General features: G+C 59.6%; 41 protein-coding genes and 1 pseudogene. 21 read left to right on the forward strand and 21 right to left on the reverse strand.

Annotated features, from left to right (window positions below; genetic code table 11):
• Positions 1-244: 244 nt before the first annotated feature.
• A pseudogene (locus SOP97_RS17800) lies at positions 245-1,579 on the forward strand (PhoX family protein); the annotation flags it as partial.
• A 259-nt stretch (positions 1,580-1,838) separates the two neighbouring features.
• Here the strand turns inward: SOP97_RS17800 and SOP97_RS17805 are convergent.
• Positions 1,839-4,280 (reverse strand): YbcC family protein, encoded by a 2,442-nt coding sequence (locus tag SOP97_RS17805; protein ID WP_322950343.1) that lies wholly within the window; start codon positions 4,278-4,280, stop codon positions 1,839-1,841.
• Complete coding sequence (locus tag SOP97_RS17810) at positions 4,277-5,818, reverse strand: NADH-quinone oxidoreductase subunit L (RefSeq protein ID WP_322950344.1); 1,542 nt, start codon at positions 5,816-5,818, stop codon at positions 4,277-4,279. Before SOP97_RS17810 ends, SOP97_RS17805 begins: the two co-directional genes overlap by 4 nt.
• A gap of 103 nt (positions 5,819-5,921) precedes the next feature.
• On the opposite strand from SOP97_RS17810, the gene SOP97_RS17815 reads away from it, so the two are divergent.
• The gene (locus tag SOP97_RS17815; RefSeq protein WP_322950345.1) at positions 5,922-6,794 is read left to right on the forward strand and encodes a LysR family transcriptional regulator; all 873 of its coding nucleotides are present in this window, start codon (positions 5,922-5,924) and stop codon (positions 6,792-6,794) included.
• Between the two features lie 28 nt (positions 6,795-6,822).
• On the opposite strand, the gene SOP97_RS17820 is transcribed toward SOP97_RS17815, so the two are convergent.
• The 5 genes from SOP97_RS17820 to SOP97_RS17840 form a co-directional block, all read right to left on the reverse strand.
• On the reverse strand, positions 6,823-7,566 hold the full coding sequence (locus SOP97_RS17820; RefSeq protein WP_322950346.1) for an ABC transporter permease: 744 nt from the start codon (positions 7,564-7,566) through the stop codon (positions 6,823-6,825).
• Positions 7,559-8,545: an ABC transporter ATP-binding protein gene (locus tag SOP97_RS17825; RefSeq protein WP_322950347.1), complete on the reverse strand. Its 987-nt coding sequence runs from the start codon at positions 8,543-8,545 to the stop codon at positions 7,559-7,561. Before SOP97_RS17825 ends, SOP97_RS17820 begins: the two co-directional genes overlap by 8 nt.
• Positions 8,542-9,642 carry an ABC transporter permease gene (locus SOP97_RS17830; RefSeq protein WP_322950348.1) on the reverse strand — a complete coding sequence of 367 codons (1,101 nt, stop codon included), beginning with the start codon at positions 9,640-9,642 and terminating at the stop codon, positions 8,542-8,544. Before SOP97_RS17830 ends, SOP97_RS17825 begins: the two co-directional genes overlap by 4 nt.
• A 135-nt stretch (positions 9,643-9,777) precedes the next feature.
• Entirely contained in the window at positions 9,778-10,701 is a 924-nt protein-coding gene (osmF, locus tag SOP97_RS17835; RefSeq protein ID WP_322950349.1) for a glycine betaine ABC transporter substrate-binding protein OsmF, read from the reverse strand.
• A gap of 163 nt (positions 10,702-10,864) precedes the next feature.
• Positions 10,865-11,401, reverse strand: coding sequence for a DUF3087 domain-containing protein (locus tag SOP97_RS17840; RefSeq protein WP_274089675.1), 537 nt, complete (start codon positions 11,399-11,401; stop codon positions 10,865-10,867).
• 127 nt (positions 11,402-11,528) lie between these two features.
• Here SOP97_RS17840 and SOP97_RS17845 point away from each other — a divergent pair, with 127 nt between their 5' ends.
• Complete coding sequence (locus SOP97_RS17845) at positions 11,529-12,101, forward strand: COG3904 family protein (protein ID WP_411912085.1); 573 nt, start codon at positions 11,529-11,531, stop codon at positions 12,099-12,101.
• A gap of 145 nt (positions 12,102-12,246) precedes the next feature.
• On the opposite strand, the gene SOP97_RS17850 is transcribed toward SOP97_RS17845, so the two are convergent.
• Complete coding sequence (locus SOP97_RS17850; protein WP_274089672.1) at positions 12,247-12,789, reverse strand: hypothetical protein; 543 nt, start codon at positions 12,787-12,789, stop codon at positions 12,247-12,249.
• Between the two features lie 308 nt (positions 12,790-13,097).
• Here SOP97_RS17850 and SOP97_RS17855 point away from each other — a divergent pair, with 308 nt between their 5' ends.
• The 4 genes from SOP97_RS17855 (at position 13,098) to SOP97_RS17870 (ending at position 14,786) form a co-directional block, all read left to right on the forward strand.
• On the forward strand, positions 13,098-13,328 hold the full coding sequence (locus SOP97_RS17855; RefSeq protein WP_322950350.1) for a CsbD family protein: 231 nt from the start codon (positions 13,098-13,100) through the stop codon (positions 13,326-13,328).
• A gap of 36 nt (positions 13,329-13,364) precedes the next feature.
• Entirely contained in the window at positions 13,365-13,505 is a 141-nt protein-coding gene (locus SOP97_RS17860; protein WP_274089343.1) for a hypothetical protein, read from the forward strand.
• Between the two features lie 124 nt (positions 13,506-13,629).
• Positions 13,630-14,016 carry a DUF4398 domain-containing protein gene (locus SOP97_RS17865; RefSeq protein ID WP_274089344.1) on the forward strand — a complete coding sequence of 129 codons (387 nt, stop codon included), beginning with the start codon at positions 13,630-13,632 and terminating at the stop codon, positions 14,014-14,016.
• On the forward strand, positions 14,013-14,786 hold the full coding sequence (locus SOP97_RS17870; RefSeq protein WP_274089345.1) for an OmpA family protein: 774 nt from the start codon (positions 14,013-14,015) through the stop codon (positions 14,784-14,786). Before SOP97_RS17865 ends, SOP97_RS17870 begins: the two co-directional genes overlap by 4 nt.
• A 109-nt stretch (positions 14,787-14,895) precedes the next feature.
• Here SOP97_RS17870 and cysW (SOP97_RS17875) read toward each other — a convergent pair whose 3' ends face one another.
• From cysW (SOP97_RS17875) to SOP97_RS17890, 4 genes are all read right to left on the reverse strand, one after another.
• Positions 14,896-15,726 carry a sulfate ABC transporter permease subunit CysW gene (gene cysW, locus SOP97_RS17875; protein ID WP_090242295.1) on the reverse strand — a complete coding sequence of 277 codons (831 nt, stop codon included), beginning with the start codon at positions 15,724-15,726 and terminating at the stop codon, positions 14,896-14,898.
• Positions 15,723-16,571, reverse strand: coding sequence for a sulfate ABC transporter permease subunit CysT (gene cysT / locus SOP97_RS17880; protein WP_274089346.1), 849 nt, complete (start codon positions 16,569-16,571; stop codon positions 15,723-15,725). The genes cysW (SOP97_RS17875) and cysT (SOP97_RS17880) overlap by 4 nt, the downstream gene beginning before the upstream one ends.
• Before the next feature lie 68 nt (positions 16,572-16,639).
• Positions 16,640-17,653: a thiosulfate ABC transporter substrate-binding protein CysP gene (gene cysP, locus SOP97_RS17885; protein WP_322950351.1), complete on the reverse strand. Its 1,014-nt coding sequence runs from the start codon at positions 17,651-17,653 to the stop codon at positions 16,640-16,642.
• A 223-nt stretch (positions 17,654-17,876) separates the two neighbouring features.
• Positions 17,877-18,458: an RBBP9/YdeN family alpha/beta hydrolase gene (locus SOP97_RS17890; RefSeq protein ID WP_322950352.1), complete on the reverse strand. Its 582-nt coding sequence runs from the start codon at positions 18,456-18,458 to the stop codon at positions 17,877-17,879.
• A 260-nt stretch (positions 18,459-18,718) separates the two neighbouring features.
• Between SOP97_RS17890 and oscA the strand changes: the two genes are divergently transcribed.
• The 5 genes from oscA to SOP97_RS17915 all read left to right on the forward strand — a co-directional run bounded on the left by oscA (position 18,719) and on the right by SOP97_RS17915 (position 22,931).
• The gene (gene oscA, locus SOP97_RS17895; RefSeq protein ID WP_322950353.1) at positions 18,719-18,901 is read left to right on the forward strand and encodes a sulfur starvation response protein OscA; all 183 of its coding nucleotides are present in this window, start codon (positions 18,719-18,721) and stop codon (positions 18,899-18,901) included.
• Positions 18,902-19,076: 175 nt separating this feature from the next.
• On the forward strand, positions 19,077-20,075 hold the full coding sequence (locus SOP97_RS17900; RefSeq protein ID WP_322950354.1) for a sulfate ABC transporter substrate-binding protein: 999 nt from the start codon (positions 19,077-19,079) through the stop codon (positions 20,073-20,075).
• A gap of 158 nt (positions 20,076-20,233) precedes the next feature.
• On the forward strand, positions 20,234-21,052 hold the full coding sequence (gene cysT / locus SOP97_RS17905) for a sulfate ABC transporter permease subunit CysT (protein ID WP_322950355.1): 819 nt from the start codon (positions 20,234-20,236) through the stop codon (positions 21,050-21,052).
• Between the two features lie 10 nt (positions 21,053-21,062).
• The gene (cysW, locus tag SOP97_RS17910; RefSeq protein ID WP_322950356.1) at positions 21,063-21,935 is read left to right on the forward strand and encodes a sulfate ABC transporter permease subunit CysW; all 873 of its coding nucleotides are present in this window, start codon (positions 21,063-21,065) and stop codon (positions 21,933-21,935) included.
• A gap of 3 nt (positions 21,936-21,938) precedes the next feature.
• Positions 21,939-22,931 carry a sulfate/molybdate ABC transporter ATP-binding protein gene (locus SOP97_RS17915; RefSeq protein WP_322950357.1) on the forward strand — a complete coding sequence of 331 codons (993 nt, stop codon included), beginning with the start codon at positions 21,939-21,941 and terminating at the stop codon, positions 22,929-22,931.
• Between the two features lie 193 nt (positions 22,932-23,124).
• On the opposite strand, the gene SOP97_RS17920 is transcribed toward SOP97_RS17915, so the two are convergent.
• Genes SOP97_RS17920 through SOP97_RS17930 form a run of 3 tightly spaced genes read right to left on the reverse strand, consistent with a single transcriptional unit; the run spans position 23,125 to position 26,294 of the window.
• Positions 23,125-23,469, reverse strand: a complete 345-nt coding sequence (locus SOP97_RS17920) for a YdbL family probable chaperone protein (RefSeq protein WP_322950358.1) — start codon at positions 23,467-23,469, stop codon at positions 23,125-23,127.
• 11 nt (positions 23,470-23,480) lie between these two features.
• Complete coding sequence (locus SOP97_RS17925) at positions 23,481-23,672, reverse strand: YnbE family lipoprotein (RefSeq protein WP_274089355.1); 192 nt, start codon at positions 23,670-23,672, stop codon at positions 23,481-23,483.
• Positions 23,673-23,693: 21 nt separating this feature from the next.
• Positions 23,694-26,294, reverse strand: coding sequence for a YdbH domain-containing protein (locus SOP97_RS17930; protein WP_322950359.1), 2,601 nt, complete (start codon positions 26,292-26,294; stop codon positions 23,694-23,696).
• 681 nt (positions 26,295-26,975) lie between these two features.
• Here SOP97_RS17930 and SOP97_RS17935 point away from each other — a divergent pair.
• Together SOP97_RS17935 and SOP97_RS17940 are read left to right on the forward strand one after the other, a co-directional pair.
• Complete coding sequence (locus SOP97_RS17935) at positions 26,976-27,383, forward strand: tetratricopeptide repeat protein (RefSeq protein ID WP_274089357.1); 408 nt, start codon at positions 26,976-26,978, stop codon at positions 27,381-27,383.
• Positions 27,384-27,560: 177 nt separating this feature from the next.
• On the forward strand, positions 27,561-28,925 hold the full coding sequence (locus tag SOP97_RS17940; protein WP_322950373.1) for a DNA recombination protein RmuC: 1,365 nt from the start codon (positions 27,561-27,563) through the stop codon (positions 28,923-28,925).
• Between the two features lie 68 nt (positions 28,926-28,993).
• Here the strand turns inward: SOP97_RS17940 and SOP97_RS17945 are convergent, their stop codons facing one another.
• Positions 28,994-30,250 carry an MgtC/SapB family protein gene (locus tag SOP97_RS17945; RefSeq protein ID WP_322950360.1) on the reverse strand — a complete coding sequence of 419 codons (1,257 nt, stop codon included), beginning with the start codon at positions 30,248-30,250 and terminating at the stop codon, positions 28,994-28,996.
• A 149-nt stretch (positions 30,251-30,399) separates the two neighbouring features.
• Here SOP97_RS17945 and SOP97_RS17950 point away from each other — a divergent pair, with 149 nt between their 5' ends.
• The 4 genes from SOP97_RS17950 to SOP97_RS17965 all read left to right on the forward strand — a co-directional run bounded on the left by SOP97_RS17950 (position 30,400) and on the right by SOP97_RS17965 (position 34,440).
• Positions 30,400-31,113, forward strand: coding sequence for an AzlC family ABC transporter permease (locus SOP97_RS17950; RefSeq protein WP_322950361.1), 714 nt, complete (start codon positions 30,400-30,402; stop codon positions 31,111-31,113).
• On the forward strand, positions 31,113-31,442 hold the full coding sequence (locus tag SOP97_RS17955; protein WP_274089360.1) for an AzlD domain-containing protein: 330 nt from the start codon (positions 31,113-31,115) through the stop codon (positions 31,440-31,442). The genes SOP97_RS17950 and SOP97_RS17955 overlap by 1 nt, the downstream gene beginning before the upstream one ends.
• A 107-nt stretch (positions 31,443-31,549) precedes the next feature.
• Complete coding sequence (locus SOP97_RS17960; RefSeq protein WP_322950362.1) at positions 31,550-33,424, forward strand: MFS transporter; 1,875 nt, start codon at positions 31,550-31,552, stop codon at positions 33,422-33,424.
• Positions 33,425-33,654: 230 nt separating this feature from the next.
• Positions 33,655-34,440, forward strand: a complete 786-nt coding sequence (locus SOP97_RS17965) for a dienelactone hydrolase family protein (RefSeq protein WP_322950363.1) — start codon at positions 33,655-33,657, stop codon at positions 34,438-34,440.
• A gap of 41 nt (positions 34,441-34,481) precedes the next feature.
• Here SOP97_RS17965 and SOP97_RS17970 read toward each other — a convergent pair whose 3' ends face one another.
• The 5 genes from SOP97_RS17970 to SOP97_RS17990 all read right to left on the reverse strand — a co-directional run bounded on the left by SOP97_RS17970 (position 34,482) and on the right by SOP97_RS17990 (position 38,034).
• Positions 34,482-35,273: a DUF4394 domain-containing protein gene (locus SOP97_RS17970; protein WP_322950364.1), complete on the reverse strand. Its 792-nt coding sequence runs from the start codon at positions 35,271-35,273 to the stop codon at positions 34,482-34,484.
• Between the two features lie 153 nt (positions 35,274-35,426).
• A complete protein-coding gene (locus tag SOP97_RS17975) occupies positions 35,427-36,140 on the reverse strand; it encodes an anti-sigma factor (RefSeq protein WP_322950365.1) in 714 nt (237 codons plus the stop codon).
• A complete protein-coding gene (locus tag SOP97_RS17980; protein ID WP_322950366.1) occupies positions 36,137-36,685 on the reverse strand; it encodes a sigma-70 family RNA polymerase sigma factor in 549 nt (182 codons plus the stop codon). The genes SOP97_RS17975 and SOP97_RS17980 overlap by 4 nt, the downstream gene beginning before the upstream one ends.
• Before the next feature lie 90 nt (positions 36,686-36,775).
• Positions 36,776-37,636: a pirin family protein gene (locus SOP97_RS17985; protein WP_322950367.1), complete on the reverse strand. Its 861-nt coding sequence runs from the start codon at positions 37,634-37,636 to the stop codon at positions 36,776-36,778.
• A complete protein-coding gene (locus tag SOP97_RS17990) occupies positions 37,636-38,034 on the reverse strand; it encodes an OsmC family protein (protein WP_322950368.1) in 399 nt (132 codons plus the stop codon). The genes SOP97_RS17985 and SOP97_RS17990 overlap by 1 nt, the downstream gene beginning before the upstream one ends.
• Positions 38,035-38,150: 116 nt before the next feature.
• Between SOP97_RS17990 and SOP97_RS17995 the strand changes: the two genes are divergently transcribed.
• From SOP97_RS17995 to SOP97_RS18005, 3 genes are all read left to right on the forward strand, one after another.
• Positions 38,151-39,173, forward strand: coding sequence for an amidohydrolase family protein (locus SOP97_RS17995; RefSeq protein WP_322950369.1), 1,023 nt, complete (start codon positions 38,151-38,153; stop codon positions 39,171-39,173).
• Between the two features lie 63 nt (positions 39,174-39,236).
• The gene (locus SOP97_RS18000; protein ID WP_322950370.1) at positions 39,237-39,701 is read left to right on the forward strand and encodes a DUF3859 domain-containing protein; all 465 of its coding nucleotides are present in this window, start codon (positions 39,237-39,239) and stop codon (positions 39,699-39,701) included.
• Between the two features lie 184 nt (positions 39,702-39,885).
• A complete protein-coding gene (locus SOP97_RS18005; RefSeq protein WP_322950371.1) occupies positions 39,886-41,511 on the forward strand; it encodes a methyl-accepting chemotaxis protein in 1,626 nt (541 codons plus the stop codon).
• The last annotated feature ends 303 nt before the right edge of the window (positions 41,512-41,814 follow it).

Genomic DNA, 41,814 nt, shown 5'->3' on the forward strand with positions numbered 1-41,814 from the left:
CCGGCGGCTTGGCCTCAGGTGCTCTGACCCACTTGCGAATCGTGTTGCGCGCCAACCCGGTGCGCTTGGCTATCTCATGCAGCGACAGCTTGTCGCGGAAATACATCCGGCGAATTTTGCCCATCATTTCCATACTGATCACCCTGTGTTCTCCTGCTCAAAAATTGAGCAGAAGCAGTTGAACACCTGGGTCAGTTTTCAGTCGGCAGAACAGCCTCTACTGGGTCAGTTTTCGGTCAGCGGCAACACCCTGACCGCCATGCGCATCGCCGGCCCGCTGGCTGGGCATAAGCTGATGCAAACCGTTGCCGACCCCACAGGTCTTGAAGTGCTCGGCACCCTCAACAACTGCGCCACTGGCGTCACGCCCTGGGGCACGTTCCTCACCTGCGAGGAAAACTGGAACAACTACTTTATCAACCGTGATCAGGCTGACTACGCCCAGCGTGTGTCGCACAAGCGCTATGGCCTGGCCAAAGAGGGCACCAGTAAGAACTACGCCTGGGAAACCGCCGACCCGCGCTTCAACGCCACTCCCGATCCGCAGCAAGCCTGCGGTGGTTACGTCAACGAGCCGCATCGCTTTGGCTGGGTGGTGGAAATCGACCCATTCGACCCGCAGGCGCAGCCGATCAAACGCACTGCATTTGGCCGTTTTAGTCGCGAATGTGCGGCCCTGAGCCTGGGCGATAACGGGCGTATGGCGTTCTATTCTGGCGACGATGCCAAGGGTGAGTACGTCTACAAGTTCGTTCCCAGCGGGCGCTTTGATGCGGCCAACCCCAAGGCCAACCGCGATCTGCTGGATGCAGGCACCTTGTATGTGGCGCGTTTCGATGCCGATGGCTCCGGCCAATGGCTGGCCCTGGTGCACGGGCAAAACGGTCTAACCAGCGCCAGTGGCTTTGCCAGCCAGGCCGAAGTGCTGCTGAACGCCCGTGCCGCTTCTGACTTGGTTGGCGCAACGCCGATGGATCGCCCCGAATGGGCAACCGTTCACCCGACCAGTCGTGAGGTGTATGTCGCCCTGACCAATAACGACGGCCGGGGCGATAAGCAGCCCACCGACAAAGCCAACCCGCGTCCGCAGAACTTGCATGGGCAGATCTTGCGCTTTAACGAGCAGGGCGCTAACCCTACGGCTGAAACTTTCACCTGGGAGCTGTTCTTGTTGGCCGGCGAGCCGAAAGGCGCTAAGGATGCCAACGGCAAGACGGTGCCTGCCAATCTCACCGGCACCATCAACGGCGACATCTTTTCCTCCCCTGATGGCCTGGCCTTTGACAGCCACGGCCGCCTGTGGATTCAGACCGACTACGGTGACGATGAAGCGGCGATGCAGGCCATGGGCTGTAACCAGTTGCTCTGCGCCGACCCGAGCACCCGCGAGGTCAGGCGCTTTCTGGTTGGTCCGCGCGGGTGCGAGATCACCGGCCTGGCCTGGAGCCTGGATGGCAAAGCAATGTGGGCGAATGTGCAGCACCCGGGCATCAGCTACCCGGCTAGCGACGGCCAAACCCGGCCGCGCTCGACCACCGTGCTGATTACTAAAAATGATGGTGGGGTGATTGGCAGTTGAACGGCTAAAAAATCTGTGGCCCTGCTAGGTTTGATCAAAAATTCGTAGGCCCGCTATGACTAATAGCCAGATATTGCCTGGCTTGTAAGCAGTTCACCGACTGATCTTGCTTTGTGCGAAGGGGCTGAAGAGGTTTTATTCTCGCAAACGCCGTGTGCAGGGCTGCTGCAACAATGCTGTAAGCCGTTCTTATGCGAGATGTTCGAGTGAAGAGGCAGTACCTGGATGCCGTTTGGCTGTATCCAGGTACTGGACCAATCTAGATGGGTAGCCAGCCGTCGGCGGTACGCCGTTGCATTACGGTTGCACAATCACTGTCAATGCGCAGCAGATGAAGCCAGCCGTTGATCACGAGATCACGCACCGCAGCATGCTCGCTAATGACCTTATCGATCATGGTTTGCGGCGCTTGAATAACCACTGTGAGCCGCAGAGGTCGATGCACCCAACGTTTGCCGTTATGCAGCGACTGATGCGCCAGGCCGATGCGCAGGTCGCCGCCGTTGCCTTCGAATACTCCAATGCGCCCGCCGACCACGTTGTGCAGCACTTTGTTGCCGCTGCCAAAGCGCAGGTTGTCCGTGGTGGAGGTCAGGTACTGCAGGTTGATCCAGTGCGCCACCACCATCGGCGCAGTCATGATCAGCTCCAGCACTTTGCCATCAGCATCCTGCCGCCAATCGTAGTCATGCAGGAATACGCGCCCCTGCAGGTTCTGGCCTAGGGTTCGTGAGCGCGGCGCGGCGATAAACCCCGCATTGCCTGCCAAGCCCCACTCTGGGCGAGTTTGAGCCCAGTCAGAGGCACGCCGGCGTAGGCTGCTCAACAGCTTTGCAGGCTTTTCGCTCAGGTGCGCGAGCCCTAAAAGGCTGGCGCGTTCGCGCCGCGCGATGACACCGGCTGCATCGAGCGCCTGACGCAGAGTCAGCCACGCTGGCTGCAGGGCAGCCGGCAGCGCTGTGTTGTCAAATACCTGAATCTCGTCGGTGCTGGTGTTGTGAAGCCCTGCCAGCACACGGCAGTCTGTTGGCAGGTGGATACCGCGCTCGCGAAGCAGGCCGCGCACGTCGGCGTCATTGAGCAAGTCGGCCAGTAAGCGGGCATTGATCTCGCCACTCTGGCCGCAACAGGCACCGCAATCCAATCCGGCTGCCTGGGGATTATTGGCGCTTTGGCTGCCATGCCCCAGTAGTAGGATCAATGGCGGGAAATCCTGGGTCAGGCCCATTGCGCGCAAGACACGTGCCGCCACATTCACCCGCTGTTCAAGCTCAAGCACTGGGAGTGTGGGTTTTACCTGCTGCCACTCGTGCGGCCGTAAAGCCGTGCGATCAGGTGCGGCCGAGCGAGAGAAGAGACCGCCGACGCGGCCAAGCAGTGCGCCGGCATAGCCCAGGCCCAGCGCCTCAACCAGTGTGAAGGTCGAAGCGGGCAGCCGCTCAAACAACTGCCAGCGCCCAGCGCGCTGCAGACGGTTTTGCCGCTGGTTGGCCAGGCGCAAGTCGCGGGTGGCATCGCCGCTGCTGTCCGTGGCGGTTAATTGGGCCGCCAGCAGTCCAGGCAATTGCGGGCGTGTGGCCTCAGTGCCAAGTGGGGTGTAGGCGATCGGCAGGCCAAAAAAGCCGGCGAAGCCGCTGGTCTGCACCTGCGCGCTGGCCTGCTCAAGGGCACGGCGCATCACCTCCGAGCGCACATCGATGCAGAAATACACGCGTGCCACCGGGGTGTCACAAGCTTGAGCAGCAGGGGCCTGGCATAACTGCGCTTGCAACTGCTCCTGCCAGGCCAGTTCTTCGGCCCGCTGCCATACCTGCAGCGCCTGCCAGCCGGGCGAAGGGGACGCACAGCGCGCGGCCTGCCATGCCAGGCGCCAGGCGCTCCAGCGGCTGTCCGCATCACGCCGGCGGTCGTCCACCAGCCATTCCCAGGCAGCCCGGATCGCCAGTAATTCCAAGAGTATGGGGTCGTCGCCCGCTTGCAGGCGCGCCTGCCAACGCAGGTAGGCACACCAGGATGCCCAGCCAAGGCTGCGCAGCAACAGGCAGTCGAACCATTCGGTCAGCTCATCCTCGGCAAGCCCCAAGTGCTTCACGGCAGTCTGCAAGGCCAAGTGCGGTTCAAGCGGCAGCTGAGCAATCCGCTCACTCAGTGCGCTGCAGGCGCTGAGCACACTCAGGCCACGATCTTGCACCATGGAGGCGCGCCAACTCTGATAAAGCCCATGCTGCACATCAGGTCGCCAGTCAGCCTGGTTTTCATCGAACCAGGCCGCGCAGCACTGGCCTATCTGCTGGGTAATTAACGCGGGCCAACCGGGTAGGCTGATTTCGGCCTCAGCCATGTCTTCGAGCAACGGCAGGCGTTGGCTGTTGCTCGGCGACTCATGCAGTGATTGCAGCAACTGCTCGGGTGTCCAGGCGAGTGATGTTTCGGCTAGCGCCTGCTCAAGGTGCCGCTCGGCTATGCGTGCCTCATCCCAGGCTGCTCGGTAGTCCGTTGCGGTCAGCGTGAGGCTGCTGCCAGCACGCTTGTGCAATTGCTCAGCGACTCTGGCCCAGGGCTGGTCACGCCGCTCCCACAGTGGGTTGACGGCGATCATGCGGTCTAGCGGCCAGGTCGGTGCAATGCGTTCGCAAGCCTCGCGGGCGAGGGTGTTTAGGACGTCCGGATCAAGGCTGAGTCCGTGTTCGAATGCGCTCATTGGCTGTCTCCAGTTGCGTCAACGCGACTCGGTGCATGACGTACCGGCCACAGGCGGAAAGTCAGGCGAGTAAAGTGTTCATCCAGATAAAAACCGGCAAAGGCCAGGGGGTACAGCCGCCGCGCCAGTGCGCCAGTGGGCCGAGTGATGATCAGCCCCTGAAACACATAAAGCGTGACGAACAGCAGCAGCGCGAACAGCCCCAGGTAATGCTGCAGAACGCTTGGCGCAGGGCTGTTGCCCAGCACGTGGGCGGCGGCGAAGTGCCAGAGCAGGTAGAGGCCGAGGACCAGTGTGAGCATGCCCAGGCTGTGCAGCGCACCGCTCAGGCGCAGGCACCAGGGGGCCAGACCAATGGCCAGGATGACCAGTGCCATGAGCGGCAGCGAGTGGGCCGGCAGTAGCAGGTTCCAGAGCCCATGCAGCAGCGCGACCCAAAGCGTGGCCAGGCCTAGCGCCAGCAACACCTGTTGCAGCCCAAGCGCGGGACGCGGGTCAGACAATGCTTGGTGTCGCACCTGGGCGACCGTTTCACCTGCACCGAGGAAGGCATAGGCCTTGTACAGCGAGTGGGCCAGTAGGTGCACCAGCGCCAATTCATAGAGGCCCAAACCGCACTCGAGTAGCATCAACCCCATCTGCGCACAGGTGGACCACGCCAAGCGGACCTTGATGCTGATGCGGGTCATCATTACTAAGCCTGCGAGTACCGCTGTCCCGCCGCCGACCACCACTAACAAGGCCTGCGCCGTGGGAGCGGCTGATAGCAAGGGGGCGAAACGCAGCAGCACAAAGCCGCCCAGGTTGACCAAACCGGCATGCAGCAGCGCCGAGACCGGCGTGGGCGCTTCCATGACTTGAATCAGCCAGCCGTGTACCGGCAACTGCGCGGATTTTAGAATCACCGCCAACACCAGCAGCACGGCCGCCAGTTGCAGGTCCCAGCCCACGCTGGCGTTAGCTTGCAGGCGCATGGTGACCTCATTGAGGATCACTGTAATCGCGCTGTCACCGGCGGCGCGCACCAGCAAGAGGGTGGCGATAATCAAGCAGATATCAGCCAGGCGGCTGGCAATGAACTTCTTGTGCGCCACCACCTGGGCCAGGGGGCGGTCGCGATAGAAGGTCAGTAACTGATGCAGGCACAAGCTGGAGGCAATCCAAGCGCCGACCACTATGTACAGGTCGCTGCTGGTAACCACGAGCGCCACCGCCGCTAATGTGCCAAGTAGCGCGAGAACGTAGCGCCGTTGACCCGGCTCACCTTCTAGGTAGCGTTGCGAGAAGTCGATGATAACCAGCGCGAGTAGGCTGATCAGGACGGCCATGGCCAGACCCAGCCGATCGTTGTCACGTCCGTCCAGCGTCGCCTGGAGTAGCGCTACCAGCACTAAGGCAAAGCCCATGTAGCCTACGATTCGCGCAGGCCACCAGATGCGCGAAGCCGACGATGTTGATGCGCTCACGGCCACCGCTAGTAAAGCCAGTAGGTAAAGCCAGGGCAGCAAGGTACTCAATTGAGAAAGCAGAAAAGGCATCAGAGAACCTCCGCAGGTGGTCGGTAGGTTCAGTCTCTAGTAGTTGCTTTTTTAATTAAAATAGATTGAATAGAACTTAATTATCTTAAATAAAGAACGAATCATGCGCCGGCTGAACTTTCATCACTTGCACTATTTCTGGGCCGTGGCCAAGGAGGGCAACCTAACCCGCGCCGCACAGTCGCTGCATGTCGCTCAGTCGGCGCTGTCGACGCAGATCCGCGCCTTGGAAGATCAACTCGGCTATGCGCTGTTCATTCGCTCAGGCCGCAACCTGCTGCTCACCGAGGCCGGTCGCCTGGCGCTGGATTACGCAGAAAGTATTTTCGCCCTGGGCAATGAATTACAAATGACCCTACAGGGTGCCCAACAAGCCAATCAGCCACTTCGCATAGGCGCGGTGGCCACGCTCTCGCGTAACTTTCAGGAGAACCTGCTGCGGCCTTTTTTGGGTCGCCGTGATGTGCGCATAACCCTGGAGTCGGGCAGCTTGGGCGAATTGCTGGAGCGACTGGCACTGCACAAGCTGGACATCGTGCTCAGCAATACCCCGGTAAGTTCGGATGCCCAGCAGTCTTGGCGCTGTCGGCTCCTGGATCGCCAGTCTGTGTGTTTGGTAGGGCCACCGCGTATTGATCAGCCACCCTTCGACCTGTTCCGCGACCTCAATCAGGTGCGCTTAATCGTGCCAGGCCGTAGCAGCGATATTCGCAGCCAGTTCGAGCTGTTCTGCGACAGCCAGGGCTTAAGCCCGACTATCTGCGCTGAGGTCGATGACATGGCCATGCTGCGTCTGCTGGCGCGCGACTCCGGCGACGTTGCGCTACTGCCGGCGGTTGTGGTGCAGGATGAATTACAGGCGGGCGTGTTGCAGCTTTATGCACAAATCCCCGAAATTGCTGAGCAGTTCTTCGCGGTAACCCAGCAACGGCACTTCAACTTGGGGATTCTTGATGAGTTGTTATCGGCTCATTGAGTTTGATGACGCTGAGATTCAAGCCCGCTTAGTGTGCCCAGGCGACACGCCGGGCCAGGCGTTCAAAGCCCATGTCCACCACCACAGCCAGCATGCCCACGACCACCGCGCCTTGCAGCACATAGGCGGTATTGAAGCCGCTCAAACCGACAATGATGGGCGAGCCCAGCGTTTTGGCGGCCACGGTGGAGGCGATGGCTGCCGTGCCGATGTTGATGATTACTGAGGTGCGCACCCCCGACAGCCATACCGGCATGGCCAGTGGCCCCTCGACCTGACGCAGGCGCTGCCACGGCGACAGGCCCATGCCGTTGGCCGCTTGCAGCACGGGAGCAGGCACGGCGTTTAGGCCGGTGATCGTGCCTTGCACCACCGGCAACAGCCCGTAGAGCGTCAGCGCGATCAAGGCGGGCAATTCACCGAAGCCCACCGCCGGCACCGCGAGTGCCAGTACCGCCACTGGCGGCAGGGTTTGGCCCATGGACACCAGCGTTTCCAGCACCGGGCGAAAAGCTCGCCCGGCTGGCCGGGTTACCCAGACTCCGGCCAGCGTACCCACCAGCACAGCGGCCGCCCCCGACACACCCACCAGCAGCAGGTGCTGCCACAGCAGTTGAGTGAACGGCTCCTGGCGGTAAACCGGTCGCTCCAATTGCGGGAATAGGCTGGCGAACAGCGGTTCGCTGTGGGGCAGGCCGACCACTAATGCGGCCAGCAGCAATACGCCCCACAGGAGTTTGTCGCTCAACCAGGCGTAACGCGGCTTAAGCATGCGGCCCCTGTTCTGCGCGTGCCTGCAACACGCCATTACGCGCATGGCTGAACAGGTCGGCCGCGTGCAGCACTCCTGCGTGCGTGCCGGTGTCGTCCAGTAGATTGAGGGTGTTGCAGCCATGCAGCGCCAAGGTTGAAACGGCCTCGCGCAGGCTGGCGTTGGCGGGCAGGCTGGGCCCGCTGTGTGGCGCCTCAGCCCGCGCAAGACTGTCTGCGCGGTGCAGCGACAGCAGCTTGATGCCGACGTCGCTGCGTCCGATAAAATCGGCCACCTGCGCATTGGCGGGCTGGCTCAGTAGGGCCAGTGGCGTGCCGACTTGCACAATCCGACCCTGCTCCAACAACACGATCTGGGTGCCCAGGCGCAGTGCCTCGTCGATGTCATGCGTGACCATGACGATGGTCTTGCCCGAGGCGTGATGAATACGCTTGACCTCGTCCTGCAAGGCCGTGCGAATAAGCGGGTCCAGCGCGCCAAAGGGCTCATCCATCAGCAGTACCTCCGGGTCGCCCGCCAACGCACGTGCCACGCCTACGCGCTGCTGCTGCCCACCGGATAACTGGTGCGGGTAGCGCGGGCCATAGGTGGCAGGGTCCAGGTCAAACACGCGCAACAGCTCAGTGATGCGGGCGGCAATGCGTTCGGGCTGCCAGCCGAGCATGGTGGGCACCACGCCAATATTGCGCGCCACCGTCCAGTGCGGGAACAGCCCCACCGACTGAATCACGTAGCCCATGCGCAGGCGCAGCTCACGCACGGGCATGTGCGCGGTGTCATGCCCATCCAGCATGACGCTGCCGCTGTCGGGCTGCTCCATGCGGTTGATCATTTTCAGTAAGGTGGATTTGCCCGACCCCGAGGCGCCAATCAACACCACCAGTTCACCGCGACTAATGCGCAGGCTTACGTCGTCCAGCGCTTTGGGGGCGTCAGCTGTTTGGCCATAGGTTTTGGTCACGTTATTAAATTCGATCACTGCGCGAACTCCTTGGTGGGTGTGGCCTTAGCGGACAGGCTGATCAGCAGTTTGAACAGGCCGTCCACCAGCGCACCCAGCACGACGATGGGCACCACACCGAGCAGCACCAAATCCTGGGCGCTGCTGAACAACCCTTCAAACATCAGGCTACCCAGGCCGCCTGCACCAATCAGCGCTGTCACCGCGGCCAGGCCCACTGCCTGAATGCTGGCGATGCGCACGCCACTCAACACCACGGGCAACGCCAGCGGCACCTGCGCCTGCCAAAACAATTGCGCGGGGGTAAAGCCCAAACCCTGCGCCGCCTGCGTGACTGCCGATGGCACCTGCGCCAGCCCGGCCAGCGTGCCGCGCACCACCGGCAGTAAGCTGTACAGCGTCAGTGCCAATACGCCTGGCGCCAGCCCCACGCCGCTGATGCCGGCGCGACTGAGTGCCGGCCAGCTCGCGGCCAACCAAGCCAACGGCGCCATCAGCAGGCCAAACAGCGCAATCGAGGGGATGGTTTGGACGATGTTGAGCAGCGGGAACATCGCTCGCCCGATGCGCTCGTATCGATGAGTGACCCAGCCGAGCGGCAGGCCAACGGCCAGGGTAAACAACAGCGCCAGCGCGACGATCTGACAATGCCGGGCAATCACGCCCCAGTACTCATCGCTGCGGTTGGCGTACTCCTTCATGATCGACAACTCATCGGCAGCGCCGCTGACCAGCAACAGCGCCAGCGGCAACAAGGTCGCCGTGGCCACGCCCAACCGCGCCAAGGTGCCGGCGCGCAGGGCTTGCAGTGCATCGGCCAGCACTAAGCCCAACAGCAGCCACGCCAGCCACAGGCCACTGCCCAATGACGTGCGGGCAAACGGCGCGCTTGCCTGCACCACCTCGGTGGCGTGGCTGGCGGCTAGAGTTCCCAGCCCCACGGCTAAGGCGGTGGCCGCTGCGACGGTCAGCCATACGTAGACGCGGCGGGGCGGTGCCAGCGAGAGTAATAACAACCCGACCAGCAAGACGGCCAAGCCCCAGACAGTCCCTTGCAGCAGGGCGAAGAATGACAAGGCTTCGCCCGACACCAGACGATTGGGCGCTACGCGCACCAGCGGCAGACTCCACAAAGCACCGACCACCAGCAGCGAAAGCGCAGCCTGTGCAGTTCGCCAGCGCGGTTGAACGGCTGAGCTTATAGCGCTAACCACCGTGATTGACGCTCAAATAAGGGGGCATTAGCGGGCTTATTGCAGCAGCCCTTTGGATTTGAGGAAGTCTGCGGCGACTTTTTTTGCGTCTTGGCCTTCGAGTTGAATCTTGGCGTTCAGGCTCTGCAGTGTCGGGCCATCCAGCAGTTCGAATACCGGCGCCAGGGCGTCGGCGATCTGAGGGTGTTGCTTGAGCGCGTCCTCGCGAACAATCGGCGCGGGGGCGTAAATAGGCTGCACGCCTTTTGGGTCGTCGAGAATCACCAGGCCCAAGGCAGCCACGGCGCCGTCTGTGCCATAGGCCATGGCGGCGTTGACGCCGGAGGTTTGTTCACCGGCTGCACGAATCGTCACTGCCGTATCGCCACCGGCCAACGTCAGCAGTTGCTCGGGCTTGAGGGTGAAGTTATAGGCTGTTTGGAAGGCCGGCAGTGCGTCCGAGCGCTCTACAAACTCAGCCGAGGCGGCCAGCTTGAACTGCCCACCTTTGCCCAGCCATTGGCCCAGGTCGTCGAGGGTTTTCAGTTGGTTGGGGGTGGCCACATCTTGGCGAATGGCAATCGCCCAGGTGTTATTGGCTGGTGCAGGCGTTAGCCAGACAATGTTGTTCTGCTCATAGTCCAGCGCCTTGACGCGTTCGTAGCCGGCTTTGGCGTCTTTCCAAACCGGGTTGGACTCTTCGGCAAAAATGAAGGCGCCGTTGCCGGTGTATTCAGGGTACAGATCAATCTCGCCGGCGGTCAGCGCGCCGCGCATCACCTGGGTGTTGCCCAGGCCAGATCTGTTCTCGGTCTTGATGCCGCTGGCTTCCAGTGCCAGCACAATCATATTGCCCAGCAACTTGCCTTCGGTATCGATCTTGGAGCCCACACGCACGGGCGTATCCGCTTGAGCGAAGGTGCTGCCCATGGCCAGTAAGCCAGCCAGGATGAGCGCAGTTCTACGTTGCATGAGAGTCATGGTGAGGCTCCAGTAAAGATAACGAGTGAAACAATAGCGGGCTTTCAGTTGGAAACCCACCGATCAGGGTCTACCCAGCGCAAAGACCATGATTGGCTGCAGCGGCAATGCAGGGGGCTAACCGCTGCAGTTTTGCGTGCAGCAAGGTTGTGGTTGGCGATGTTTAGCTGGGCAGCGCACTGATCTTTTTCACCGCCTCGATCCAGGCGGAATTGAGTTGCGGCTGATCGATGTCCATCCCCAGGCTTTCCATGCGCTCTTTGTGCCGGTTGATCTCCGCCACGGCTTCGCTGAGTGCGCTGGAGTTGCCGTCCAGCTGGTGCATTTGGGTCAGGCCGAGATGATAGAAGCGCAGCAACTTCATGGCGTCCGGGTTATGTGCAGCTACCCCGGCTTTGACGTTGTGCATCACATTGGTGATGCGCATCAGGCTGCGCTTGAGCTGCCAGCCATAGGCCGCTGCTGCCATCCAGGGTTGTGACCACATAAAGCCGCGCACAAGGGCCACAGTCAGCAGCAGGGCGATAATCACGCCGGCCATGTTCCAGCGGAAATTATCCCCGCCCGGTTGGCCGAATAGCATGACGGTGGTGGTGGACAGCAGCATGGCCAGCACAACGAACGTCAGGGCGATGATGAGCGTACTGCGGCGGGTTTGTTGGCGGTAGTGCTCGGGGTTCTGCTGTTGGATTTCGAACATCGTGGCCACGGGGCTCTCTCTGCGGTGAAGGGGGCGTTGATTGAGGCTGATTCGGCGTATGCGCGATCGCTGCTGCAAGGTATCTTGCCCACCCACGGGTGACGTTGCTTAAGGAATTGTCGGATTTATGAGCCGTAGTATGTTTCAGGCTGTAATTATGTGCATGGCGACGTTGTGTGCGAGCGCCGCGCAGGCCAAGGTCGACGTGCAAGCCGGCCAGCATAAAACGCTGGGGCGGATCCTGGTGGCTAAGGTTTCCGAGGATATTGTGCCGGGCGATTATGAGGCCTTGCTCAAAGGCATCAAGGCCAACCCGGGCACATTTGCCAGGAAAATTGTCATGCTCGACAGTATTGGTGGCAGTGTGGATGAGGCCATGCGCATCGGCCGCCTGCTGCGCGAAACCCGCTTTGACAGCTTGGTGCCATCCACCGGGGTATGCCAAGGCAGTTGTGTGTACCTGCTGGCGGCGGGGCAGCCTAAAACCGTGCGGGGTTATGTGGGTATTCATCGGCCCTATTACGCGGGCAGTGACTCGGTGCACTCGGCCTCCAGGCAGGGCGTCAATCGTGCCCGCCAGGTGGCGTACTTCAAGGACATGCAGGTGCCGCCTGCGCTGCTTGAGGCGATCAACCGCACCGAGCCGCAACGCATGCGCGTGCTGACCCCTAGCGAGCTGGCGCACTTCCGCTTGCAGTGAGGCGCGGACAATTGCCCGCGCTGGAGCGGCTTGTGAGGCGTGGTGAAGACGCTTTCGCAGGGCTCGCTTGCAGCTTGCGCGAGGCATCTGCTCGCACTGCTGCCTTACACTGCGACCCCTGAGCGAGAAGGCCGGCGGCCAGCGTTTATGGCGATTGGTTAGTGGCCATGTTGATGTCCTTGACCAAGCCGGCAGTGGCTTCGATCACTTCACGGGCCATGCTGGTTTGCTGCTCGTTGTCGGTTTGCGCCACCAGCACCACATCGCCGTGAGTAATGCTTTTGCTCACCAACGCGACCAATCGGCCGTGATGCGTGCCGGCGGCTGATGACGCCCCGATCACGCTGCCAAGAAAACCCCCAATAAATCCGCTCATACCCATCAGCGCCAACGGTGCGAGCAGCGGGCTGGCATAAAACAGGCTCGCCTCGCTGACAATCATCGCCACCGCAATCAATGCACCGATGCCAATACCGATTCCGGTGCCAATGGCGATGTCGATCAGCATGTTCTTCAACACCCTGTTGCTCTTGGCCCGGGGCGCGGGGGCGGGTGGGGCATCTGCGTTGCTGGCGACTATCTGCAATTGCTCGCTGTGCATGCCCCGCTGAATCAATTGAGCGAGCGCCTGTTCGGCGCTGCTGCGTTGGCTAAAGAAACCCGATACGTGGTGACGGTAGAGGTCCATCGTGCTGCTCCTGCTCATGAACCGTCACTGACGGCCGAAGCACCAGCTTAGGCAGCACGGCCAAGCCCGTCTGTGCGCCGCCGTACGCAGGCCAATGGCCATGCTTTAGCTGTTTGTACGCCTATGCGTGCCAGCGTACCGACAGGCCTATGCGCGGCTGTGATGCTGTCCTCAGTGAGCTGCGTCCCGTGTTGAGAACAGCGTTGCATTGGGAGACACCGCATGTGTACGGCCATTCGAACTGATCGCTCAACTTGCCCTGTAAGAAGGGATGCCTACGGTTTTGCCTGTGTTGCGGTGGGGCACTCATGAGCCTGCAGCGGTTGCAGTGCCTGCACGGGCAGTGGCGTCAGTCATTGGGTGCTCTGCAGATGACCTGGGCGCGCTTGAACCATAACCCCGCGCTGCACCATGCCGGCCACATGCAGCACCTCGCCGGCTTGCTGCAGGCGCGTTATGGCTTCTCCCGCGCTGATGCAGAGGCTCAGGTCAGCGTTTTTTTTGCCCATAAAGGCCCGCGCGATAACGGCGCGGCTTGAGGCCTTATCGCCTTTATCACTGATTGGAGCTGCGTGATGAACATCGATTACCGCCCGTTTTTATTAGTGTTTGCGATCGCCTATGCCGGGCTCGCCGTGGGCAGTCTGCTGATCGCCATGAATCTTGCACAAAGTGCGCTGCCCGCCTGTGTCGTCAGCCCGTGCGCGGGCCGCTAAGAACGCTCACTGCAGCGCTTTAAGGGCGCGGTGGTCTAGCTAACTTGAGCCGGCGTGCGGGGAACTGTGCGGCGTGCTCATCTTTTATTGTTTTGAGGACATACCTATGAACAGGACTTCATCGATGCTTTCTGGCAGGGCCGCATTGCGCCTGGCTGGTGTTTTGAGCGGGCTGCTGTTGCTGAGCGCCTGCGCCACGCCGCCGGTTGCGCCTAACCAAGCGTTGCAAGCGGCTAAAACCGCAATCAGCAATGCCGAACAAGCGCGTGTGGCCGACTACGCCTCGCCGCAGTTAGCGGTTGCACGGGAGAAATTGGCGTCGGCTAATTTGGCCGTGCAGCGCGAAGAGATGCTGCTGGCTGAGCGCCTGGCTGAGCAATCGCGGGTTGAGGCCGAGCTGGCCCTGGCCATGTCACAAGCGACCAAGGCCAAGGTGGTCAATGACGAAATGCGCAAAAGCACCAACAGCCTGAAGCAGGAAATGCAGCGCAACACGGGAGCACCACAATGAACACTGCCCATCACGTTAAGTACCTGCTGGCCGCTGCGATTAGCTTAAGTGTGGCCGGTTGTGCCTCGCCACCCAGCATGCCGCAAGGCGCCGCCGACGTGCGCAACAAGCTCACGCAGCTGCAAGCCGATCCGCACCTGAATACCCGTGCACCAGTTGCGCTCAAAGCGGCTGAGCAAGCGGTGATCAACGCCGAGCAGCCGCGTAAGGACGAGCCAGAAGCCCAGGCATTGGGCCAGCATTTGGTGGTGATAGCAGACCGCCGGGTAGAAATTGCCAATGCCTTGGCGCAAACGCGCTTTTATGAAGACCAGCGCACGGTACTCAGCGAACAGCGCGCAGGCGCACGCTTGGATTCACGCACCCAGGAGGCTGATCAGTTGCAGCGCCAGCTTGATGAGCTGAACGCCAAGCAAACCGAGCGGGGCTTGGTCATGACCTTGGGTGATGTGTTGTTTGCCACCGGGCGCTCCGAATTACGTGCGGGCACGGCGAATAACCTGGGCAAGCTGGCGATTTTTCTTAACCAGAACCCTGAACGTCGGGTGATGATTGAAGGGCATACCGACAACGTTGGCAGCGAGGAAAATAACCTGAGTCTGTCCCAGCGTCGTGCCACGTCGGTGATGAGCTACCAGACCATTCAAGGTGTTACGCCAAGCCGCTTGAGTGCTTCGGGTAAGGGCGAGAGCATGCCGGTTGCCGGTAATGAATCGGCCTCGGGTCGGCAGATGAATCGCCGCGTGGAACTCATTATTAGCGAAGAATAAAACGCACAGCGCCTGTACGCAGGGCCGCACTTTAGCGGCCCTGTATTAGGTTCAACTCGAACCGTGCTGGAGCGGTGGCAGCGTCCGAGGTTATAGAGGCTAAAACCGCTTAAACCGCCTCAGCCCGTTGCATCAGCGTGCGCTGGCGCCATTCCATAAAGGTTTTCAGCAGCAAGGTCAGCAGTGCCATGCAAGCCAGCAGCGCGGCAGCGGTAAAGGCGGCGGCGGGTTTGTAGTCGTTGTTCAGCTGATCGACCAGCAAGGGCAGGGTCAGGGTCTGGTTGATGATGGTGCCGGACACCACCGACACCGCGCCGAACTCGCCCACTGCGCGTGCATTGGTGATGACCACGCCATACAGCAGTGCCCATTTGATTTTCGGCAGGGTGATATGGCGGAAGATCTGCCAGCCGTTGGCGCCCAGACACAGCGCTGCGGTTTCTTCATCTTGGCCCTGGGACTGCATCACTGGGATCAAGATGCGCGCGACATACGGCGCGGTGACGAACACCGTGACCATGACGATGCCCGGCCAGGCAAACATCAGCTGCATGCCGTTGTCGTAGAACCAGCGCCCCAGCGCGTGCTCCAGGCCATACACCACCAGGTAGCAGAGCCCAGCCACCACCGGTGACACCGCGTAAGGGATGTCGAGCAGGGTGGTCAGCAGCTTGCGCCCGCGAAAATCGTAATGGGTCACGCACCAGGCCAGCAGAATGCCGAAACACAGGTTAATCGGCACCGTCAGCGCCGCCACCAGCAGGGTGAGGCCGATGGCGTGAAGCATGTAGTCTTCGCCGAGATTGCCCCACAGCAAGGCCAGGCCACCGGAGAAGGCTTTACTGAAAATCAGCGCCAGCGGCACCAGGAGAATCAGGGTGATCAGGCTCAGCCCGAGGCCGATCAACAGCCATTGATGCCAGTATTGAGGTTTTTTCATTTGCCTTGCCGTTGCCATTTGAACAGGCGGCCTTGCAGCACTTGCAGGGTAAACAGCAGCACCAGTGAGGCCAGCAGAATGACTGAGGCAATTGCCGCAGCCGCGGGGTAGTTGAACTCCTGCAGACGTACAAAAATCATCAGCGAAGAGACTTCGGTTTTGAACGGGATGTTGCCGGCAATCATGATCACCGCACCAAACTCACCGAGGCTGCGGATAAAGGATTGCGAGGCCCCGGTGACCAGCGCCGGGATCAGAGTGGGCAGCACCACGTAAAAGAACGTCTGCAGGCGATTAGCGCCCAAGGTGTTGGCGGCTTCTTCGTAATCGCGGCCAAGGTCCTGCAGCACCGGCTGCACGGTACGCACCACAAACGGCAGGCTGGTAAACACCATGGCGATCAAAATGCCCGGGTAGGCATAGGCCAGCTTGATGCCCATGGGCGCGAGCCATTGACCGAGCCAGCCGCCAGGGGCGAGCAGGGTGGCCAGGGTCAGCCCGGCCACCGAGGTGGGCAGGGCGAAGGGCAGGTCGATCAGCGCATCCACCAGACGACGCCCGGGGAAGTCATAGCGGGTGATGATCCACGCCAACAGCAGGCCGATCAGCACGGTGGCGATGGTGGCGTAGAACGCACCACTGATGGTCACCTTGTAACTTTGCACCACGCGCGGGTCGCTGATTGCTTGCCAGTACTGCGCCCAGCTCATGTCGCTGACATACAGCAGCAACGCCGACAGCGGGAACAGGATGATCAGTGAGATGTAAAAGGTGCTGAAGCCGAAACTCAGACCAAAGCCTGGCAGCAGCGGGTTCTGCAGAAAGAAGCGAGGTGTCTTAGGCACACTTAAATCCCTGAAAGCACAAACCGCCGTAAAGACGGCGGCTGTTTGTTGCTCAAACCGATTAGGTCTTAGCGACCCTCGGCCAATAATTGGTCAAGGATACCATTGGCATCGAAGTGCTTGGCAGTGATCTCATCCCAGGTGCCGAGGACTTCGGTTGGGTTGATCAGGCGAATCTGCGGGAACTGCGCCGCGGTAGCCGCCACCACTTCCGGGTTGTGCACACGGTAGTTGTAGGTGGTCAGCAGCTGCTGGATGTCTTTGCTGTACTGGAAGTCCAGGTAGGCTTTGGACACTTCGCGTGTGCCTTTTTGATCGACCACTTTGTCGACCAGCGCCACTGGGAATTCGGCCAGCACGCTAACCGGCGGTACGACGATTTCGTATTCGCCGGATTTGAACTCTTCACCATTGGCGATGTTGACCACTTCCGATTCGAAGGTCAGCAGCACGTCACCTTGGCCATTCTGGGCGAAGGCAACGGTGGCGGCGCGGCCACCGGTAGGGAAATTTTCGACGTTGCGCAGCACCTTGCCGACAAAGGTTTTGATCTGGTTTTCATCGCCCTTGAACTGCTCGTTGGCATACAGCCAAGCGCCCAGGTAGCTGTAGCGAGCGTTGCCGGAGGTTTTCGGGTTAGGGAATACCAGCTTCACGTCATCGCGGGCCAGGTCGTTCCAGTCCTTGATGTTCTTCGGGTTGCCCTTGCGCACCAGAAACGCCGTGGTGCTGTAGTACGGCGAGCTGTTGTTAGGGAACTGCTTAGCCCAGTCTTCACGCAGCAGGCCGCGCTTGGCCAGGATGTCGACGTCGGTAACTTGGTTGAAGGTTACGGTGTCGACTTTCTTGCCCTGGATGATGTCCTGAGCCTGGCGCGAGGAACCGGCGAATGACTGGTCAATCTTCTGTTCTTTACCGGTCTGTGCTTGCCAGTGGGCGACAAACTTGGGGTTGATCTCGGCAAACAGCTCACGGGCGATGTCGTAGGACGCATTCAGAATCGGCGCGTCTTCGGCCAGCGCAGCGGCGCTGCCCAGTAGGCTTGAGGTGATGGCGCTGGCCAGCAGAATTTTCTTAAGCATGATGAAGGCGTTCCTCGTCACGGCGCCGGCAGGCAGCGCGGGGTAGAGCCTGACCTGTTGGCCAGAATGTGGCGCCGATACTGCACAAGTTTTTTATTCTTAAAAAGAAACATTTAATGCTATTGATATAACCGAAAGTGACTTTGGTGCCGACATTTTTGCAGCCTTTAGCCGCTGACTTGAGCGGCTGAAGATCTGTCGCGACAGTTCTAGGCGCCGACGGTCAGGCGCTGCGAAGCCTGTGTTGATCAACACGGTTTTGTAGGCGGTAGAGGTAGGCGAAACCCTGCTCCCAGCGCTGATGCCCGGACTGCACATTAATATGCCCGGCGCCGCTGAGGATCGTCACATCGCTGCCCCAGTCACGGGCCAGCTCGATCGCCCGGGCAGCGCTGGCAGCAGAGTCGTTGTCCGAGCCCACCAACTGGCTGGGGAACGGCAGTGGCTGCTGCGGTATCGGTGCGAAGTTCTGCAACGCTGCCGGGCAATTGCTGCGCTGCACATCCGCTGGGGCGACCAACAAGGCCCCTTGTACCCGACCCAGCAACTCGACTGGCGCTTGGGCCGCCCAGTGCGCCACGGTGATGCAACCCAGGCTGTGGGCAATCAGGATGGTCGGTCGCGGGTCACTGGCGATACTGCGCTGCAGTTCGGCCACCCAGGTGTTGCGGTCAGGGTTCAGCCAGTCGGCCTGCGCCACACGTGCACTGTTCGGCAGGCTACGGTGCCAGTGGCTCTGCCAATGCGCGTCGGCCGATCCTTGCCAGCCCGGCACTATCAGGTAACGGATAGTTTGGTTGCGCATCGTGCGCCCTCCTGCAGATGTGAGTGGCTGCAGTGTAGGGAGGGCTTATAAATATCAAAAAGAATAAGAACTTATTTGCTTATGCCTAAAATTTCATTCTGTTGCGTCAGGCGTGCATGAGTTTGCATATGCAAAAAAAGAATATAAATGTTATTAAATAATATTTTTAAGAATATTGGCGCCTCTCTACTATCTGCTCCATGCCCACTGACTACGGCCAGTTTTCGCCGCTTATAGGGGCTATTTCAAGGAGCACTACCATGACCGCAACCCTACGCAACCTTGAAGGTCAGGACGACGCCAGCATCCTGCGCGAGATCCAGGCTGCGCTGAATGGCCTGAAGTTTGGCGCGGTGGAAATCACCGTGCACAACGGCCAGGTCGTGCAGATCGAACGCAAGGAAAAATTCCGTTTGCAGGCTCCGGCCGGCAAAAACGCCTGACCACTAGAACGAACCTCAAAACCCGACTGGACCACCGGAGGGTGTGAGCATGAACCGAGCACAAACCATGACCACACACCGGTATTGCAGCTGTCAGCCGCGAATGCGCTGTTGATCGTCAAACCCTAAAGAAAAACCAAGCCATTAGAAAATCAAAGATCTTAGGAGCTGCACCATGTCCATTCGCCGTTTTGTCCTTGTTGCACTTGCCAGCGCCATTTTTGTCGGCCAGGTAGCGGCTGCTGAAACCCTACTCAACGTGTCTTACGACCCGACCCGTGAGCTGTATAGCGAATTCAACGCTGCGTTCAATAAGCACTGGCAAGCCCAGGGCCATGAAGCTTTGACCATCCAGCAATCCCACGGTGGTTCGGGCAAACAGGCCCGTGCGGTAATTGATGGCCTGCGTGCCGATGTGGTGACCCTGGCTTTATCCGGTGACATCGACGAGCTGTACAAGCTCGGCAAATTGATCCCGGAGGACTGGCAAACACGCCTGCCAGACGCCAGTACGCCGTATACCTCGACCATCGTGTTCCTGGTGCGTAAGGGCAATCCAAAGGGGTTGAAAGACTGGGATGACCTGGTCAAACCGGGCGTTGAAGTGATCACCCCGAACCCGAAAACCTCTGGCGGTGCGCGCTGGAACTTCCTCGCGGCTTGGGCCTTCGCTCAGCAGAAGTACGGCAACGAGGCGAAAGCTCAAGCGTTCGTGGGCCAGCTCTACAAAAACGTGCCAGTACTCGACACCGGTGCCCGTGGTTCGACCATCACCTTCGTTAACAACCAGATTGGCGACGTGCTGTTGGCCTGGGAAAACGAAGCCTTTCTGGCGCTGAAGGAAGAGAGCGGCGACAACTTCGAAATCGTTGCGCCGTCGCTGTCGATCTTGGCCGAGCCGCCGGTGGCTGTAGTGGATGCAAACGTCGACAAGAAAGGCACGCGCACAGTGGCTGAGGCTTACCTCAACTACCTGTACAGCGATGAAGGTCAACGTCTGGCGGCCAAGCACTTTTACCGCCCGCGTAACCAGGCCATTGCGCGCGAGTTCGCCGAGCAGTTCCCGGCACTGAAGCTGGTCACTGTCGATAAAGACTTCAACGGTTGGAAGACCGCACAGCCGAAGTTCTTCAATGACGGTGGGGTGTTCGACCAGATTTACCAGGCCCAGTGAGCTTAAACAGCGAACGTAGGATGGGTTGAGCGAAGCGATACCCATCGGCTCTAAGCCGGCCAGTGATGGGTATCGCAGGCTCAACCTGCGCGGCCCGACCCATCCTACGGATTCGTCCGCGCCATTAGTTCATCGTTTAACCCGCCAAGGCCAAAACCATGTCTCGTCGTACTTCTCCGGTCATACCCGGCTTCGGGCTGACGCTAGGTTACACCCTGGTGTATCTCAGCCTACTGGTGCTGATTCCTTTGGGTGCCATGTTCGTTCACGCCGCTCAGCTTACCTGGGCAGAATTTTGGGCGATTATTTCCGCGCCGCGGGTGCTGGCAGCGCTCAAGCTGAGCTTTGCCACGGCCTTCGCGGCGGCCATCATCAACGGCATTATCGGCACATTGCTGGCTTGGGCGCTGGTGCGTTACACCTTCCCCGGGCGCAAGGTTATCGAGGCAATGATCGACTTGCCCTTCGCCTTGCCCACCGCCGTTGCCGGTATCGCCCTGACCGCTTTGTATGCCCCGAGTGGGCTGGTGGGGCAGTTCGCTACCGACCTGGGTTTCAAGATTGCCTACACGCCCATCGGCATCACCTTGGCACTGACCTTTGTCACCTTGCCGTTTGTGGTGCGCACCCTGCAGCCGGTGCTGGCGGACATCCCGCGTGAGGTCGAGGAAGCGGCGGCCTGCTTGGGTGCCAAACCCTTGCAGGTGTTTCGCTATGTGCTGCTGCCGGCGTTGCTGCCGGCCTGGTTGACGGGCTTCTCGCTGGCCTTTGCTCGCGGGGTCGGTGAGTACGGTTCGGTGATTTTTATCGCCGGCAATATGCCGATGAAGACCGAGATCCTGCCGCTGCTGATCATGGTCAAACTCGACCAGTACGACTACACCGGTGCCACGGCTATTGGCGTGTTGATGCTGGTGGTCTCCTTCATCCTGCTGCTGCTGATCAACCTGCTGCAGCGCCAGATCGCGAAAGCCTGAGGAGGTCGCCATGTCTTCTATCACCCTAAGCGCCTCAGCCTCGGCCAACGCGGCGCGGCGCGGTAATGTGCTCGGTCGCCGGCTGCTGATCATCAGCGCCTGGTTGGTGTTTGCGCTGTTTCTGCTGTTGCCGCTGTTGATCGTGCTGAGTGAGGCGCTCAAGCAGGGCATCGGCACCTTCTTCGGCGCAATCTTCGAAGCCGATGCGATTTCCGCGTTGCAGTTGACGCTGCTGGCCGTGGGTATTTCGGTGCCGCTCAATCTGGTGTTCGGGGTGGCTGCGGCCTGGTGCGTAAGCAAGTACGCGTTTCGCGGCAAGAGCATTCTGGTCACCCTGATCGACCTGCCGTTCTCGGTGTCGCCGGTGATCGCCGGTTTGGTCTACGTGCTGCTATTCGGCGCGCAGGGCTTTATTGGCCCGTGGCTGCGTGAGCACGATATCCAGATCATTTTCGCGTTACCGGGCATCGTACTGGCCACGGTATTTGTCACCGTGCCCTTTGTCGCCCGTGAGTTGATCCCGCTGATGCAAGAGCAAGGCACCCAGGAAGAGGAGGCTGCACGCCTGCTCGGTGCCAGTGGCTGGCAAATGTTCTGGCATGTCACCTTGCCCAATATCAAATGGGGCCTGATTTACGGCGTGGTGCTGTGTACCGCGCGGGCCATGGGTGAGTTTGGTGCGGTATCGGTGGTCTCGGGGCACATCCGTGGTTACACCAATACGCTGCCACTGCATGTAGAGATTCTCTATAACGAATACAATCACGTCGCCGCGTTCAGTGTCGCCAGTCTGCTGCTGTTGCTGGCGCTGTTTATTCTGCTGCTCAAGCAGTGGAGCGAGTCACGTATCAACCGCCTGAAAGCCAGTGCTGGCGAGGAATAAGTCATGTCGATCGTAGTATCCAATGTCAGCAAGAACTTCAATGCGTTCAAAGCGCTGAACGATATCAACCTGAACATCCAGAGCGGCGAACTGGTCGCCTTGCTCGGCCCATCCGGCTGCGGCAAAACCACCTTGCTGCGGATTATTGCTGGCCTGGAAACCCCAGACGTTGGCAGCATCGAGTTTCACGGTGAAGACGTGTCGAGCCACGATGTGCGCGACCGTAATGTCGGTTTCGTGTTCCAGCACTACGCACTGTTCCGCCATATGACCGTATTCGACAACGTGGCGTTTGGCTTGCGTATGAAGCCCAAGCGCGAACGGCCGAACGAGAATGTGATCAAGAAGAAGGTCCATGAGCTGCTCGAACTGGTGCAGCTCGACTGGCTGGCCGATCGTTACCCCGAGCAGCTCTCTGGCGGCCAGCGTCAACGTATCGCCCTGGCCCGGGCGCTGGCGGTAGAGCCGAAAGTGCTGCTGCTCGATGAACCCTTCGGCGCGCTGGATGCCAAGGTGCGTAAAGAGCTACGCCGCTGGTTGGCGCGTCTGCATGAAGAAGTGCACCTGACCTCAGTGTTTGTGACTCACGACCAGGAAGAAGCCATGGAAGTGGCCGACCGCATTGTGGTGATGAATAAGGGCGTGATCGAACAGATCGGCTCGCCAGGCGAGGTGTACGAGAAACCGGCCAGTGATTTCGTTTATCACTTCCTCGGCGATGCCAACCGCCTATATGTCGGCGACGACACCCATGTCCTGTTCCGCCCCCACGAGATTCACCTCTCGCGTCAGGCGGAAGAAGGCCATCAGGCCGGTGAAGTGCGCGACATTCGCCCGCTCGGCGCGATCACCCGAGTGACCCTCAAGGTTGCCGGGCAGAGTGAGCCAATTGAAGCCGAAGTGGCTAAAGACCACCTAAGCCTGGCTAACCTGAGCCGCGGTGAAATCCTGTATTTCAAACCCAAGGCGGGGCAGCCATTGATTCAGCAGCGCTGAGAGCCTGCATACGATCTGCTGCGCGTCGGCCCTGCTGCGTTAAAAACAGGCTCGGAATGCTCATGTACAAAAGTACACTCCGCTTCCTCGCCTCTTTTTGCCTTGCAGGACTCTAGCTCGCGAGATCGTAAGTAGGCTCTAGGTAGAACCAACAAGGAGCGCAATGCGCTCCTTGTTTATTTTGGGCTTCAAGCTATTTGCGTTGCCACTTACCTTGTAGCTGGATGTACTGCCCAGGCGGGGTTTTGTCGATGGCTTTCTGCCCGGCAATGGCTTCCACATCAGTTAGTTTGATGCCGTTTTGCGCGGCCAGCTTTTGGTACTCAGCGCGCCGTGCTTGGTTGATCAACTGGGCGATTTCCGCGGCTTGGCCACCGCCGCTGACAACCCCTAGATAGCCATTGGGCATTTCACCCAATTGGCCGCTGGCTTTGGCGTCGCCAAGGGCAGACATGGCTTCGTTGAGGTTCAAGGCGACGGCTGGCAGGCTCAGGCTAAGCAGCAGCAATAGGCTGGCGAGGTGTTTCGTTAGGTTCATGCTCGGGCTCCTTAGAACAATCCACTGGATTCGCTGAACATGCTGTCCAGGGCTTTATCCACCTTGATATAAATTTCGTGTTCGATCTTCACATTGAGGTTGATGTTGATTGGCTCATTCGGCATCGCCAGCTGCACGGTCGGGGTGCAGGCCGTGCTGAGCAGCCCTAGTAGCAGGGCGGCGAAACAATTACGCACGCGCATGGCGCTTCTCCTTGATCTGAATCATGGCTCTGTCGGAGCCGTCTTGGCATTGCGCTCCAGCATACGCTGTTGCACGCGCTGTCTGATGATATCGCTAACCTTGTCGGTCAGTTGCAGGCTGGCCAGCAGGGTCGGGATGTCTTCTTCCAGGTTGATCGTGAAGTGGATCGGCCGGCCTTGTTCGATAGCCGGATTTTGTCCCTCCAGGCGCATAGCCAGGTTCAGTTTGCCCTGCGGGTTGTAGTCGACCTGGCTGCTGAGGGTGGTAAAGCGGAAGTCCTCCAATGATTGGGTCACCAGTTGCATCGCCGGGTTGCTTTGACCCAGGGCGCGGATGCGTTCGGAGTGAAACTGTAGCTGGCCGCCAGGTGCGCGTGCGCTCAGTTGACCTTGTCCGATAGTCACGCCTTGACGGCTGATTTGCAGCGGTAAGCGGCCATCGAGGGTGCCCGTGCCGGCCAAACCTTCTGTGGGATAGAGGATAAACAGCTGTTCAAGTTCCAGGCCTTGCACCTCTATAGGGAACAGCAGCGGTTCGGCGGCGAGGCTCCACTGCCCAGGCGCCACACGCAGGTTGCCGCCCATCAACGCCGTCTCGGCTTGCTGCAGCTCGAGCTGGCCTTGGCTGGGCGTTTGCAGGGCGGCGCTGTAGCGGCCTTTGAGTTGCAGTGGCCCCAGCGGAATCCCAGGGTTGGCCTGGGCCAGGCGCAGTTCGCTGAGTTCAAGCTGCAGCTGCTTGGGGTCGATTCGTACATTGAGTTTGCCGTCCAAACCCTCTAGGACGGTGCGGTCATAAATCCCGCCCAGGCCTTTACCTGTGAGCTTGAGCTCTAGGGTGGGTCGTTGTTGAGCGCTGGCCAGGCTGAGGCTTGCGTTGGCATTCAGGCGGCCATTATTCAGCTCCAGCAAGGCCGGCCAGGCGCTGAAACTGGCTTGGAATGGGTTGCCGCTGCGCAAAAAAACTTCATTCAGCTGCGCTTGCAGGCTGAGACCTTGGACGCTGGTGTGTTGCGCCTGCAGTTTGAGTTGCAACTCGGCATCGTTGCGCAGCGTGCCCTGCAGCTCCACGCGCTGCTGGCTGGCATCCACGGGGCCTTGCCAGTACCAGCGTTGCGCCTGCAACTGCTGATGCTGCAGCTGTGCGCTCAGGTCGAGGGGGCCGTGCAGGCGCCAGTCGCTCAGCACACCGGCCGCTAGCTGTGCGTGCAGTTGCAGTGAGGGGCTGTTGGCCTTGAGTTGCTGCGCGCGAAAATCGCCGTTACCCAGGTGCTGCAGGTTGAGCTGTGAGCCTGGCGCCAGCGTGAGCTTCAGTTGTTGTGCGTCCAGGTACGCGTCGAGTTGTAACTGCGCCTGCAGTGCGCCGACATCCCAACCTTCCACCTGTATTGCGGGGCTGTTGGCGCTGAGTGTGCCATCTAGCAGTTGCAAGCCCCAGGGCAGGCCGTTGGCCAGGATTAGCGTGCCTTGCAACGCTAATGTACTGCGGCCCTTGGCGCTCAGTTGCAGCTGAAGGGGCAGGGCGCGGCCGTTCAACTGTTGGGCAATAACAGGTGGCATTGCGGTGGCGTGGATCTTTAGCTGCAAAGCCTCAGGGGAGAGCTCGGGCGGCAGGTCACTGACAAGGCCGGGGGCGATGTGTTGGAGGATAAGGTCGGCGCTGAGGCTGTCCGCCAGCCACAGTCCATCCAGCGTGTGGGCGGCCAGCTCGAAACTGCCCTGCAGTTGGCCAATCGCCGGTATTGGCCAGGGCTCTGGCAGGTTGGCGCTGGCGTTGAGCTGGCCGCTGGCTTGTTGCAATTGCGAGAGGTCGAGCGGGCCTGGAGCAAGGTGCAGTTGCCAGCTCGCCTGCAGCTGCGCGGCGGCCGGGGTGGTCGGTAAGTCATCGCGGGGGCTGGGTAGCCATTGGCTGAGCCAGCTGTGCAGCGCCTTGCTCTGTTGCAGGTCGCCACTGATTTCACCCTGCCACAGCATTGCGTCATTGCCTGGTTGCAAGCGGCTGCTGAGCTGCAATTGTGGCTGTTGGTTGATGACCAGGCTCAGCTGCAGCTCTGGTGCGCTAGCTGAACCCTGTAACTGGGCGTGCCAGCGCAGTTGATCCTGCTGGTGCTGCAGGTTGAGTTGCAGGTCGAGTTGTTGCCCCGTGGTTGTGGGCTGTTTTAGCAGCTGCAAGTCGCCCAGCAGTTGGCAGCGTGTTGCGCCGCAGGGCAGCTCGATTTGCAGCGCATCGACCTGCAACCGTTGCGGTAACAGGCTGATGACGCTGCCAAACTGTTCAAGCAGTGCATCCAGATTGCTGCTCTCAGCGTTTGTCGATGCAGCGCCAGAGGGGAGGTTCAGTTGCAGGTTGGCGATATCGATCTGCTGCCAAAACGGCAGTGCCAGGCTGAATCCGCGCCAGTGCAGCAGCAGGTGTTGCAGCTGCACTGCGCCGCTTGGGTGCTTTAGGCTGAGCTGGTCAAGCTGGATGCCTTGGCTGTTGAGGCTTAGGCCACGCCAGTCGAGGTTTTCGATGTGCTCGCGTTCGAGTAGGCGGTTAAGGCTCACATAGGCGTAAGCACTCAGTAGCGCGAGCAGTAAAAGCAAAAAACCGATAATTCGCAGCCAGGTGCGCCGGCTGGGCATAAGCACTGATCCATAGTGGGGGAGTGTGACGTGGCAGGACGTTAACCCATGTCTGCCAGGCTGCCAATCACGTGGCGCGTTATCGGCCTGAGCCTGGCATTCAGTTGCCGCATCCACCTTCTGCAGTTGTAAACGCGGGTTAGCCCATACGAGTGCTTATCACAGCGGTCAAACGTCGGCCGTTTTGATGGACGCAGTCGGCTGCGAGGCTGTTGCTTTATATGCGAGCCAAGGTTCCAGCGCCCCACCTCGTCCACTTGGCGCCCTAATAAGGACGTGAGCGATGGTCGCGTCAGCCTAGATGGGGCGGCGTTTAGCGATTGATTTGCCCTCAAAAAGGGCGGTGCGACGGCTTGCCGCATCGACTTGTGCACAATTGCGATGCGCCTCGTCAAGCAAAACCTAGTGCTTGACGTAAACCCTTGATTCTTTTTATTGATTTTATAAGTCAATGAAATATATGAGTTTTTTGCACTGGTGAAAAAATCACCAGTTTGAGCTCAGGCCCCATGGGGTAAGCGCTAACGGCGCTTGACCCCATGTTATCCACTAAGTTATCCACAGCTTTTGTGGATTAAGCCAAGCGCTTGCTCTAGACCGCGGCTTAGCGCTTTTTACAAGGCTTTACCTTGGCGAAAATAAGAGTAGAGTGGCGCGCCTTTCCAGCTACCTCTGCTTTTTATGCCACGCGTAATTACTCGTATCCCTGCTGCTCACTCTGTTGTCACGCCTCGTTTGCCTGCACGCGTTGCGCTCTGGCTGCTAGACACCCCGCGCCTGAGTGAAGCGCCGAGCGTTAAACGCTTTGCCGGTCGACTGCTCAAGCAACCTGCTTTGCAAGGTGTGGTGAAGGCACAAAGCCGTTTGGGTCAGCTGCTCTGCCGCGACTGCGGCAATCCGCGTGATCGGCGCATGGGCTTTGAGTTACTGCGTCAGGCGGCGCGCGCTGGTGATGTGGGGGCTCAGCTTGAACTCGGTCAGTTGTATTGCCAGTCGCGTCACAACGAGCCGAAAAAAGCCCGGCATTGGCTGGAATTAGCAGCGGGACAGGGTTCGCTTGAGGCGCAACAACTGCTTAAACAGCTCTGACTCTGTTTAGGGTACTGGTTATACTGCCAGTACTTTTCTGCGGAGCTGCCTATGCCCATCGATCTATCCACCGCGCTGGCGCCGGCATTGCTCGGCGTTGCCGCTGCAGCCCTTCCTCTTATCTATCTCGCGTGGTCGTTGCAACGCCGCCTGGCGCGCCAGCAGCTGGAATTCAGCTTGCTGCAGGAACGCCTGAGTAATGCGCAACTGGCCCAGGCCGGCCTGGCGGCGCAGTTGGATGATTGCCGTGAAGAAATCGCCGAGATCAGTGAGATCAAGGCCGATCAACAGGCTGAACTGGCGGCGCTGCGCCGCGAGGCTGAGCTGCTGCAGCAGGAACGGCAGATCGCCCGTGACGCGGTACAGTCCTGGACCCAGCAGCGCGAACAGCAGGAAGCCGAAATTCGCCGCCTGGATGCATTGCGCGCGTCGCTGAGTGCTGAACTCAAAGAACAGCAGGACAGTCATCAACAGCGCCTCAGCGATCTGCAAGGCTCACGCGATGAGTTGCGTGCGCAGTTTGCCGAGTTGGCCGGGAAGATCTTCGATGAGCGCGAGCAGCGCTTTGCCGAGACCAGCCAGCAGCAGCTCGGCCAGTTGCTCGACCCGCTCAAAGAGCGCATCCAGTCGTTCGAAAAACGCGTGGAAGAAAGCTACCAGCAGGAAGCTCGTGAGCGCTTTTCCCTGGGCAAGGAACTGGAGCGCTTGCAACAGCTCAATCAGCGGTTGGGGGATGAAGCGACCAACCTGACCCGCGCCCTTAAGGGGCAGAAAACCCAGGGCAACTGGGGCGAATTGGTGCTCGAAAGGGTGCTGGAGCACGCCGGCCTGGAGAAAGGCCGTGAATACCAGACCCAGGTCAGCCTGAAGAGCGCCGACGGCGAGCGTTTCCAGCCCGATGTACTGATCCAGCTGCCGGGCGACAAGCAGGTAGTCGTGGATGCCAAGGTCAGCCTGACCGCGTACCAGCAGTTTATTGCCGCCGAAGATGAGCCGAGCCGCCAGCAGGCGCTGAAGCAGCATGTGCAGTCGCTGCGCAGCCACCTCAAAGGCTTGTCACTCAAGGATTACCAGCGCCTGGAAGGCTTGCACAGCCTGGACTTCGTGCTGCTCTTCGTGCCGATTGAGGCGGCCTTTGCCTGCGCGCTGCAGGCCGATCCCGGCTTGTTTCAGGAGGCTTTCGACCAACATATCGTGATCGTCAGCCCGACGACCTTGCTCGCCACGTTACGGGTGATCGACAGCTTGTGGCGCCAGGAGCGGCAAAGCCAGAACGCCCGTGAGATTGCCGAGCGCGCTGGGGCGCTGTACGACAAGTTCGTGGCCTTTATCCAGGACCTGGATGAAGTCGGCACACGCCTGCAGCAGCTGGACAAGGCCTATGCCGGGGCCCGCAATAAGCTGTGTGATGGTCGGGGCAATATCATCAGCCGGGTGGAAAACCTCAAGCTGCTGGGCGCCCGCGCCAGTAAGAGCTTGCCTACCGAGCTGCTCGAACAGGCGGCCGGGGTGATGGCGCTGGATGATCAAATGGCAGAGTAGGGCGCATGAGTTGACGGTTGAGCGAGCGTTCGCTCAACTCGTCTGAGGGTTTATGGCGCACCGTTGCTTTAACGCAGCAGTAATACCGCTGCACCTGCCAGCAGGCCTGCCGCCATAACTGGCAGGGTCATCAGCGCCAGCTTGCGACCGCCAATCAACGCGACGAGGCAGGCTTTGACCACGCTGTTGCTGAGCGCGGCAAGAAAGATCCCCTGCACGGCGACTTGGGCATTGAGGTCACCTTGCGCGCTGCGCGCCAGCGATAGGGTGATGGCATCGACATCGGCCAGCCCCGAGAGCAATGCGACTAGGTACACGCCGACATCGCCGAGCCAGCGCTGCGCCGCTTCAACCAGTAGCAGAATCAATGCTAGCAGCGAGGCAAAACGCAGGGCTGGCCCTAGTTCAAACGGGTTTTTCAGCGGTGGCTCGGCCGCTTCCTCGCTCTCTGTGCCCGCGCGGCGGAAATACAGCAACGCACCGCTGGCGTATACCAAGGTGGCGACGCCCAGTGGCCAGGCCAGCTGTGGCAATAGGCTGGCGTTAACCAGGCCGACTTCCAGCAGAATGCGCGGAAACATCAGGGCTGAGGTGGCGAGCAGGCCACAGGCCAGAATCGCTTGCAGGTTACGCCCTGCCGCCAGTCGCGCCAGGGTTATGGTCATGGCGGTGGAGGAGACCATGCCGCCGAGCAATGAGGTGATCAGCAGGCCACTGCGCATGCCCACCAGGCGGATCGCCACATAGGCGGCAAAACCGATGCTGGCGATCAGCACCACCATCCACCAGATGGCGTAGGGGTTGAATACCTGCCAAGGGCCGTAGCCCTGATTGGGCAGCGCCGGCAGTAGCACCAGGGAAATAAACAGCAGCTTCAGCGCGCCGGAGAGTTCCGCCTCGCTGAGTCGCTGCAGGGCGCTGTGCAAGGATTGCTTGAGGCTCAATAGCAGTGCTACCGCCACCGCACCTGCTGCCGCGACGCCGGCGTACCCGGCCATGGACAGGCTGCCGAGGAGGAAGGTGATCAGCAGCGCCACTTCGCTGGTCAGGCCCATGTCGCCCAAGCGTTTCAGCTCGCCAAAGTAAGACGCCACCACCAGGACGGCAAAGCCGGCAAAGATCACCGCCCAGGCGATGACGCCAAAGTGCTCGCTGAGCAGCATGGCAAAGGCGCCAAGCAGGCTGCTCAGGGCAAAGCTGCGAATCCCCGCAACTAGCTGTGAGTCGTCGCTATTGCGTCCCTGCCAGCCGCGCTCGGCACCAATCAAAAGGCCAGCGGCCAAGGCGCTGGCAAAATTCAGCAAGGTGTCGAGAGCTTCCGGCATTAGCGCGTCCTGGGTAAATAATGTGGGCAGTTTAGCCAGTGCGCCCCAGGCTGTGTTGCGGCAAATCAGTGTCTGGCTGGGATGATGCGCAAGATTGTTCAAGACGCTGAGGCTGAGATGCGGCAGGCTGTCCTGCTAAAGGAGGGCGCATGGGCCGTTTGCAGCATTTTCTCTATGGTAGTCGCGACAGTATTCCAATGATCGTCGGTATTCTGCCGTTCGGTTTGATCTACGGTGCGTTGGCCAGCCTGGCCGGGCTGAGCCTCGGGCAGGCGCTGGGCATGTCGTTGTTGGTGTATGCCGGGTCTGCGCAATTTATTGCCATCAGCCTGCTGACACTGGGCAGCGGGGCCGTGGTGATTCTGCTCACCACCTTGGTCGTCAACCTGCGCCATGTGCTCTACAGCGCGGCGCTGCAACCTTATGTGGGGCCGCTCGCGCAGCGCTGGCGGGTGCCATTGGCATTCGGCCTGACCGATGAAACCTTTGCTGTGGTGCAGCGCCGTTACCTGGCGCGCGGCATGGCCGAGCATGGCCAGTGGTACCACGCGGGGGTGGCACTGGCGTTGTATGTATCGTGGGTCGGCAGTTCGCTGGTCGGTGCACTGTTTGGTCAGAGCGTGCCGAACCTGGCAGGCTGGGGGCTGGATTTCGCCATGCTGGCGACCTTTATTGGCATCGTCGTGCCGGCCCTGCGCAGCCAGCCACAGATTGCCGCAGCATTGGTCGCGGGCGCCGTGGCGCTGTTGTGCCATAGCTGGCCCTACAAGCTGGGGCTGATGGCCGCTGCGCTCAGTGGTATTGCGATTGGCGTCTTGCTGGAGCGGCGGCAAGCGCCCTTGGCTGCTGGGGAGGGCGCGTGATGGATATCTGGTTGCTGATTCTTGGCATGGCGCTGATTACCTTTGCCATTCGCTACAGCCTGTTTGCCTTTCCGACGCTGCGTTTCCCGCCGCTGGTGCGCCAGGGGCTGCACTATGTGCCGACGGCGGTGCTGAGTGCGATTGTGTTGCCGGGCATGCTGATACCTGATGGCCAGCAGTGGGCATTCAATCTGCACAATGCCTATCTGCTGGCGGGGGTGGCGACTATTGCCATCGCGGCCCTGACGCGGCACTTGCTGGCCACTATTGGTGGCGGTTTGTTGGTGTTCTTTGTGCTGCGCGGATTGCTGGGGCAATTGCCGTTGTAGGCGCCGCTAATTTGCTGAGGGTGCAGCAAAAAGTGCGCGTGGCTGTGGCTTTGTCGGGTGTTCTTGCAGTCAAATGCCTGACCACCTCGCAGACAGGTACACGGACGATGACCGAACAATCACAATTCGCATTGCTGGGTAAAAAACGCTTTTTACCGTTTTTCATCACCCAGCTGTTGGGCGCCTTCAACGACAACATCTTCAAGCAATCACTGATTCTCGCCATTCTGTTCAAGATCAGTTCGGGCACCGACAAGGCCTTGCTGATCAACCTCTGCGCCTTGCTGTTTATCCTGCCGTTCTTTCTGTTCTCGGCCCTTGGCGGGCAGTTTGGCGAGAAGTTTGCCAAGGACGCGCTGATCCGCAAGATCAAGTTCGCCGAGATCGTGATTATGTTGTTGGGCGCAGCCGGGGTGCTGCTCGGCAACCTACCAATGATGCTCGCGGTGCTGTTTGCAATGGGCACGCAGTCGGCGCTGTTCGGCCCGGTAAAGTATTCGATTCTGCCGCAGCACCTTGAGGAACAAGAGCTGGTGGGTGGCAACGCTTTGGTGGAAATGGGCACCTTCCTGGCCATCCTCGCCGGCACCATTGGCGCAGGCATCATCATGGCCAGCAGCGGTTATGCGTCTATTGTCGCGGCCTGCGTAGTGTTGGTAGCCGTGCTTGGTTATCTGGCCAGCCGGGGGATTCCCGCTGCGGCTGCAGCCATGCCAGAACTCAAGCTGGACTGGAATATCCTGCGCCAGTCTTGGTTGATCATGAAGCTGGGGCTGGGCCAGCGCCCGGCGGTGTCGCGCTCGCTGGTGGGCAACTCCTGGTTCTGGTTTCTGGGGGCGGTATACCTGACGCAGATTCCGGCCTATGCCAAAGAGTGGCTGTATGGCGATGAAAGCGTGGTCACCTTGATCCTCACCGTATTTTCTCTGGGCATTGGCCTGGGCTCGATGCTGTGCGAGCGCATGAGCGGGCACAAGGTGGAAATTGGCCTGGTGCCCTTCGGCTCAATTGGCCTCACGCTATTCGGTATTTTGCTGTGGTGGTTTTCCGGTGACTTCCCCGAGGGCGCAGTGGCGCATGACTGGCTGACGGTGTTGAGCTACAGCCAGGCGTGGTGGATTCTCGGTTCTATTCTTGGCATCGGCTTGTTTGGCGGCTTCTATATCGTGCCGCTGTATGCACTGATCCAGTCGCGCACGGTGGAGCATGAGCGGGCGCGGGTGATCGCCGCCAATAACATTCTTAACGCGCTGTTTATGGTGGCTTCGGCTATTGCCTCGATCCTCTTTCTCAGCGTCGCCGAGTTATCGATTCCGCAGCTGTTTTTGACCATTTCGCTGATGAACATCGCGGTCAACAGCTACATCTTCAAGATCGTCCCCGAATTCAGCATGCGCTTTATGATCTGGCTGCTCAGCCACTCGATGTACCGGGTTGAGCACAAGGGGCTGGAGGCGATTCCTGAGGAAGGCGCGGCGGTGCTGGTGTGCAACCACGTGTCGTTTGTCGACGCGCTGCTGATCGGCGGCGCGGTGCGCCGGCCGGTAAGGTTTGTCATGTACTACAAGATCTACAACTTGCCGGTGCTCAATTTTATCTTCCGTACCGCCGGCACAGTACCGATTGCCGGGCGTAACGAAGACCTGCTGATCTACGACGCCGCGTTCAAGAAAATCGCCGAATACCTGCGCAATGGCGAAGTGGTGTGCATCTTCCCGGAAGGCAAGCTGACCACTGATGGCGAGCTCAATGAGTTCAAGGCCGGCATCGAACAGATCATTGCTCAGAACCCAGTGCCGGTGATCCCCATGGCGCTGCAGGGTTTGTGGGGCAGCTTTTTCAGCCGTGACCCGCACAAGGGATTGTTTAAGCGTTTGTGGTCACGCATCACCCTGGTGGCTGGTGCGCCGGTAGTACCCGAAGCGGTCAAGCGCGAACTGCTGCAGTCGCAGGTGGCGGCGTTACGCGGTGAGCGGCTGTAGCGCGCGGCCTCAGCCACTGAGGGTTTGTTCGGTGGCTGATTGATAGGTGGGACGAGCTGCTCATTCAGCCGTTGCCGGCGATTGTGGAAATCAACGCGCGTTGGGCGGAGCAAGCGTAGTTCCGCAACAGGCTGAAACCTTTGCCCGGTGTGCTGTCTGCTGCTGCGCTTGGTCATCCGGATGCGGCGGACTATGGTTGATGTTCTGCTCACGTCCATTAGGAAATCGCCATGCCTACGAAACGTCTATTGCCCCTGTTATGCGCTGGAATGATCGGCATGGCCGATGCGGCCGTAGTGGTCAAACCGGTGCCGTATGAAATTGACGGCGAAGCCTTTGAAGGCCTGATGGTCTATGACGATGCAGTCACTACGCCGCGTCCGGGTCTGCTGATGGTGCCTAACTGGATGGGCGTTAGTGAAAACGCAGCCACCAAGGCCGCGCTGCTGGCTGGCGACAAATACGTCATATTCGTTGCCGACATGTACGGCAAAGCTATTCGTCCGACTAATGCCGATGAAGCCAAGGTCGCTGCCACGACGGTGCGCAGCGATAGACCGCTGATGCGCAAGCGGGCGCAGGCGGCGGTTGAGGTGCTCAAAGCGCAGGCCGGGCAGGTGCCATTGGATACCACGCGGCTAGGCGCTATCGGTTTCTGCTTTGGTGGCGGAACCGTACTGGAACTGGCCCGTTCTGGTGCGCAGCTGAAAGGCTTTGTGTCGTTCCATGGCAACCTGGACACACCGAATCCGGACGATGCGAAAAACATCAAAGCACCGGTGTTGGTGCTGCACGGCGCGGATGACCCGGCAGTGCCGCAGGAGCAGGTCGATGGCTTTATTACGGAGATGAAAGCGGCTAAAACCGATTGGCAATTGGTCAGCTACGGCGGCGCGGTGCATTCCTTCACCAACCCGGAGGCCAATGTGCCAGGGCGCAATGAATACCACCCGCTGGTGGCAGCTCGCGCGTTCAAGGCCATGGATAATCTTTTCGATGAAACCTTTGCCAAATAAACCGTGAACGGGAAGGCCGGGTGGCCTTCCCGCATCGTTGCTTACATGCCCGGCAGTACGGCGATATCAATGATATTGCCCGGCAGGCCGGCAACATCACCTAGCGTCATTGGCTTGCCGCTGGCCAGGTCCACGGTATGCAGCGTGGTGCCGGTCAGCAGGTAGGCGGTGTTGCCGCCTTTGCCGTCGCTGGCGATGTCCATCGCGGCGTTTTTAAAACCCTCGGCGACCATGCCAACCACTTGCTGGATGCCATCGTTTGGCGGGTTTTGCAGCATCAGGCTGCTGCTGGCCAGGTCGACGTTGTACAGCGACGTCGCCTGGGTGCCGGCATAGGAGTTGGTGTAGGCCCCAGCCACCACTTGTGCACGTTTGCCTGCATAGGCGCTGTCAGCGGCGTAGGCCACTGAACCATCGACCGTTACTTCACCGGTTTCGACATTGACGCGGAAGTTGGTGCCGTCGGCGGCCAGCATGCGCAGTTTGTCAGCCACCGGGTTGAAGTCGATGACCGCCTGACCGCTGCCTGGCAGCGGCTTGTTCAGGCTGGCGACCTTGCTGGCTGCGCCAGTGCTCAGGTCCAGGGTGTAGAGCTGATTGTCACCGCCCAGCGCATAGAGCATGCCGTTGGCCGGGCGTACATCGATGCCACGCAGTGGGCTTGGGCTGCTGACAGACATGGTCGCGGTGATTTTCTGGCTGGCGCTGTCGATCTTGAACAGCTGACCGTCGGCGCCCAGGGCCAGTAAGGTTGCTGCGCTGGCAGTGCCAGCGGCGAGGCTGAGGGTTGCAGTGGTAACGGCAGCGGTCAGCAGGGTATTGAGGCTGTTCATATGCGTTCTCTCATCTGTGGTTATCCAGCATCGATGCAAGGCCGAACATCGCCTGCCTTGCAGGTGCCTCGATGAAACACCTGATAGCTATACCCACGAGAGAACGTCTGGATGTCGCCGCCTGAAAATAAATTCAGTTTTTTAAAAATAGCCTCAGTTGACTGAAGCCATTACCGCGCGGCCGATATACAGCACCTTGCCGGTTGGGCGGTCCTTCGGCGAGCCGCCGGCCGGTTCCAGGGTCAGCTCGAACAGCTGGCCGGGTTGTACCGCGCCAATCTGTTCGGCAGACAGTTGCAGCGGTTTACCTGGTTCGACCAGGCCGAGTGAGCGCGGGCCGATGGCTGGGTCAATCAGAGTCCAGAACTGCACAGAACGATCGGCCGGAATCTGATCTTCCAACAATGGTTGCAAACGCAAGCCGCCAGTGTCGTCGACATGCACCACCCAACCTGGTTTAGCCGCCTCACCTGGCGCTTGCAGGACTACGGTGTAGCTGTTGGCGGCAGTATCCGTGCGCCATAGATCAGGCAGCACGGCGATGATCAGGGCGAACGCCAGGGCGGCGCTGGTGAGGCGCCAGGTGGTCAGGCTCTGCCACCAGGCCTGCCAGCTGTTGACGCGGCTGACGGCTGGCATCAGACCGAGGCTATCCTGCAGGCGTTGCCACAATTGCGCTGAGGGTGTTTGTGGCGGCAATTGGTCGCTTAGCTCAAGAAAGTGCTGCTGCCACTGCAGGGCCATTTGCGCGGCTTCGCTGTCGCTCTCAATCAGCTCGCGCACTTCAGCGGCTTCGGCCTCATCGAGCAGGCCCAGGACGTATTCGCCGATTAATGCGCGGCGTTCGGCAGGTTGCTGCGTAATCATGCGTGCAAACACTCCTGCAGCGCGCGCAATCCGGCGCGGATACGGCCTTTGATGGTGCCCAGCGGGGTGGTCAGGCGGTTGGCGATTTGTTCATGGGTCAGGCCGCGATAGAAGGCCAGCAGGATCGGGTGACGGCGATTTCGTTCGATGCCCTGCAGGCAGCGGCGCAGTTGCTGATGTTCGCCTTGTTGTTCCAGCAGTTCGGCGGCCTGCGGGCTGTCGTCGGCGGCGCGTTCGATAAAGTCGTCATCCATCTCAACCGTGCGACCCCGGCTACGTAGCTGGTTCAGCGCGCGGTAGCGCAGGATGCTGTAGATCCACGCGCGACCACTGCCAAGTGCCCGCTGAAAACGCTGAGCGTTGCGCCAGACTTGCACAAAGGCATCGTGCACACAGTCTTCGGCTTGATCACGACGGCCGAGCAGAGTGATGGCCAACCCGAGCATCTGCGCGGCCTCCTGTTGGTAGAGCGCCTGGAATGCGCGTTCGTCCTGCTGAGCACAGGCTTCCAGATGGCTTTCGTAATCAAACAGCGGCTGCGCCATGCACCGGGTTCCTGAGTGTGTGAGCGTGCCAAAGGTTATACCCGAGTGCGACCTGTTTGGATGTCGCGTGAGTGCAACAAATATTCTCTGTCAGCGTGGCAGTTCGATTCGTTCGGTTTCGCCCGGCACTGTTGGCCAGTCTTGTGCGGCCCAGCGCTGGCGGGCTTGGTCGATCAGGGCCTGGTCGCTGGCGACGAAGTTCCAGTTGATCCGCCGTGGACCAATTGGCGCGCCGCCAATCAACACCAAGTGGCTCTCGCTGCAGGCGCTGAGGGTGTAAGTCTCGCCTTCGGGCAGCACCAGCAAGCCACGCAGCGGCAGTTTCTGATCGTCCAGTGTGGCCTCGCCGTCAATCAGGTACAGCGCGCGTTCGGCATGTTCGGCGGGAATTTGCAGCGCGCTGCCTGCGGCCAGCTTGATCTCGGCATAGATCGTTGGGGACAGCACCGGCACCGGCGATTGCAGGCAGAAGCCGCTGCCGGCAATCAGGCAGATGTCCACGCCCATGCTGGTACTGCGCGGCAAGCTGCTGGCGAGATGATGGCTGTAACTGGGTTCGCCTTGCTCATGCTCTGTGGGCATGGCCAACCACACCTGCAGGCCATGCATGTGCGAGCCGTTTTCCCACAGAGTCTGTGGTGTGCGCTCGACATGCGCTACAGCATGGCCTGCGGTCATCCAGCTGACTTCGCCGGGGCTGACTAGTTGATTCGAGCCGAGGCTGTCCTTGTGCTGCAATTGCCCCTCGAACAGGTAGGTGAGGGTGGACAGGCCGATATGCGGGTGCTGGTTGATATTCATGCCGCTACCGGCCGGGTAGGTGTGTTCCAGAATATGGTCGAAGAACACGAACGGCCCGACGCTGCGGCACTTAGCCGAAGGCAGGGGGCGCAGGATAGGTTGTCCGCCGAGGTTTTCCGGGCGCGGTTGGATCAGCAGAAAGTCGCTCATTACACGCCCTCGCTTAGCTGAGTGCTGACCTGAACTTCGCTGCTGGTCATCAGCTTGTGAATCGGGCACTTGTCAGCAATGCGCAGCAGTTGCTGGCGTTGTGCATCGTTCAGGGCACCATGCAAGGTCAGCTCGACATTTAAGCCGTAAACGCCTTGGCGTTCCTGAGTGTTATCACGGGTCAGTTGCACGTCCAATCCGGTCAGTGGCAACCCTTTTTGCTTGGCATAAAGCGCAAGTGTCAGGGCTTTACAAGCGCCCAAGGATGCATCGAACAAGTCATGCGGATCGGGTGCCGAACCTTCGCCGCCCAGTTCCACCGCCACATCGCTGTGCAGGGTATGCGGGCCAATATCGATGCGCTGCAGCAGGCCTTTTTCATTACTGATGCGGATCATTGAAGCTCCTGTGGCTGAAACTATGGGGGCAGAAGGTATCTGCTTTAATCCTGGTTTCTGAACTTGGCAACAGTGTAGTGAGTCAATTGCACTCACGTCTTCAAGAGGGTTGGGGTTTGAAACGACTTGCGCTGAGTCTTGCTGTTCTCGTTGGCATTTGCAGCCCGCTGGCTGTGGCCCGGGATTATCGCTACAGCGATGCGCACCTGCACTACGTGGATTTTTTCCAGGAAAGCGCCGGGGCAACCGAGCTGTTTGAGCAGATGGCCGCCGGCAATATTGAGCATGTGATGCTCTCGGGTATTCCGGTGGCGAAGAAATGGCACGAGAACGAGCCCAAGCGGCCCCGTTATTACGCCGGTGATGATGCCAATGCCTATTGGTACAGCGCCACCGATGTTCTGGTGGCGCATGCCTACAAGCAAGTACCAGCTGAGCAGCGCAAGCGCCTGCATCCATTTCTCTCAGGCTTTAACCCGAACGATAAGAATGCCGATGCACATATCCGTCGCATGCTCGAACTCGACCCTGGCCTGTGGCAGGGCATCGGCGAGATATTCACTAGGCATGACGATTTGACCGCACTGATTCACGGCGATGTCCCACGGGCTAATAACGAGGCCCTCGCGCGGGTTTTTCACCTGGCCGCTGAGTACGATCTGCCGGTGATGCTGCATTCCAATATCACCTCCAAGCGTGAACGTAACCCGCTGTATCTGCAGGAAATCGAGGAGCCGCTGCGCAACCATCCGCATGTACGGTTTATCTGGGCGCATGCTGGAACAAGCATGGAAATTCATCGGCACCAGGAAAAGCTGGATTTCCTTTTGCCTACTCTCGAACGGATGCTCAAGCAGTACCCCAACCTGTATGTCGATCTGTCCTGGACCATGCTCCAGCCTTATTTGCTAGATGCCGACGGCAAGCCTGATGCAGCCTGGGTGAAACTGGTCAGCAGCTACCCGGCGCGCTTTATGCTCGGTTCCGATGTGGTGGGGCGTTTTGATAGCCTGGCTGACTCTATGACCGGCTTCAAACCGTTTCTCGATGCTTTGCCAGAAACGGTCGCGCATCAAGTGGCGCACGACAACTTCCTCGCGGTGCTGCCGCGTCGTGTGCAGGCCGAGCTTACTGAGTAGGTCTGTCATCGGGCTGTCACACGGGTGTCATAGGCTCGCGCTCATCTAAAAAAGGAGCGCGACATGCAATACAGCCGTTTCAGCAGCCTAGCCGCACTTATGTTGATCAGCAGCCTGGTACAGGCCGAAGTCCGGGTAGACGGCCCGGTCGAGCACGGTGTTTTCGCCAGCGATTATCAGGACTTCCAGGCCGGTGAGCGAGTGCTGACCCGCAGTAATCAGCAAATCGAGCCCACTGAAGTGATTCCGGCCAAGCTGGGTACCAAGTTTGGTATGCGTTACACCTTAGCGGGTAAGGTCGCTACGGAGTCACCGCTGACCCTGCTGTACCTCACGCCAGGGGTGGTTACGCCGGACGGTAAGCGTCATGACAAATTTGTGGTGACGCAAAAGTTGGTGCCCGGTGCGCCGCAAGATGTAATGGCATTCGAGTTCACTGAAGCGCATGAAGTGGTGCCCGGCGAGTGGCGCTTTATGGTGTTTCAGGATGACCGGAAATTGTTAGAACAGCGGTTTATCGTGCGTTAATAGACTAGAGTGATACCTGCAAAGCCGAGCCCATGCTCGGCTTTTTATTGTCTAAATTAAAGAAACCCGTATTTCAGTCGCTAGTATGGTTAGTTACATCTTTCGTCATGTTGCGGGGCGACTTTAAATCTAAAGACTTTGTGCGGCTGACACTTCAACTAAATATTAAAAAGGGACTGCCTCGATGAATCTCAGAAACCTCAATATCGCCCCTCGGGCGTCGCTCGGGTTCGGCTTGGTTGCAGTACTGGTTCTGCTACTTGGCAGCTTTTCTTTGCAGCAGATGGGCGAAATGCGCAAGCAGTCGCAGCAGATAAACGAAAATTGGTTACCCAGCATCTTGAGCCTCGGTGAGATTAACCAGCAGGTTCTCCGTCTTCGGGCGCTGACCATGCGCTTAGTAATCATCAGTGATGAAGCCATGATGCGTACGAGCCTTGCAAACGCTGAAGAACTCCGGAAATCATTGACTGAATCGGAAAGCACCTATCAAAAGCTAATTTCTAACGCAGAAGAAGAGACTGTCTACGAGCGCTTCAGGCAGGCCGAAAAGGCGTATCTGGAAGAACAGGAAAAGGTCATCGCAGCGGTGCGCCAGAGTGATCTGGATAGTGCTGCGGCTTTGTTCAATGGGCCGATAAATGGCTACGCCGACACCATGGCTAAGGCCCTTGTCGAGCTTTTAGAACTTAACCGTACGGGTGCTAGTGCTGCGACCCATCTGGCCGATGAGATATTTGCCAGCGCGCGCTTGTGGGTGGTCGTGATGATAGTGCTGGCGCTGTGCTTGACTGTGGCTCTGGCGTTGCTCCTGACCCGCAGTATTGTCAGCCCGCTCACCGAAGCGGTTAGGGTTGCTGAGACAGTGGCGAGCGGTAATTTGACCCAGCCAATTGATGTGCTGGGCTCGGATGAACCAGCACGTTTGCTGGGTGCTTTGAAAAGTATGCAGCAGAGTCTGCGCAGTACCATTCAGAATATCTCCGACTCATCTACGCAACTGGCCTCGGCGTCAGAGGAACTCAGTGCGGTGACCGAGGATTCGACCCGCGGTCTGCACCAGCAAAACAACGAAATCGAGCAGGCAGCTACGGCAGTCAATGAAATGACCAGCGCCGTGGAAGAGGTGGCGCGCAACGCCGTGAGCACCTCGGAAGCCTCCAGTGAGTCCAATCGCACGGCTCAGCATGGTCGCGAGCAGGTGCGTCAGACTGTCGACTCGATCACCAGTTTGGCTGATGACGTGACTCATACCGCTTCGGAAGTCGAGCAGTTGGCTGGTCAGGTACGCGATATCAGCAAAGTGCTGGACGTGATCCGTTCGATTGCCGAACAGACCAACTTGCTCGCACTCAACGCAGCCATTGAAGCGGCGCGAGCCGGTGAAGCAGGGCGCGGTTTTGCCGTAGTGGCCGATGAGGTACGTGCCCTGGCGCATCGTACTCAGCAATCGACTCAAGAGATCGAGCAAATGGTCAGCGGCATTCAGCAGGGCACCGACAAGGCGGTTAATGCTATGCAAACCAGCAACAGTCGGGCGCGTTCGACGCTGGATGTAGCCAAGGCCGCCGGCCAGGCGCTGGAAGAAATTACTGCAGCTATTTCGCAAATCAACGAACGTAACCTGGTGATCGCTAGCGCTTCCGAAGAGCAGGCGCAGGTGGCCCGTGAGGTGGACCGTAACCTGGTGAATATCCGCGACCTGTCGATGCAGTCTTCGGCCGGGGCCAACCAGACCAGTGCGGCCAGTCAGGAGTTGTCGCGCCTGGCGGTGGACTTGAATGCATTGGTGGCGCGTTTCTCGATTTGATCCTGGGCGCGATCAGCAACAAAAAAGGCCACCCCTAGGGGTGGCCTTTTTATGGTGCGCCAGGCATGGCGCGTAGCGCCGTGACTGGCGCTGTCGGGTTCACTGTGGTGGTGAGCCTGGCGACTTGGAGGTGAAAGTCCTCTACACACCCGGCAAGGGGAAGTGTTAGCTGAAGGCAAGGGTGTCGCGGGCGACTGCGAATCTGAAGGAAGCCCGAGGCAAAATGCTGGCCTGACGAACAGGAAGCGGATGAGGCGGCGCAGCGGGGTGAGGTGGCCATAATCGCCAAAGCCCGATACTTGC

Source organism: Pseudomonas spirodelae (assembly GCF_034653255.1).
Taxonomy (GTDB): domain Bacteria; phylum Pseudomonadota; class Gammaproteobacteria; order Pseudomonadales; family Pseudomonadaceae; genus Aquipseudomonas; species Aquipseudomonas spirodelae.

Coding starts and splice junctions, on each gene's coding strand:
- SOP97_RS17960 (WP_322950362.1), top strand. CDS start 31,550: ATGACCGAACAATCACAATTCGCATTGCTGGGTAAAAAACGCTTTTTA.
- SOP97_RS17840 (WP_274089675.1), bottom strand. CDS start 11,401: ATGTTCGAAATCCAACAGCAGAACCCCGAGCACTACCGCCAACAAACC.
- SOP97_RS17820 (WP_322950346.1), bottom strand. CDS start 7,566: ATGCTTAAGCCGCGTTACGCCTGGTTGAGCGACAAACTCCTGTGGGGC.
- cysT (WP_322950355.1), top strand. CDS start 20,234: ATGTCTCGTCGTACTTCTCCGGTCATACCCGGCTTCGGGCTGACGCTA.
- SOP97_RS17945 (WP_322950360.1), bottom strand. CDS start 30,250: ATGCCGGAAGCTCTCGACACCTTGCTGAATTTTGCCAGCGCCTTGGCC.
- SOP97_RS17925 (WP_274089355.1), bottom strand. CDS start 23,672: ATGCGCGTGCGTAATTGTTTCGCCGCCCTGCTACTAGGGCTGCTCAGC.
- SOP97_RS17955 (WP_274089360.1), top strand. CDS start 31,113: ATGGATATCTGGTTGCTGATTCTTGGCATGGCGCTGATTACCTTTGCC.
- oscA (WP_322950353.1), top strand. CDS start 18,719: ATGACCGCAACCCTACGCAACCTTGAAGGTCAGGACGACGCCAGCATC.
- SOP97_RS17815 (WP_322950345.1), top strand. CDS start 5,922: ATGCGCCGGCTGAACTTTCATCACTTGCACTATTTCTGGGCCGTGGCC.
- cysW (WP_090242295.1), bottom strand. CDS start 15,726: ATGAAAAAACCTCAATACTGGCATCAATGGCTGTTGATCGGCCTCGGG.
- SOP97_RS17950 (WP_322950361.1), top strand. CDS start 30,400: ATGGGCCGTTTGCAGCATTTTCTCTATGGTAGTCGCGACAGTATTCCA.
- SOP97_RS17975 (WP_322950365.1), bottom strand. CDS start 36,140: ATGATTACGCAGCAACCTGCCGAACGCCGCGCATTAATCGGCGAATAC.
- SOP97_RS17990 (WP_322950368.1), bottom strand. CDS start 38,034: ATGATCCGCATCAGTAATGAAAAAGGCCTGCTGCAGCGCATCGATATT.
- SOP97_RS17900 (WP_322950354.1), top strand. CDS start 19,077: ATGTCCATTCGCCGTTTTGTCCTTGTTGCACTTGCCAGCGCCATTTTT.
- SOP97_RS17860 (WP_274089343.1), top strand. CDS start 13,365: ATGAACATCGATTACCGCCCGTTTTTATTAGTGTTTGCGATCGCCTAT.
- SOP97_RS17805 (WP_322950343.1), bottom strand. CDS start 4,280: ATGAGCGCATTCGAACACGGACTCAGCCTTGATCCGGACGTCCTAAAC.
- SOP97_RS17850 (WP_274089672.1), bottom strand. CDS start 12,789: ATGGACCTCTACCGTCACCACGTATCGGGTTTCTTTAGCCAACGCAGC.
- cysW (WP_322950356.1), top strand. CDS start 21,063: ATGTCTTCTATCACCCTAAGCGCCTCAGCCTCGGCCAACGCGGCGCGG.
- osmF (WP_322950349.1), bottom strand. CDS start 10,701: ATGACTCTCATGCAACGTAGAACTGCGCTCATCCTGGCTGGCTTACTG.
- SOP97_RS17915 (WP_322950357.1), top strand. CDS start 21,939: ATGTCGATCGTAGTATCCAATGTCAGCAAGAACTTCAATGCGTTCAAA.
- SOP97_RS18005 (WP_322950371.1), top strand. CDS start 39,886: ATGAATCTCAGAAACCTCAATATCGCCCCTCGGGCGTCGCTCGGGTTC.
- SOP97_RS18000 (WP_322950370.1), top strand. CDS start 39,237: ATGCAATACAGCCGTTTCAGCAGCCTAGCCGCACTTATGTTGATCAGC.
- SOP97_RS17965 (WP_322950363.1), top strand. CDS start 33,655: ATGCCTACGAAACGTCTATTGCCCCTGTTATGCGCTGGAATGATCGGC.
- SOP97_RS17970 (WP_322950364.1), bottom strand. CDS start 35,273: ATGAACAGCCTCAATACCCTGCTGACCGCTGCCGTTACCACTGCAACC.
- cysP (WP_322950351.1), bottom strand. CDS start 17,653: ATGCTTAAGAAAATTCTGCTGGCCAGCGCCATCACCTCAAGCCTACTG.
- SOP97_RS17985 (WP_322950367.1), bottom strand. CDS start 37,636: ATGAGCGACTTTCTGCTGATCCAACCGCGCCCGGAAAACCTCGGCGGA.
- SOP97_RS17935 (WP_274089357.1), top strand. CDS start 26,976: ATGCCACGCGTAATTACTCGTATCCCTGCTGCTCACTCTGTTGTCACG.
- SOP97_RS17980 (WP_322950366.1), bottom strand. CDS start 36,685: ATGGCGCAGCCGCTGTTTGATTACGAAAGCCATCTGGAAGCCTGTGCT.
- SOP97_RS17855 (WP_322950350.1), top strand. CDS start 13,098: ATGAGCCTGCAGCGGTTGCAGTGCCTGCACGGGCAGTGGCGTCAGTCA.
- SOP97_RS17810 (WP_322950344.1), bottom strand. CDS start 5,818: ATGCCTTTTCTGCTTTCTCAATTGAGTACCTTGCTGCCCTGGCTTTAC.
- SOP97_RS17890 (WP_322950352.1), bottom strand. CDS start 18,458: ATGCGCAACCAAACTATCCGTTACCTGATAGTGCCGGGCTGGCAAGGA.
- SOP97_RS17870 (WP_274089345.1), top strand. CDS start 14,013: ATGAACACTGCCCATCACGTTAAGTACCTGCTGGCCGCTGCGATTAGC.
- SOP97_RS17845 (WP_411912085.1), top strand. CDS start 11,529: ATGAGCCGTAGTATGTTTCAGGCTGTAATTATGTGCATGGCGACGTTG.
- SOP97_RS17865 (WP_274089344.1), top strand. CDS start 13,630: ATGCTTTCTGGCAGGGCCGCATTGCGCCTGGCTGGTGTTTTGAGCGGG.
- SOP97_RS17930 (WP_322950359.1), bottom strand. CDS start 26,294: ATGCCCAGCCGGCGCACCTGGCTGCGAATTATCGGTTTTTTGCTTTTA.
- SOP97_RS17920 (WP_322950358.1), bottom strand. CDS start 23,469: ATGAACCTAACGAAACACCTCGCCAGCCTATTGCTGCTGCTTAGCCTG.